The organism is Flavobacterium tagetis, assembly GCF_016735615.1.
GTDB classification, from domain to species: Bacteria; Bacteroidota; Bacteroidia; order Flavobacteriales; family Flavobacteriaceae; genus Flavobacterium; species Flavobacterium tagetis.
Window position 1 is genome coordinate 346029 of record NZ_JAERSF010000004.1, and the last position, 57671, is coordinate 403699.

The window sequence follows — 57671 nt, forward strand, 5'->3', positions numbered from 1 at the left end:
AAAAGTGCGTGTGGTAAATCACTTTCTGTATCTGGTACTTTTCCGATATCGTGTAATAAACCAGCTCTTTTTGCCAATTTCACGTTCAGTCCTAATTCTGCGGCCATGATACCGCAAAGTTTAGAAACTTCTCTTGAGTGCTGTAATAAGTTTTGTCCGTAAGAAGAACGATATTTCATTCTACCCACAACTTTAATTAATTCTGGGTGTAAACCGTGAATTCCTAAATCAATTACAGTACGTTTTCCAACTTCGATAATTTCGTCATCGATTTGTTTTGCAGTTTTAGCCACAACTTCTTCGATTCTTGCAGGGTGAATACGTCCGTCAGTTACTAATTTGTGTAAAGACAAACGAGCAATTTCTCTACGAACAGGATCAAAACAAGAAAGGATAATAGCTTCTGGGGTGTCATCAACAATGATTTCAACTCCAGTTGCAGCTTCAAGAGCTCTAATGTTACGGCCTTCACGACCGATAATTCTACCTTTTACATCGTCAGATTCAATGTTGAAAACAGAAACGCAGTTTTCTACCGCTTCTTCAGTTCCAACCCTTTGAATCGTATTGATGATGATTTTTTTAGCTTCCTGTTGTGCAGTAAGTTTTGCCTCTTCAATAGTTTCTTGAATATGAGACATTGCTTTTGTTTTCGCTTCAGCTTTTAAACCTTCTACCAATTGTTCTTTTGCTTCTTCAGCAGAAAGTCCAGAAATTACCTCTAATTGCTGTAATTGGCTTTTGTGAAGTTTATCAACTTCAGCTTGTTTTTTGTCTAAAACCTCAATTTTGTTGTTGTATTCAGCTGTTTTAGCTTCGTAATCTTCGTTTACTTTTTTAGCTTTAGAAAGTTCGTTAGATACTTGAGATTCTTTATCGCGCACGCGTTTTTCTACTTCAGCAACTTTTTTATCACGTGCTAAAATAACTTGTTCGTGTTCTGATTTTAGTTCGATAAAACGCTCTTTTGCTTGAAGAATTTTGTCTTTTTTGATATTTTCTGCTTCTAAATTAGCGTCTTTTAAGATAGAAGCTGCTTCTTTTTTAGCGTTTTTAATTAGGTTTGAAATATTACTTTTCTCGATAATTTTAGCTATTGCAAATCCTGCCGCAATACCTACAATACCAATAATGATCGTTATGATGTCCATGTTTGTTAGGGTTTATATATAAAAAAAGCCTACATTAATTGCTTGTATAAACTCGTAAAGACAAGTTTTGAGCTAACTCACTGTTCAAGTTTCCCAGCCAAAAGGAGGGCATACTATAGTAGCGACGATTTGCTCATTCTAAATTGTTAGTGTTGAGTTTACCAAATGTGAACTAATGTAGGCAGTATCTTAGTTTCTGTAAAGAACGTTTATTTTTCGAGATATTGATCTAAAAGCGTATTTAATCTTTTAATTCTTTCGATAGTTTCTTCTCCATCGATTGCATTATCAATCTGTTTTTGTTCTACCTGCGATGCAAATTGTAATGCACACATAGCTAGAACATCTTGTTTGTCACGAACCGCGTAATTTTCTTCGAACTGCTTGATCATAGCATCAATTTTTTTAGAAGCACTTCTGAGTCCTTCTTCCTGAGCCGGTTCAACCGTAAGTGGGTAAACGCGGTCGGCAATTGATATTTTAATTCTAAGCTTTCCGTCCATGTTGTTAATCTGATAGTTGTGCTATACAGTAATCAATTTCGCGAATTAATGAATTTATTTTAAGCTTTGTCTCTCTCTTGTTATTGTCGCTGCCAAGCAACGAATTGGCTATCTTAAGTGTTTCATTTTGCTTCTTCAAAGCTTCCATTTCCTCAGATTGTTTCTGGATAATTTGCGCAGCTTTGGCTAGTTCTAATCGTAATACTTGATTGTTTTGTTCAAAGGCTTTTGATTTCTCAAAAAGCTTTTCAACTTTATATTCAAGAGTATCAATTATTTCTGCAATTACACTCATTATACATCCTATTCATTACTTAATCCTACAAAGTTAATATTCCTTTTTATTAATGCAATTTTTTATCGATTTTTTTGCATTAATTTAGATAAATATATTGTAATTCAATTAATTGTAGTTTTGAAGCTTTTTTCTTGCTTTTATTGGCTTATTTTTGCTTATCTTAGCAAAAATGTTGTTTATGAGATTATATGTACTTGCCCTTTTAATTTGTAATTCTGTGTTTGCTCAAACGCAATATCCTAAAGATTATTTCCGTCCTCCATTAGATATTCCAATGCAACTTTCTGGTAATTTTGGGGAGTTACGGCCTAATCATTTTCATGCTGGTTTTGATTTAAAAACGAATCAAAGAGAAGGTTTGACGGTACATGCAATTGCAGATGGATATGTTTCGCGAATTAAAATTTCGACTTTTGGAAACGGAAAATGTATTTATATAACACATCCAAATGGATATACTTCTGTTTATGGGCATTTGCAAACGCCAACTGGGGCAATTTTAGATTATGTAAAAAAAACACATTACAAAGAAAAGGCCTATGAAATTGAAATGTTTCCAAAACCGGACGAACTTCCTGTGAAAAAAGGTGATATAATTGGACTTTCAGGAAATACGGGTTCGTCAGAAGGGCCGCATCTTCATTTTGAAATTCGTGATACTAAAACCGAATTTGTTATCAATCCGATTTTCTTTGGCTTTGACCAAAATTTAAAAGATACCAAAAAGCCAACTATATCTAGTTTATACGTTTATCCTTTGGATAATGCCACGGTGAACCAGTCTAAACAACCTTTATTTGTTAATATGGCGCTTCAAAAAGACGGAACTTATTTGGCTTCAAAAGTTAAAGCAAACGGTAAAATTGGTTTCGGAATCAATGCTATTGATACTGATGATGTTTCACATAATAGAAATGGAGTTTTTAATGTTTCGACTTTCTTAAATGGAAATCAGAATTATAATTATCAATTTAATACCTATTCTTTTGATGAAATGCGCTACATCAATGCTTTGATTGATTATCCTCGTTATAAAAAATCGGGACAGCGTGTGCAGAAACTTTTTATGAAAACGCCTTTTGCTTTAAGTATTATTAAAACCGATTCACTTCGAGGTATTGTAAAAGCAGAGCCTAATTTAACTTCAAATTACAAAATTGAAGTTTCGGATTATTTTGGAAATTTAAATTCGGTTACAGTTCCGATTGAGTTTGATGCTGCAACACCTCTTGTGGAGTCAGAGTCAGTTAACGGGAAGTATTTTATAAAATATAATAGAGATGCCAATTTTGAGAAAGATAATATGTCGGTTTTCTTTCCTGCAGGCACTTTTTACGATGACTTCAATATGAATTTTGATGTGAGAAATAACAAAATTTTTATTCATGATGATACAGTTCCTGCGCATTCTAATTTTACAATTACTATAAAAGATGATACTTATCCAGAATCTTTACGAGATAAACTTTATATCGGAAAGTGGACAAGTTATAATGGAACAATCAGAAAAGGTGATGTTTTTACTGCGAAAGCAAAAACATTGGGCACTTACGGTTTGGTTCTCGATACGATTCTGCCAGTTGTTAAAATTGCAAAACCAATTGAAGGAAAATGGATTAGCGATCAAAAGAAAATTGATTTAACGATAAGTGATTCTTTATCCGGAATAAAATCTTATAACGGATATTTAAACGGAAGCTGGGTTTTATTTGAATACGAAAATAAAGCGAGAAGAATCACTCATACTTTTGATGATCAATATTTGGCAGAAGGTGAAAACGTATTAAAAGTTGAAGTTGTTGATAATGTAGGAAATACTACTATCTTTGAAACTCGTTTTTTTAGAAGTCAACAAAAATAAAACCCAAAATCTTTGAGTTACAACAGGTTTACATTCGCTTTTCTTTTTTTATTTTTCAGCTGTATTGCTTTAGCTCAAAATGCTCGCGTGAAAGGGCTGATTCTAGATGCAGAAAAACATCCTGTTGGGGGCGTAAATATTTCTTCGCAGGAAACTTCTGTGCAATCTGATGCAAATGGATTTTATGAAATTGAAATTCCGTCAAACAAAAAGGTCTCTCTGATTTTTACTCACGTTTCTTTAAAAATGATGAGTTTAACGGTTAGTTTAAAAACAAATGAAGTTTTTGTTTTTAATCCTATTATGAGTAATTCTGAAGAACAAATGGGCGAAGTTTTTGTTTCTTCTGGAAATAGAAAGCGAGTTCAGGGAATTACATCGGTAGATACCGAAACCATAAAGAAGATTCCAGGTGCCAATGCCGGAATTGAAAATATTCTAAAAACACTTCCCGGTGTAAATTCCAACAATGAATTAAGCACACAATACATGGTTCGTGGTGGTAATTACGACGAAAATCTAGTCTATGTAAATGAAGTAGAAGTATATCGTCCGTTTTTAATTCGTTCAGGACAACAGGAAGGTTTAAGTTTTACCAATACCGATTTGGTTCAAAATGTTGAATTTTCTGCTGGCGGATTTCAAGCGAAGTTTGGAGATAAATTATCTTCTGTTTTAGATATTGCCTATCGAAAGCCAACTCAGTTTGGTGCTGCCTTTGAAGCAAGTTTTTTAGGAGGAAGTGCTGCGGTCGACTTAGTTTCTAAAAATAAAAAATGGTCTGCTGTAACTGGAGTCCGTTACAGAAATAATAGCCTTTTAGTAAATAGTCAAGATACAGAGACGAATTACAAACCGACTTTTGCAGATATTCAGACGAATATAAATTATGATATTTCTGAAAAATGGCAAATGAGCTTTTTAGGAAATATTTCTCAGAACAAATATTTGTATGAGCCTTTGGTTCGTCAGACAAATTTTGGAACAGCAGATCAGCCAATGGCGCTTGCGGTTTGTTATGAAGGGCAAGAAAAAGATCAGTATAACACATATTTCGGAGCTTTAAAAACGACTTATAAAGCTTCGCCTTCGCTTACTCTAAAATTAATTGGTTCGTTATTTCATACCACAGAACAAGAACATTTTGATATTTTGGCACAATATCGTTTAGGAAATGTAAATGCTGAAGATCCAGAAAACACATCCGCAGTTGATTTTACTCGTGGAATAGGTTCTCAACTAAACCACGCCCGAAACGATCTGGATGCTTTAATTGCAAATATTGAATTGAAAGGAATTAAAGACTGGAAAGAAAGCCAGCTAGAATTTGGGTTAAAATATACTAGAGAATCTATTCGAGATCGAGTAGTAGAGTGGGAAGTTATTGATTCGGCAGGATTTTCTATTAATCCGCCTTTGGTAGTTCTTCCAAAAAACAATCAGCCATACACGCCTTATACAGGACCGCTTCTACCATATCAAAATATCCGAGCGACCAATTTTAATACCATTAATAGATTCTCGGGTTATGCACAATGGAACAAGCAGTCAGAAATTGGTTCGAGTCAGATCTGGTATCATTTGGGAGCGCGTTTTCAAGGCTGGAATGTTGCAGGGGCTTTAGAAGAAGGAAAAACACAGTTTGTAGTAAGTCCGCGTGCGCAATTTGCCATAAAACCAGATTGGGATCGAGATATGGTTTTCAGGATTTCGGGCGGATTGTATCATCAGCCGCCGTTTTACAGAGAATTACGAGATTTAAATGGTGTTGTGAATCCGAATGTGAAAGCTCAGGAAGCCATTCATGTGGTTTTAGGAAATGATTATAATTTTAAAATGTGGAATCGTCCTTTTAAATGGGTGACAGAACTTTATTATAAATCGCTTACTGATGTAAATGTATATTCGATTGATAATGTTCGAATTCGTTACGTTGCCAATAATAATGCAAAAGCTTATGCGCAAGGTCTTGATTTTAGATTAAATGGAGAATTTGTGCCAGGAACAGAGTCTTGGGTAAGCTTTGGGTATATGAAAACCGAAGAAAATTACGAAAACAAAGGCTACATTGCACGTCCGACAGATCAGCGTTTGAAATTTGCGATGCTGTTTCAAGACTATATGCCGAATATTCCAAGTGTAAAAGTGTATTTGAATTTAGTTTATAATACCGGATTGCCAGGAGGCGCGCCTGCATATACTGACCCGTATTTGTATCAAAACCGATTAAACGATTACAGAAGAGCAGATATTGGTTTTGCAAAAGTTTTTGTAGACGCAAGTACACAAAACACAAAAAAAGGCTGGCTTAAAAACTTTAAAGAGTTAGCTGTCGGGTTGGAAATTTTCAATCTTTTCAATAATCAAAATGCGATTACAAATACTTGGGTTCGTGATGTGTATTCAAAAAATCAATATGCGATTCCAAATTATATGACTTCGAGGGTTTTTAACGTTAAGATAAATGCGAGGTTGTAATCTGCTTCGTAATTGTTCAGTAAAATTCAATAAAAACAAAAATTACAATCAAAAATAGTATATTTGATAATCGTATATAATCATTGTAGATGAAAAAGTATTTTAAATATATCGCCTTAATACTTGTCGGAACAGTAATCAGTTGCCGAGAAGAAGTTCAAAAACCCAAAGTAAGTTATGGTGCTTCAAATAAAGTAAGTGTTACTAAAGCCGATACAACTCAAATTGAAATCGCCGATTTGCCAATTCAAATGGAAGGAACTAGTTATTTAATTCATCCGGTTGGAGATTTAAGAGTTTTTGAAAGAGGATCTAAAGCTAGATTTGGTTCTTCTAGTGTAAACGATGTAAGTTTTACGATTTCTAATTTAGGCGAATATGAAATTACAGGATATCTTCAGAATTTGAAATTCCAAAAAGTAGATTCAGATTCTATTAGACCTTTGTCTGATAAACCAGTTTTGATTTTAACAGCAACTTATTTGAAAACGGTTGCAGACAGAACGCATAATAATGTAATGGTTTATACGCTAACAGATTCAGATACCAATAAAGATGGTAAAATAGACACTAGTGATATCAAAACATTATACTTAAGTGACATCAGCGGAGAAAATTTCACGAAAGTTTCAGCAGACCTTCAAGAGCTGGTAGATTGGAGCTTAATCGAATCTAAAAACCGTTTGTATTTTAGAACTATTGAAGATACAAATCAAAACGGACAGTTTGATAAAAATGATGTTCTTCATTATAATTATATAGATTTATCTTCTAAAAAATGGGAAGTGAAGAATTATAAACCGATCTAAGCTGCTAAGGTTCTGAGATGCTAAGATTCTAAGTTTTTTCGCCACAGATTAGAAGGATTAAAAAGATTTTTATAAAAAAGAGAGGCTGTTTCAACTTATTGAAACAGCCTCTCTTTTTTAAATTGTTTTCATTAATGAAGACAGCGTTTGCCATTTTTATACATTGAATCGTCATTCCATAGGAACGTTTGATGCGTTGCATTGTTGAAAAAATATATCGAAATCAGACGTTTCTACGGAACGTAAAATAACTGTAACGGTATAATTTTGCACCAATGAAATGTTCCAACAGAACATAATCAGAAACTAAAAAAAATCATTCTAATCCTTTTAATCTGTGGTGAAAAAACTTAGAATCTTAGCGTCTCAGTATCTTAGCAACTTCATATCAATATATCACTTTCCAAGTCTGATTTTTCAATTTCGAAACCAAAACCTAGACGTTCTACCAATTCTATTACCAGCTTTTTATACCAGTTTTCAGATTTTGGATGAATGTATATTTTTTCAATTAATTGATTGATGTCGACGTTGATCTTTAATCCGTCGTTTAATTTGATGTCACTTTTTGAAGTGTCACTCAGAATACGGACTTCTCTTTCGTATTGAAAACTCTTTCTTTTGAATAAAAACGGAAAGAATAAATCATCAAACGGAATATATTCTTTTTTGTAGTCAATGTAATTTACTTCGCCAATGTACTGGTCAAAATTGTTTTCAGGTCTCACAGCTTTCTGAAGTCTTCTAATAGTAGACTGAATAGCTAAACCTTCTTTATTTTTGGTAAAAATCTGCCACATGGCAAAAGATTCATATTCGTTAATATGCCAACTGCTAATGGCTACTTTTTCGCGATGCGTTTTGTAGTAATTTAAAAATTCGGGATTATCTGCGGCAAGTTTTTTAATTTCTTCATAAGTCGGTTCGCTAAAAGTACCTTCATATTGGTCTTCAAACTTGTCTGAACGCGACATAAAAAGTTTCTTCGAAAGCAATAAATCAAGAAATTTGGATAGGTCTAGATATTTCCAAACAATAGTATCGGGATCGTCAGGAAGTTTTATGTTGGGGTTGTTAAGATACATTTTCTGAAAGAATTTAGTTTCAATCGTTAACTATCCTAAAGTTATAAAAATAAACACAGATTAAAGAAAATTAAACTGAGTTTTAATATTTCCTTAATCTGTGTTAGATTATTTGGTTGTGTGAAAATCTTACGATTCGAAAGACTGCATGGTAACCAATTTATTGTAAGTTCCGTTGTGAGCAATCAGTTCTTCGTGAGTTCCCTGTTCAACGATTTTTCCTTTTTGCATTACCACAATCACATCTGCTTTTTGAATCGTAGAAAGACGGTGTGCAATTACAATCGAAGTTCTGTTTTGCATCATGTTTTCAAGCGCAACCTGAACAAATTTTTCGCTTTCTGTATCCAATGCCGATGTTGCTTCATCTAAAATCATAATCGGTGGGTTCTTCAATACTGCTCTTGCAATAGATAAACGCTGTTTTTGTCCTCCAGAAAGCTTATTTCCGCTATCTCCGATATTGGTGTAGATTCCTTGCGGAAGATCTTTTACAAACTCATAAGCATTAGCAATTTTAAGAGCTTCAATAATTTCGTCGTCAGTTGCATCTAGTTTGCCTAAAGAAATATTGGCTTTTATGGTGTCATTAAATAAAATACTGTCTTGCGTAACTAGTCCCATTAAACTTCTAAGTGATTGCAGATTCATGTCTTTAATGTTGATTCCGTCAATAGAAATAGAGCCGTCGTTTACATCGTAAAAACGAGTCAATAAATTGGCAATAGTACTTTTTCCACTTCCAGATTGACCAACTAATGCAACAGTTTGTCCTTTTTTAATTTGAAGAGAAAAGTCTTTTAAAACGGTTTCTTCTTCATATTTGAAATTGACATTTTGAACATTGATATTATCATCAAAAGTTGTCTTTTCTACTGCGTTTTCTTTAGAAACAATAGTATTTTCTTGTTCTAAGATTTCAAGAACACGTTCTGCAGCGGCATTTCCTCTTTTTACTCCGTAAGAAGCTTTAGAGATTGCTTTTGCAGGAGTTAGAATATTATACGCCAATCCCATATAAGCAATAAATGCAGCGCCTTCTAAAGTTTTATCAATCAAAACCATCTGACCACCGTACCAAAGTAAAATGGCAATAACTGTGATTCCCATAAATTCACTTGCTGGTGAAGCTAAGTTCTGACGGTTTCCAATACTATTTGATAATGTAAAGAAGCGTTCTGTAGAGCTTTGAAAAACTTTATTAAAGTAGTTTTCAGAATTGTATCCTTTTACAACTTTCAGTCCGCCAATTGTTTCTTCGATAGTAGAAAGAAATTTTCCTTGTTCTTCTTGAGCTTTGGTAGATTGCTTTTTAAGCTGTTTTCCAATCAACGAAATGATATATCCAGAAACAGGAATAAAAATAAAAACAAACAAAGTCAGTTTAGCGCTTATGACAAGCATAGCGATGATCGTAAAGATAATCGTTAAAGGTTCTTTTACGATGAGCTCTAAGATTGCTAAAAAGGAGTTTTGGACTTCATTTACGTCAGCAGAGATTCTGGAAATTACATCTCCTTTTCTTTTTTCAGAATAAAAAGCCAAAGGAAGTTCTAGTGTTTTTTTGTACAAAGCATTTCGCATGTCTTTTAAAACACCGTTTCTCAAGAAATTGATGAAAAACATTGCTAAATAATCAGCTAAGTTTTTTAATAAAAAGATGGAGATGATTATGGCAACCATTATAGATAGCACATATCCAGCTTCGTGAGTTCCTTTTGAAGTTGTAATGTAGTAGCTTAGGTAATTTTCTCCATATTCTTTAATATCCAAAATTCCTGTGTATAATGGTTTATCATAGTTTTCTTTGGTTTTGTCAAATAAAACTTGAAGCATTGGTATTAAGGCAATGAATGAAAGTGTACTGAAAAGCGCATATAAAATATTGAAAAAGATATTTAAGAATGCGTATCTTTTATACGGGTATATAAAAGGAACTATTTTTTTGAAATTACTCATTTATTTTTGGATGTTATTTTTTTGCTTGGTTATGGTTGTTTGAGTTTTGGCTAGTGAATTTTTACTCCACAAAATTAATTCAATTGGATTGTTTTCAATTTCTTTTTAGTTTTTTTTATAAAAAAAAAACTCTGATTTTGCATCTTCTAAGAAATGCAAATCAGAGTTTTAATATTTGACTCCTTGTTTTTAAAGACTATTTGCAAATGGCAATACTTTCAAAAAAGGTTTATTTAATTCAACTGCATGTCTGCAATAATGTTTTGAATTTTCTGATCTAAGAAACTTTCCGCTTCATCAAAATCAGAAACCGATTCGATTTCTGCATTTACGCTGATATAGAATTTGATTTTTGGTTCAGTTCCGCTTGGTCTTGCACAAATTTTAGAACCGTCTTCTGTGTAATAAATCAATACATTCGATTTCGGGATATCCATTGTTGATTCTGAACCGTCTAATAAGTTTAAAGCAATAGACGATTGATAATCCTCAACCATAATTACACGTTGTCCGTTAATTTCTTTCAAAGGATTTTCGCGTAAATCGACCATCATTTGGTTGATTTCCTGTAAACCTTCCATTCCTTTTTTAGTTAAAGAAACTAAGAATTCTTTGTAGAAACCATTTTCAACATAAAGTTGTAAAAGTTCTTTATAAACAGAACTTCCTGCTGCTTTTGCTTGAGCAGCAACTTCGCAAATTAATAAGGTAGCGGCAACAGCATCTTTATCTCTAACAGCGTCGCCAACCATAAATCCGAAACTTTCTTCACCTCCTCCAATAAATTCTAGTTCAGGAAAATCTTTGATCATTTTTGCAATCCATTTGAATCCTGTCAATCCAACTTTGCACTCAACACCGTAGCTCGTTGCCAATTCCATCATCATTGGAGTTGAAACAATTGTAGAACCAACGAATTGTTTTCCGTTAAGTTTACCTGCTTTTTTCCATTGTTTCAATAAGAAAGAAGTCATTAAAACCATAGTTTGGTTTCCGTTCAATAGAATCATTTTACCGTCATTGTTACGAACAGCAACTCCTAAACGGTCGCAATCAGGATCTGTTCCTACTACAATGTCAGAATTTGTTTTATCTGCTAGAGCTAAAGCCATTGTTAAAGCTTCTGGTTCTTCTGGGTTTGGAGATTTTACTGTTGGGAAATTTCCATCTGGTACAGCTTGCTCAGGAACAATATGTACATTTTTGTATCCAGCCTGAGATAAAACGTCTGGAATAGATTTTATAGAAGTTCCGTGCAATGAAGTAAAAACAATATGAAGATTGTCTTTGGCTTCAGCCGGAGTATTAAAACTTGCGTTTTCGATAGACGATTTTATAAATGCTTTGTCAAGTTCTGTATCAATGTACTGAATCAAACTTTCGTTTGCGTTAAATTTTATTTTGTCATAACCTAAACTTTCAATCACATTTACAATTTCTTTGTCTTGCGGAGGAACAATTTGTCCCCCATCTTGCCAATATACTTTATAACCGTTGTATTCTGGCGGATTGTGAGATGCTGTTAAGACAATTCCGCACTGACATTTTAAATATTTAAGTGCAAAAGACAATTCTGGAGTTGGTCTCAAATCAGAGAATAAATAAACTTGGATTCCGTTTGCAGAAAAAACATCAGCCACAACTTTTGCTAACGTATTACTGTTATGACGACAGTCATAAGCAATAGCTACTTTTAAAGGCTCGTTTGGAAAAACTTGATGCATATAATCAGATAGTCCCTGAGTGTTTTTTCCAAGTGTGTATTTATTGATTCTGTTATCGCCAACACCCATAACGCCACGCATTCCTCCAGTTCCAAACTCTAAGTTTTTGTAAAAGCTCTCTTCTAGTTCTTTTGGAGAAGTTGTCATTAATTCCTTAACGGCAGCTTGCGTTTCTTGATCAAATGTTGGTGTTAACCATTCATTGACTGCGTTTAGTATATTTGGTGCTATATTCATTTTAATTTCGTTTTATGTTTTATTTAAAAATAAATTTTTATTAAGGTTCAATGGTACTTTATGCAATAATTTCATGCCTTAATTAAAAATATTTTAAAGACTGTAATATTGTTCTAAAAATTAACCTCTCGTGCTACTTTATATCTCGCTTCATTGCTTTTTGTTCTTAGAATAATTTCTCCTAAGAAACCTGCTAAAAATAGTTGAGTGCCAAGAATCATGGTAGTTAAAGCAATATAAAACCATGGGTTGTTTGTAACCAAGCTATATTTCATTCCAGTATACATATGGTATAGTTTAGAAACGCCAATGTATCCAGCCGCTAAAAATCCAATAATAAACATTAAAGAGCCCATTGCGCCAAACAAGTGCATTGGTCTTTTTCCGAATCTTGATAAAAACCAAATCGTGATCAAATCTAGGAAACCGTTTATAAAACGTTCCATTCCGAATTTTGTTTCACCATATTTTCTAGCTTGATGAATTACTACTTTTTCGCCAATTTTTCCAAATCCAGCATTTTTAGCCAAAACCGGAATATAGCGGTGCATTTCGCCAGAAACTTCGATGTTTTTTACTACGACGTTTTTGTATGCTTTCAATCCGCAGTTAAAATCGTTTAGCTCAACGCCAGAAGTTTTTCTAGCCGCCCAGTTAAATAATTTTGAAGGAAGATTTTTGGCCACAACAGAATCGTAACGTTTCTTTTTCCATCCAGAAACCAAATCGAATTTCTGAGCTGTAATCATTTCATACAATTCAGGAATTTCGTCCGGACTGTCTTGCAAGTCGGCATCCATGGTAATAATAACATCACCTTTTGCTTTTGCAAAACCAGCATGTAAAGCTTGAGATTTTCCAAAGTTTTTCATGAAACGAATCCCTTTTACATTTGGATTTTCGTTAGAGAAACCTTCAATAATCTGCCAAGAATTATCTGTACTACCATCATCTACAAAAATGATTTCATAAGAGTAATTGTTAGACTGCATCACTTTAATGATCCATGTGTAGAGTTCTTTAAGTGATTCCTCCTCGTTTAGAAGCGGTATAAGTATAGATAAATTCATTTATATTTTTATTCTTGTGTAGATTTGCTTTTAAAAAATGCTGCTAAAATTAATCCTAAGATTGAATAGCCAATAATACTGAAAATAAGAGCTTTTAATTGTTCAACAGTTGAGAAAGGATTGTTTTCTTTCATTTTAGCTAATGCTTCATTTATTTTAGCGGCTGGAGTTCCAAATTTCTGCAATGTTTCAGCCATGTATTTAACCAATAATTCGCTTATAGTTGTTTTTGCTTCAGGATCAATTACATTAAATAATAGGATGCTGAACAAAGTAGAAATTGCCAGAGCAATTATTGTAGTTATAAAGAAGGTTGTAAAAGCGTCTTTAAAAGAGAAAAAACCATTAATATCTTTTTTTGTTTTGGTAAGTAATAGGATTCCAATTACTACATAAATAACAAAAGTTAAACCGCCAATCCAGCCTGAAACAAATAATTTTAAATCTACGGCATAGATAGTTGCTGTAATTAATGCCAGAATAATTCCTAAGATGATTCCGTAAGTAACGCCGTTCTTTTTTATAACTTCATTAATCATATTTTGATAGGTTTAAAATTAATCCACAAATATAGTAATTCCCACTATAATCGAATATAAAAAAAGCTTTTCGAAATAAACTAAAAAAAAATAAGCTAACTGTTTGTTTATTAAAAAAGAATTGTAAATTTGCACACTCAAAAATAATTAAATTTTTAAACAAAAAAGAGTATTGTTTGTTTATACCTTTTTCTAACCATGAAAAAGCTTCAAAATGAAGATGCTCTATTAACAATAAATAAAAAGACAAGATGAAAAAAGGAGTTCACCCAGAAAATTACAGATTAGTTGCATTTAAAGACATGTCTAATGATGACGTTTTTATCACTAAATCTACTGCAGATACAAAAGAAACAATTGAAGTTGACGGAGTTGAGTATCCAGTTGTAAAAATGGAGATTTCTAGAACATCTCACCCTTTTTATACTGGTAAATCTAAACTTATCGATACTGCAGGACGTATTGATAAATTCAAAACTAAATACGCTAAACACGCTAAAAAATAATAGCTGTTTTACATTATACAAAAGCCTTCCAATTCTGGGAGGCTTTTTTTATGCGTTAAATATTACTTTTCGTTAAAATGGTTTTTTACTAAACCGGTAAAATATTTGTAACTTTGAAGCCAGGTAACCAAATCAAATTTTAACAAACACTCAATTATTTATGAACTACATTCTTTTCGACGGTCCCGTTCGGAATGCTTTATTACCCTTTACTTTTACAAGACCAGTGGCTGATATTTTGGTCGGAATTATGACAATTCGCCAGAAGTGGGAAAAATATCTTGGTTCGACAATTACTACGATAACCGAAGAATATTTGTCTGAAAAATTCCCGATGGTTGAAATGGAAGAAAACATCATGATCAACGCAGCGTATTTGCCAAATGATACTCTTGCCGAGATGGTTTCTAATTTAACAGAAAACCAAGCAATCTTTAAAGGTGAAGATGTAATTGCATTTTTTGCAAACGAAAACCAAGAAGAAGTCGATTTTGATTCTTATGAGATTATTCAATACAACGAAGATTGTATAACAATTGAACATACTTGGGATATTTTCTCTAAAAATGATGCTGCGATTCGTCAGGATTTTAAATATCTGACTGAAGATCGTACATCTCAGCCGATTCCTAAAAGCGTAAATGTAATTGCTCCAGAGAATATTTTTATTGAGGAAGGAGCAAAATTGGAGTTTGTAACTTTAAATGCATCGACCGGTCCTATATATATAGGTAAGAATACCGAAATTATGGAAGGAACTGTAATTCGCGGACCATTTGCTTTGTGCGAAAATGCCATGGTAAAAATGTCGGCTAAGGTTTATGGGGCAACAACTGTTGGGCCGGGATCGAGAATAGGCGGAGAAGTTAAAAACTCAGTTCTTTTTGCGAATTCAAATAAAGGGCATGAAGGATTTTTAGGTGATTCTGTTTTAGGTGAATGGTGTAATATTGGAGCAGATTCTAATAACTCAAACCTAAAAAACAATTACGAAGAAGTAAAATTATGGAGTTATGAAACAGAAGGTTTTGCTAAAACCGGACTTCAGTTTTGTGGTTTAATGATGGGAGATCATAGTAAATGCGGAATCAATACGATGTTTAATACAGGAACTGTTGTTGGTGTAAGTGCTAATATTTTTGGTTCGGGATTTCCTCGTAATTTTGTTCCTAGTTTTTCTTGGGGTGGAGCAGCGGGTTTTACAACTTATGTAACCAAAAAGGCTTTTGAAACGGCAAGGTTGGTGATGAGTAGAAGAAATATAGAATTCGATGCAACGGAAGTTGCAATTATGGAGCATATTTTCGAAGAAACTAAAAAATGGAGAAAAGATTAATTAGTGAATTAGTCAATTCGATAATGAGATAATTTTTATAACCCGACAGTTTTTTAAAACCTGTCGGGTTATATTTTTTTTAGCCACAGATTAATAAGATTTTCATAGATATTATTTTAATCTTTTTAATCCTTTAATCTGTGGCTAAAACTTACTTATCAATCTTAATAAAATCGCCTTTTAAGTTGAATTTTAATTCTAAACCATTTGTTAGTTTTGTTTCATAGCCAGAAGAACCAATTTCTATTTTGGTTATGTCTTCTTTAGGGAAATTTTCTTTTATGTAAGAAGCAATTTTTTTAGGGATGATAGATTTTGGAACTTTTCCGGTTTTAGCATCCACTTCTTTCCAATTTCCTTTTTTGTCAAATTCAATTTCGATTTGATTGCTAAATTGAACCTTGTATTCTGTAGAAAGAATTTCTTTGTCTTCTAGTATATAGCTCGGTTTCTTAGATCCAAAATGGGTTTTTAAGAATGTTTGTGCATTGCCTGGTAAAGCTTCTTTTTTAATTACGGTTTTTTGTGCATTTGCAGTAAGTGCAAATAGTAATCCCGTAATTAAACAGATAGTCAGTTTTAATTTCGTTTTCATATTTCGCTGATTTTTAAAATTATAGTACAAGTTAAGACTAAAATTTCAAAATATTAAAAAAACGATTGGGGTTTAGTTCTTACGATTAGAGCATTATTGGATTAGTAAATTATGTAGACGATACATTTTCATAATTATCTAATTTTCAAATTGCCTAATTATCTAATTAATCTATCTTTGCAGCACGAAAAAAAAATGGGTAGTCGGATAAACGATTAACCGATTAAACAAATTAACAAACACAAATGATTACAGTTAACGATATTTCGGTTCAGTTTGGCGGAACTACACTTTTTAGCGATGTTTCTTTTGCTATAAATGAAAATGATAAAATTGCCCTAATGGGTAAAAATGGTGCGGGAAAATCGACACTTTTAAAGATAATTGCTGGTGTAAACAAACCTTCAACTGGAAGTATCTCTGCTCCAAAAGAAGCTGTAATCGCTTACTTGCCACAGCATTTGCTTACTGAAGACGGTGCAACGGTTATGGAAGAAGCATCAAAAGCTTTTAGTGAAATTTTTACAATGAAAGCTGAAATCGATGAGATCAATGAGCAGTTAACAGTTCGTACTGATTACGAAAGTGACGAATATATGAAATTGATCGAAAGAGTTTCTGACTTAAGTGAAAAATTTTATGCAATTGAAGAAGTAAATTACGAAGCTGAAGTTGAGAAAATTTTGGTTGGTTTAGGTTTTGAACGTGAAGATTTCGGTCGTCAAACTTCTGAATTTTCAGGAGGATGGAGAATGCGTATTGAGTTGGCTAAAATTCTATTAAGAAAGCCTGACTTGATTTTGTTAGATGAGCCAACGAATCATATGGATATTGAGAGTATTCAGTGGTTAGAAGAATTTTTGCTAAATCAAGCTAAAGCCGTAGTGGTAATCTCGCACGATAGAGCTTTTGTTGATAACATCACCAATCGTACTATTGAGGTTACAATGGGAAGAATTTATGATTATAAGGCAAAATATACTCATTATTTAGAATTAAGAAAAGATCGTAGAATTCACCAGCAAAAAGCATATGATGAGCAACAAAAAATGATTGCAGAAAATCGTGCTTTTATTGACCGTTTCAAAGGAACATTCTCTAAAACAGATGCAGTTCAGTCTCGTGTAAAAATGCTTGAAAAATTGGAAATTGTTCAGGTTGATGAAGTTGATACATCAGCTTTAAGATTAAAATTCCCGCCAGCAGCACGTTCTGGGCAATATCCTGTTATTGTAAAAGAAATGTCTAAAGCTTACGGAGACCATGTAGTGTTTAAAGATGCAAATATTGTAATCGAGCGTGGGCAAAAAGTTGCTTTTGTCGGAAAAAATGGTGAAGGAAAATCGACGATGATTAAAGCGATTATGAAAGAAATCGGCGTTGATTCTGGAAGCGTAGAAATTGGTCATAATGCGCAAATCGGATATTTTGCTCAAAATCAAGCTGCTTTGTTAGATGAAAATGCTACCATTTTTGAAACAATCGATAGTATTGCTGTTGGTGATATCAGAACACAAATCAAAAATATTTTAGGAGCTTTTATGTTTCAAGGTGATGATATTACTAAAAAAGTAAAAGTGCTTTCTGGAGGAGAAAAAACCCGTTTGGCAATGATTAAATTATTGTTGGAGCCGGTTAACTTATTAATTCTAGATGAGCCTTCGAATCACTTGGATATGAAAACCAAAGACATCATTAAAGATGCCTTACGTGATTTCGACGGAACTTTGATTCTGGTTTCTCACGACCGTGATTTCCTTGACGGATTAGCAACTAAAGTTTTTGAATTCGGGAATAAAAGAGTTAAAGAGCATTTTGAAGATGTTGCTGGTTTCTTAGCACACAAGAAAATGGATTCTATGAGAGAGATCGAGAAATAGTATTTTTTCAATATAATTTTTAAAGGGCATAAGTTTCATTACTTATGCCTTTTTTTTGTTGTAATATTTTATAACAGTATTTTAATGCAATTTTTTTTACATAAAATATCTTTTTTTGTTACTTTAGTATTCCCATTTCGTGTTGACTATAAGTAATTAAGTTTTTTGATCAAGAATAGAACGCTGATTTTTAAATCATTATATAAGCATTACTGTTTCATTTAATTTAAGCCTATGAGTAAAAGTCTACTATCGCCATTTTTTTTCCTTTTTTTTATAACGCCAATTTTTTTCTACGCCCAAGGAGATGTAAATCAAGGAGATGTAAATCAAGGAGATGTAAATCAAGGAGCTGATAAAAAAGAAAATGAAGAAGTAAAATATCCGCAGTTTCAATTGAAAGGACTTCTCCAAGCCAGATATTTGGAAAGTTTTGGCGATAATGTAGATGTTTTAGGAACTCAGCATTCAACGGGAGATGCAACACAAAGTTCTTTTGATATAAAAAGAATGCGTGTTGGTTTAAATACCAAACTAAGCGAGACAACAGAAATCGTAATTCTGGTGAATCTTGCAGATTTTAAATCGGATACAAAAGGTAAAGTTCTTGAAAATGCCTACGGAAAATATACTTTCAATAAATATATTGCTCTAACAGGAGGGCAGTTTCGACCTGCCTTTGGTATTGAGGAGCTTGTTCCAGTAGATATTATTAAGTCTTTTGATTTTTCGAACCAATATTATGAGTTTGGAAAAAATGGATGGACAAGTTTTCAGATTGGTGCATCGGCAACGGGAGCTTTTGATATTGGGAAAATTCCAGTGAATTATGCTGTTTCGGTTTTAAATGGAAATGGGAAAAATGTAGAAATGGATAAAGACAACGGAAAACAATATTCTTCAAGATGGGTTTTTGGTTTGTCAAAAGAACATAAAATAAACCTTGGTTTAAACGGTGGATTCGGAAAAGTTTTTAAAGAAGATGTCTTTGCAGTTGGAGCCGATATTACTAGCGAGTTTCAAATGACCGACAAGCTTAGTTTTGATTTGCAGATAGAATACAAGCAGGGAACAAACCATAATTTATATTATTCTTTGCCGGTTGAAAGCCGAACAGATAATGTTGCCGATTATCAAATGCGAGGCATTTATTTCTTGCCGAACCTTAGATATACCGTAAATTATCAAAAACTCACAGCGCTTGAATTGTCGTGTCGTTACGAAATTTTCGATCCTAGTTATAAAATCAATTCAAACGTGCGTACCACTTACACGCCAATGATTAGTTTAGAATTCGGAAAATCGTATACAGGCCGTATCGAAATGGGATTTGAAATTGACAGATTTGATAAAAGTATCCCAGATACATCAACCTACAACGATAATTTATTTTTAATTCAGTTACAGCTCAGAATTTAATTCACTTAATTTTTGTTTTTATGAAAGAAGTAAAAATTCCTCAGACCCTAATTACGTTGGCAGTTTTAGTTGCCATTTGGTTTATTCCTGCTCCAGAAGGTGTTGTGACAGAAGCTTGGCATTTATTTGCCATTTTCGTAGCTACGATTTTAGGAATCATCTTAAAAGCGGCTCCAATGGGAACAATGTGTATGATTGCAATTGCTTTAACAGCAATGTCTCAGGTTTTGGCACCTGGAGATCCTGGAAAATCAATCACATTAGCATTAAAAGGATTTGGTGATAAGGTAATTTGGCTGATCGGAATTTCATTCTTTATAGCAAGAGGATTTATAAAAACAGGTCTAGGAAATAGGATTGCTTTTTTATTCATAAAAATATTTGGAAAAAGTTCTTTAGGGCTAGCTTATGGTTTAGGATTGGCAGATTTGGTTTTAGCGCCAGCAGTTCCAAGTAATACTGCTAGAGGAGGAGGAATCGTTTATCCGATTATGAAATCAATGTCGATGAGTTTTGGTTCAATGCCAGACAAGCCTGAAACGCATAGGAAATTAGGGGCATATTTAACTTTGAATAGTTATAATATGAATTTGATTGCCTCTTCTATGTTTTTAACAGGAACGGCAAGTAATCCGATGTGTCAGAAGTTTGCTTTGAATTTAGGCATAAAAATTAGCTGGATGTCATGGGCGGCGGCGGCGATTGTTCCGGGTTTGTGTGCTTTTATTGTAATTCCGTTTGTGCTGTATAAAATTTATCCGCCAGAATTAAAGAAAACGGGAGACGCTCCGCAGATTGCAACGCAGAAATTGAAAGAAATGGGAGCGATAACAAGAGATGAATGGATGATGCTGTTGACATTTTTCATTCTGCTTTTCCTTTGGATGACGGGAGATTTATTTTCTATTGATGCAACAACAACGGCTTTTATCGGATTGGTAATTTTACTTTTAACTTCAGTTTTGACTTGGGAAGATGTTAAATCAGAAAAAGGAGCTTGGGATACTATTGTTTGGTTTTCTGTTTTGGTTATGATGGCGAGTTCGCTAAACGAATTAGGTTTTATAGCATGGTTCAGTGATTTGGTAAAAGCGCAAATTGGCGGATTAAGCTGGCAAATGGCTTTTCCAATTATTATATTAGTGTATTTCTTTAGCCATTATCTTTTCGCAAGTGCCACTGCGCACGTTGCAGCAATGTACGCAGCTTTACTTGGTGTTGGTGTTTCGCTTGGAATTCCGGGGTTGTTGCTAGCGTTTATGCTTGGTTTTGTCGGATCTCTTTACGGAACTTTAACTCATTATGGTCACGGTCCAGCACCCGTATTTTTCGGGAGCGGTTACGTTGACCTAAAGAGCTGGTGGGTCAAAGGGCTTATAACCGGTTTGGTTATGCTCTTAATCTATATGGTAATTGGAGGATTGTGGCTCCGAATTATAGGATATTTTTAAATTCTAATTCCTGGAGGAAGCAGTTCTTTGTATTTAGGGTTCTTTTTGAAAAACGAAACAATCTTTGGGTGAATAGGAACTACTCTGTAATTTTTTTCAGAACTTAAATCTAATATATTTTTAAGTAAAGTGTTGATTGTTTCTTCGTTCTCGAATGAATCAGGCTTGTTGATTTTGGTTAAAAAGATTTTCTTTTCTTGAAATTGATACTCAACTGCTAACATTCCTTCAGGGATGACAGTTTCGAATTGGCGTGCAAATGTGTTGTCTTTGATTTCCATAGTTACAGATGTTTCCATAGTAATTTCTTGTTAGGTTATTGGTAAATAGTGAATTTGGGATTCGAAACAGGTATTGAAAGAAAATTCTTTATAAGATTTAAATCCAAAAAATATTTCGAAATGCAAAGGTAATCATTTGATTTTCAATATTAAATTATTTTTTGCTGCTATAAACTTTAAGTTATTGTTTTGAAGTTTGATTTTTTGAGTCAGATGCAATAAATAGGTCTGAAATTTGATTATCATGATATTAAAAAAAGTAACTTTATTTTTTTAGAATAAATATCCTAATGGTAATTTCATTTTAATGTTATGAGTAAAATTCCAGTTTATTTTATGCCAGGTTTGGCTGCGAGTTCATCTATTTTTGAAAGAATAAAATTGGATGAAAATATTTTTGAAACTAATCTTCTTGAGTGGGAAATTCCAAGCCCAAAAGAATCTTTATCAGATTATGCGCTTCGAATTAGCAAAAATATAAAACACGAAAATCCTGTTTTAATTGGAGTTTCTTTTGGAGGAATCTTAGTGCAGGAAATTTCGAAGCATATAAAAGCGCGAAAAGTCATCATTATATCAAGCGTAAGAAGTAATCATGAATTTCCTAAAAGAATGAAAATAGGAAAGTCTACAAAAGCTTATAAGCTAATCCCAATGCAGTTGATTCTTAATATTGAAAAGCTTGCCAAGTTTTCTTTTGGTGAAAAAGTCAATAAGAGAATAAAATTATACGAGAAATTTTTATCTGTACGTGATTTAGGATATCTGCAATGGGCAGTAGAAAGCGTAATTCTATGGGATCGCGATAAAATTGATGAAAATGTGGTTCATATTCACGGAGATCAAGACGAAGTTTTTCCTGTGAAGTATATCGATAAATGCATTTTGGTAAAAGGAGGAACTCATATTATGATTCTGAATAAGTATAAATGGCTGAATGAGAATTTGCCTTCGATAATTTTGGAATAAATTCCAATTTTTAAATTCCAAATTCCAAATCTTTGTCAAACTTTCAAACTTTGACAAAGGTGCAAGTAAAGTAAACATCACGCTTGTCCTCCTGAGCGAAGTCGAAGGATCGCAAAGTAACTTCGTAAAGTGATTCAAGAAAAATATGAGAATTAGTATAATAGTTTTGGTGTTGCTTTTAGTTGGGTGTAAATCTCCAAAGAAAGATTATGATCTTACTTTTTTTAAATGGAATATCCATGATTCATATTATTTGAAATTTAATTCTTCGGATACACTTTACTGTGTAGATTCGTATGGATTTAAAGAAGAGACTTCTTTTGCAATTTTGAATAAAGAAGAAAAAGAAAGAATTGAAGAGGCATTAGGAACTTTGGTTTTTCCAAAAGATGATACTTATGAAAGTCCAGTTGATGATGGAGAAACAAATGCTTTTGTATTGAAGAATGGTGAGGAATCTAAAAAGCTCAAAATTCATGGTTTTTCTGGGCCTAAACAATTTTGGCTTTTTGGAGAGACATTGGAAAGAATTAAACTTAGCCACGAATTTACTAAAATGAATAAAAACATTGATTTAAAGGAAATCAATGAAATGGTTATAATGAAAATACCTCCTCCGATTATTGATACTTTACAATAAAAAAAAATCCCAAACTCCTTTTTTTGGAATTTGGGATTTTAATATTTTAGAATTTAAAGAAAATTTAGATTTTCTTCATTTGTTCTTTCATCATAGAGATTTGCTCTTTCAGCATACCTTGTTTGTCTAATTTTTTAACTTCGTTTAATAAATTAGTCGCTTCAAGTTTTCTTCTGCGAGACATTGCAACTCCTGCAAGGTTTAATTTAGCTACAGCTAAATCCATATCCATTGATAGTCCAAGTTCGATTGCTTTTTTGAAATGCTTCTCTGCTTGGTTGATATTGGTTTGAGATAACATGATACCTTGTAAATAATTTAAGTATCCTTGTTGTTTTCTTACTAATGCACCTTCTGGATTTTTGATATATGATAACCATTTATTAGCTCCTGCGAAGTCTTGTTTTCTTAATTTAAGGAAAGCTAAAAGGATAAATTCGTTTTTGAAATAAAGAAAAATCGGAATTGCAGTCAATAATATAAGAAAGATTCCATTTCCGATATTACTTTCTGTAAATTGCCAAATGCCCGCCACTACTAGAAGTCCGGCCAAAATAAGTTTAATATTCTTGTGAAACATAATTATTGTAAATTTGTGATTGCAAAGATAGTAAAAGGAATTAAAAATATTTTTATAAAAGTGCTTGCCAGAAAAAAAAGTCTTTGTATATTTGCACTCGGTTTTTGAACAACGATATCCAAAACCAAAACAAAGAGTTAATAGATACCATTTTTAAAGATACAAAGCAATGAGCAAAAGAACATTTCAACCATCGAAAAGAAAAAGAAGAAATAAGCACGGATTTATGGACAGAATGGCTTCTGCGAATGGAAGAAAAGTTCTAGCGCGTAGAAGAGCAAAAGGAAGACATAAATTAACTGTTTCTAGCGAGCCTAGACACAAAAAATAATGTTTGTATAAACATACATAAGGCGATTACTTTTTTAGTATCGCCTTTTTTTATACCTTTTCGGTAAAATTTTATCCAACTTTCTAGTTTATAATGCACTAGAGAGGTTTTAAAACGTAAATAACTACACAATACATACAAAATGCCTAAAGACACATCAATAAAATCAGTTTTAATAATAGGTTCAGGACCTATTGTTATTGGCCAAGCTTGCGAATTCGATTATGCGGGATCTCAATCTGCACGTTCGATTCGTGAAGAAGGAATTGAGGTTATCTTGATTAACTCGAATCCAGCGACGATTATGACCGACCCATCTATGGCCGATCATATTTATTTGAAACCTTTAACGACAAAATCGATTATTGAAATTCTTAAGGAACATCCGCAAATTGATGCAGTTTTACCAACAATGGGAGGGCAAACAGCATTGAACTTGTGTTTGGAAGCTGAGGAAAAAGGAATCTGGCAGGATTTCGGAGTAAGATTAATCGGAGTTGATGTAAATGCAATTAATATTACTGAAGACAGAGAGCAGTTTAAACAGCTTTTAGAAAAAATTAATGTGCCAACTGCACCTGCAAAAACAGCTACTTCTTACTTAGAAGGAAAAGAAATTGCTCAGGAGTTTGGTTTCCCACTTGTAATTCGTCCTTCGTTTACACTTGGAGGAACTGGAGCAGCTGTGGTTTACAAAAAAGAAGATTTCGATGAGCTTTTAACTCGCGGACTTGAAGCTTCTCCAATTCACGAAGTTTTAATCGACAAAGCTTTGATGGGATGGAAGGAATATGAGTTAGAGCTTTTAAGAGATAAAAATGACAACGTTGTAATTATCTGTTCGATTGAAAATATGGACCCAATGGGAATCCACACTGGAGATTCTATCACAGTAGCGCCAGCAATGACATTATCTGATACCACTTTCCAAAAATTACGTGACTACGCTATCTTAATGATGAGAAGTATCGGAAATTTTGCTGGAGGATGTAACGTACAATTCGCAGTTTCACCAGACGAAAAAGAAGATATTGTAGCAATCGAGATTAACCCTCGTGTATCTCGTTCTTCTGCTTTGGCATCAAAAGCAACTGGATATCCAATTGCAAAAATCGCTTCTAAACTAGCTTTAGGATACAACTTAGATGAATTGCAAAACCAAATTACAAAATCTACTTCGGCTCTTTTCGAGCCAACTTTAGATTATGTAATCGTAAAAATACCACGTTGGAACTTCGACAAATTTGAAGGTTCAGACAGAACTTTAGGTCTTCAGATGAAATCTGTAGGTGAGGTTATGGGAATCGGACGTTCTTTCCAAGAAGCACTTCATAAAGCAACTCAATCTTTAGAGATTAAGAGAAACGGTTTAGGTGCTGACGGAAAAGGATATAAAAATTACGAACAAATTATCGAGAAACTGACTTATGCAAGTTGGGATCGTGTATTCGTAATCTACGATGCAATTGCAATGGGAATTCCGTTGAGTACCATTCACGAAATTACAAGAATCGATATGTGGTTCTTGAAACAATACGAAGAGCTTTATACTTTAGAAAAAGAAATTTCAAACTACAAAGTTTCAAATCTTCCTAAAGAATTATTGCTTGAAGCTAAACAAAAAGGTTTTGCAGACAGACAAATTGCTCACATGATGAGTTGTTTAGAAAGTGAAGTACACACTTTACGCACAGACATGAACATCAACCGTGTTTTCAAACTAGTTGATACTTGTGCGGCTGAGTTTAAAGCAAAAACACCTTATTACTACTCAACTTTTGAGGCTGAAATTGAAAAAGCAAACGGAGAACGTTTTGTAGAGAACGAAAGTATTGTAACGGATAGAAAGAAAGTAATCGTTTTAGGTTCTGGACCAAACAGAATTGGACAAGGAATCGAATTTGATTACTCTTGTGTACACGGAGTTTTAGCTGCTAAAGAATGTGGTTACGAAACGATCATGATTAACTGTAATCCTGAAACGGTTTCTACAGACTTTGATACGGCTGATAAATTATACTTCGAACCAGTTTTCTGGGAGCACATTTATGATATTATCCAACACGAAAAACCAGAAGGTGTAATCGTTCAGCTTGGAGGTCAAACAGCACTTAAATTAGCTGATAAACTTTCTAAATACGGAGTGAAAATCATCGGAACTAGTTTTGATGCACTTGACTTAGCTGAAGACAGAGGAAGATTCTCAGATTTATTAACTGAATTAAACATTCCTTTCCCAAGATTCGGAATCGCTGAAACGGCTGATGAAGCTTCGAAATTGGCTGATACTTTAGATTTTCCACTTTTAATTCGTCCTTCTTATGTGTTAGGAGGTCAGGGAATGAAAATTGTAATCAACAAAAAAGAATTAGAAGAGCACGTTATTGATTTGTTGAAAGCAATTCCAGGAAACAAATTATTGCTAGATCACTACTTAGCTGGAGCAATCGAAGCTGAAGCTGATGCAATCTGTGATGCTGATGGAAATGTTTACATCATAGGAATTATGGAGCACATCGAGCCTTGTGGAGTTCACTCTGGAGATAGTAACGCAACATTGCCTCCTTTTAACTTAGGAGAATTTGTAATGCAGCAAATTAAAGATCACACGCATAAAATTGCTAGAGCTTTAAAAACTGTAGGTTTAATCAATATTCAGTTTGCGATTAAAGACGATACGGTTTACATCATCGAAGCAAACCCGAGAGCTTCAAGAACGGTTCCGTTTATTGCTAAAGCTTACGGAGAACCTTACGTAAACTACGCTACAAAAGTAATGTTAGGCCACAATAAAGTAACTGATTTTGATTTCAACCCAAAATTAAATGGTTTTGCAATCAAACAGCCAGTTTTCTCTTTCAGTAAATTCCCGAACGTAAATAAAGCGTTAGGACCAGAAATGAAGTCTACAGGAGAAAGCATCTTGTTTATCGATGACTTAAAAGATGACCAATTCTACGAATTGTACTCTAGAAGAAAAATGTATTTGAGTAAATAATCTCAGATTCTATTATAAAAGAAAAGCTCCAATGAAAATTGGAGCTTTTTTATTTAAAAATTATTTCTATCTAAAACTTTATTCGCCTTGACTAAAGTTCATATTGTCTCTTGTATTTTTTTGTACTGAAATAGCACCAAATAATGCTAGTAGAAAGGCAAAGGCATAAAAACCTTTTTCGCTTGGAAGAATCGTTGCATTCCATAATCCAACAACTAGAAGAACGATTGATAATAATGTTCCAAACCAGCAAATTCCGTAGTAAATATCAGTAACAGGAAGTTTTTCTAATCGGTCTCTTACGCTTTTTTGTAATGAAACAACAGCAAAAAGTCCGAACATTAGAACGGTGAAATAATATCCTTTTTCGTTTAAAAGCATTTCGGCTCTGGCAAGTCCAACAATAAAACCGATTGTTCCTGCTCCAAGTGCAACCCAAGATGCTGCGATAAAGGCATTTGATGTTTTTTGTATCATAATTTATTATTTTGGTAAGCCACAAATATAATTAAATTAGATTCGCACCAAAATAAAACCCTATTATTTTGTTCAGTAAAATCTTTCAGATAATAAAAGAAAAAGCTCCAATTATGGAGCTTTTCTCGTTATAAAAGTAAGATGTTTATTTTTTAAGCAATTGTTCTAAAGGTTTTAACTGCTCCATGTCGATTTTAGAATTTTGTAAAACAGACATTAATGTCATAATATTATTCGGATTCATATCTTCGCCTAACACACGAACTACTGCAAAACCATTTTCTTTTCTGTTGGCAAAAATGACAAACTCTTTAATATTATCGTCACTTCCAACGTAGCTTACAGAAGCGCCTTCTTTTCCAGATCCAAACTTCATTAATTCCTGATATTTCGGATCTTTTAATATGGCTTTTACTTTTGTTCTTTCTGTCTCAAACTCTGCTTGATTGTTTTGATCTGCTTTAAAAGCGAGAATGTTCATTTTGTCAAACGAATTCAAAGCTTCGTTTTGCTCTGCAGATAGTTTTGTTTTATCAACATTTAAAATATTTGGCGAAATATCTAAAGAAATAAAATCTTTTTTCTCCGAATTTTCAACAAAATATTTTTGTAGTGAAGGTTCAGAATTACAGCTCCCCAAAGTTAGAAGAGTCGTAAGTGCTAAGATGAAGATACTTGTTCTCATTTTTATTTTTTGCCTTTAGAAGCTTTCTTTAAGTCTGAACCGCCAGGAAGCTGCATTTTGTCTGTTAGCACTGAGATTTCGTTTATGTCAAAATTACCAGTTAAAGATAGTAAAACAGTTTCGTCGTTTTTTGCACCATCAACATACATTAAAAGTTCTCTTATTTGTGTGTCAGTAGCGCCAGATTTTACCATTATTCGCACATTTTTTCCGCCATCATTTACGCGCATTAATTCTTCAAGACCGGCAGTTTTTACATATTTATCGGCTGTGGCTTTCATGTCGGCTTCAATTTTTGGATTTTTAGTGGTAAACACTTTTAAGTAATCCAGTTTTTTGATTAGAGCAATATATTGTTGAGTCTCTTTATCAGAAGTGTCAGTTTTTACTTTACTCATTAAATCGAACATTTTTTTGTTTACAATTACTGAGGTTACATCGTCTTGACCGTCAAATTTGTCAAATGCGCCTTGTGCATAAAATACATTTGTAACGAAGGCGAATACTAGTGTTATGATGAAATTTTTCATTTTTGATTGAATTTAATTACTGTTTAAAAATTTTGTTTTTTGATTGTTCGTATTCTTTAATGTATTGTACACTTTCAATACCTACATTAACATTGTTTGATAGTAACGCCAAAGCTTTTTGAGTTGCTTTTAGCGCTTCTTCAGGATCATCGTAAGTTCCTAATTCTGTTTGTGAAGCTACTGCAGTAGTATCATTTTTTTCGCTAACAAAAAAGTAAGTTCCGATTCCTAGCAAAACAACAGCAGAAGCTGCAATCGATAACCACGCCACATTTCGTTTCTTAGTTTGTAGTGGAATCTCATACGTCGATTTCTGTTCTTTTGCTTGAGAGAAATAGCCAAACATAGGTTTGTACTGCTCCAAATGCTGCGCAACATTTGATGAAGAAAAGTATTCTTTTAATTGATTTTCTTCGGCAATAGAAGTTTCTCCCTGAAAGTATTTTTCTAATATCTCTTCTATTTTATTTAGTTCCATAAAGGTGTGTATTTGTCATTGATTCTCTAATTTTTTTTCTCGCTCTCGAAAGCGCCACTCGTATTGCGGTTTCGTTCATATTTACGATTTTGGCTATTTCTTCAAATTCATATTGTTCAACATCCCGAAGCTGAATTAATAGTTGCATTTGTTCGGGCATTTCGTTTATAATTTTTTCAACCCATTCTAAACTGTCTCGATCTTCCAGTTTTTTATCCAATTGCGGCTGCCGATCGGTAAAATTATTATGTACAATCTGCAAATTGCTAGCTCTTTTAGACTTCAACTGATCTAGACAATAATTTTTGGTCATTGTCATAGCTAATGCTTCTACGCTATTATAGTTTTGCAGGTTCTCTTTTTTGTTCCATAATTTTACCATTACTTCCTGAGTTGCATCTTCTGCTTCTTCAGTGCTGGTAAGCAATCTTTTTGCCAGACGAAAAACTTTGTCTTTAAAAGGATTTATTAATTCTATAAATACAACTTGGTTCATTAATCTGATGGTTAATCGTTAGCTTATATATTCAAGACGAGGCACAATTATATTTGTTACAACAAAAAAAGAAAATATTTTTTATTTAAAAAAAATACTGCTTTAATGGCGAAGCTAAAATTAAAGATATTACTTTTACATATATACCACTAAGATTTCTAAAAACATGAAAACAACTTTAAAAAGTATTCTTTTTCTCTTTTTATTCGCTTTTTCTTTACAATCTTGTGAAGATCAGGATGACGTAGCAGCTCCAGCAGATTTGCAGATTAATAAATTTATCTGGAGAGGCTTAAATGAAGTTTACTTATGGCAGCAAGATGTTCCAAATCTAGCTGATGGCCGTAATTTGCAACCAGATTTCGATCAGTTTTTGAGAGGGTATTCTCATCCTGAAGATTTGTTTGAAGATCTATTGAATAAGCCAGTGAGCAAATATCCTAATGGTGATGCAATTGATCGTTTTAGCTGGATTGTTGACGATTATACTGTTTTAGAACAGGAATTAAGTGGTGTTACAAAAAATAACGGTGTCGATTTTAGATTGAGCCGTGTGTCTTCAGGATCAAATGATGTGGTGGGTTTTGTGCGATACATTATACCAAATTCTGATGCTTCTACTAAAGCTATTAAACGTGGTGATTTGTTTACAAGTGTAAATGGAGTAAAGCTAACGGTTTCAAATTATCAGGAATTATTATTGAATAAGGATAGTTATACGTTAAACTTAGCAGATTATAACGGAAGCAGTTATGTTTTGAATGGCAAGTCGGTTGACTTAACTAAAACTGTTTTAGAAGAAAATCCTATATTAATTAGTAAAGTGATTACTTCTGGAAGTCATAAAATTGGTTATTTGATGTATAACGGTTTTTATCCAGGATATGACGATAAATTAAATCAAGCTTTTGGAGATTTTAAATCGAAAGGCATAACAGATTTGGTTTTAGATCTTCGATATAATGGAGGAGGGTCTGTTACTTCGGCAATTAGACTTTCTAGTATGATTACAGGACAGTTTGATACTCAGATTTTTGCAAAAACTCAATTTAATGCTAAGTGGATGAAAGATATGACTGCAGAAGATTTGGAAAGTTTGAATTACAGATTTGTAAATAATATTGATGGTAAAGCATTAAACAGTTTAAACTTAAATACAGTTTATATTATTACAACTGCTAGTACAGCTTCTGCGAGTGAATTGGTTGTTAACGGATTAACACCTTACATCAGTGTTGTGCAAATTGGAGAAACTACAACAGGTAAAAATGTTGGTTCGTATACGATTTACGATTCTGAGACTCTCTTTACTAAAAAAGGAATCAATCCAAATCATAAATATGCGATGCAGCCTTTAGTTTTTAAAATTTCAAACTCTGCAGGTTTTGGAGATTATACTCAAGGTTTGCAGCCTACTTATGTACAGAGAGAATATTTGGATACGTATGGAGTTTTAGGTGAAACGTCTGAGCCTTTGCTTAATCTAGCTATTTCAAAAATTACAGGTGTTTCTGCCAGAAGAGTTCTTAACGATTCTGAACCAGAACATCCTTATTTGACAGATTCAAAAATTATAAATGGATTAAGACACGGAATGTATTTTCAAAATGCTCCGAAGAATTTTTAGAATAAAATATAATTAAATAGAAAAGGCTTTCAGTAATGAAAGCCTTTTCCATAAAAAAAACAAAAACTAATTCTAATTGTAAAATTAATCGTTAAAGTAGAATCCGTTTGGACCTACACCAACAGTTAATTCTTTTAATAAACTTCCGCTTAAGTTGTAAATATATGCTTTGCTGTCTGTTTTAAAGTTTCCGCCGTCTGAAAGGTAAACGCGGTTGTCATTTACTGCAAATCCATAAAGATACCCAATATCTGAAGAAGCTTCAAAAATTGGACTAGCAGCAGCAGTTGTAGCAGATAGGCCGATTGAGTATACAGCGTTTCCTACAGTGTAAAATACTTTGTTGTCTTCTATATCCAAATATCCTGCTACTCCTTGAGATTCTGGAATTTCAATTTTAGAAACTGATTTGTCAGAGATTTTTACTTTTATAATTTGGCTGCTTTCTGTGTAAGAAGGGCGTAAGATATATAGAGTTCCGTTTTCTTCCTCAATAGAATCTGAGCCAGAACCAATTGTAATTGGAGCTTCTAAAGTTTTTGTGTTGATATTGTAAATTGAAAGCTTGTCGCTACCCATAGGATCTGTAACGTATAATTTTCCGCTTTCTTCAACAATTCTATTTCCAGTTGTGTTTAAGTTAATTTTAGATTCAACAAGGTTTGTTGCTAAATTGATTACAGCAATATAATCATCGGTAACAGAATCATATGAATTTGCATTTGTTACATATGCTTTACCATCTTTTACAACACCATATCTTGGGTTAGCTAATCCGCTGTCAACTTTAGCGATTAATTTAAAAGTATAACGGTTTACGATGTTTATTACGTTAGATCCGCCAGCAATTATATATGCTCTGTCTCCGCTAAAAAAGATGTTTTGAGCAAATCTTCCAAGTACATCAGATCCATTTTCTGCTTTATAAGCGTCTTTTGTGAAAATGCTGAAATCATCGCTAGAAAACGACACCGTTCCAGCATCTGTACTTCCTTCATTTAAAATAAAAAAACCATTGTCGTAAGCCCCTTTCGGACCATCGTTGTCATCACTTGAACAAGAAGTAAATAAGGAGATGCTTAACGCTATTAAAAGTAATTTACTAAACTTCATATATTAAAATTTTAAGGTTAAATACATATTGAAATTGCGACCTGGCATTGGTCTGTTTTCTAGACTTTCGTAGTCTTTATTAAAAAGGTTTAAAACCTGAAAACCTACTTTGAAAGAATCTAAAAATTTAAGATCATAATCGATTCCGATATTTGAAACGGTATAATCATTAATGATTTCGTCTGGATTATTATCGGCTCTAGTATAAACAAAACCGTTATAAAGAATTTGATAATAAGCGCTTATTTTATTTCGAGAATATGAAACTGCTCCTGTAGCTTTATTAAGCGGAACAAAAAAGATCTGGTTTTTCGTTTTTTCATCCTGCGAAACGGTATAAGCGTAAGTGGCATTTAAAGCAAAATTGTTTTTACCATAACTTTTTTTCCAACCTAAAACTGTTTCAGTTCCGTAACTAATTACTTTATCTTGGTTCTGCGGAGTCCAAATTCCATTTGCTCCAGGAACCCATTGCAGCATATCGGTAATTTTCATGTAATAAAAATTCTGCGTCCAAGTCCAATTTTTGAATGTAAAGACATTGCCAATTTCTCCTTGATATGAGCTTTCAGGTTTTAAGTTCGGATTTCCTCCTTCGTCCCAATATAAATCGTTGTAAGTTGGAATTCTAAAGTTTCTAGAGACATTCAGTTTTAGATTGTACCAATCGTTGAATTTATAAGAAGATCCTAAATTGAATAAAACGGGTGATTTGTAATTGTTGGTAAATTCTTTCCTAACACCTAATTCGTTTTTCCAATTAGTGCCAAAATCTTGTCTAATCAACAAAGCAGCAGAACTTATTTCGCGAATATGACTCCCAAAGCTGGTTCCGTAGCCATTTGTTCTACTGTAATCTACAATTCCGTTTACATGAGTTGCTTTAAATAAATGATAATCTGCATCTAACTTCGTAATTAAATTTTCAGTCTTTCCGTAACTATAATTTTTTAAAGAGTTATCAGCAAAATATTGATAATTTTCAAAAATGTAAGCGGTTTTGAAATTAGTTTTAAGTTTTCCGAAACTTCCATCGTATTCCAATAAGTTTCGGTTAAATCCATTTATGTATTTGCTTTTGGTTTCAGATTCTACTACTAACGAAGTATTACGGTCGGTGTTTGAACTCTGGCTGTAAAGCTTTAAAATATGATTTTCGTTGAATTTATATCCAGCATTAGCACTCAACGTAATAATGTCATATTGCCCATTCTGATTCCATCTTTGTTCGCCTCTCCAAGTATATCGATTTAAATATTTATAATCGTTTGTCGAGCTATTTTTTGAAAGTCCGATTTGAGCGCTCCACTTTTTATTTGATATGGAAGTTTTATAATTAATCCCAATCGTATTAAAACTGCCGTAATCTAGTCTTAAATTATTCTCAAATCGATTAAAAAATAACAAATCGTTATTTAAATGCACAGTTCCTCCAACAGCTCCGCTTCCGTAAATGACACTTCCACCACCTGCTTTAACGCTTATAGAATTATAATCGGAACCCGAAATGGTATTAAAATCGGTGCTTCCGTTCATTTGAGAATTAATATTAATTCCGTTCCAAATTACTGCTGTCTGAGAAGAAGTTGTTCCTCTGAAAGAAACTGTAGAAAGCATTCCACGTCCGTATTCTTTAAAATATAAAGTAGAATTAAAATTTAATAAATCGGTTAGGAGGGCTTCATTTTTTCCAATAACAGAATCATTTAGTTTTAAAACAGATTGTGAAACTGAATAGGTTTTTAAATTTTTGTCTGAAACCAATACTTCTTTCAAACTGGTAATAGAATCGCTTTGCGCCGAAAGAATCTGGCACATCACAAAAGAACAAAAAGCAAAAAGTCGTTTTAAAGTCATAATTCCTTCACTCTTTTTCCCGAGAGTTCGATAAATTGTTATAAAGGCAGGTCTCCTGGCTTGCGTCTTGCTGTTTACCTTCCCATTCGCCGCGGCGGAACAGTGGTGATGTAGTTACAGCGAGCATTCATTTTATTGAACTTAGCTTACAGTTGCGGGTACAGCTCAAGAATTTACTTGATTCCCTTTTAATGTGTTTTTAAATTTAAAACACAACCTTAATTTGCTGCAAAGATAAAGTTAAAAATATTGATTATTCAAATTTGTTTTACGTTTGATGAAAAATTATAAATAATTTGCATTAAAAATCGATTTTTATAACTTCTCCGAAATCAACTTTATTATTGAAAGCTTCTTTTAAGGGTAATAAACTTTGATGGCATAAAATGCTTCTGATGATTCCGGCATGAGCAACAATTACAATTGGCTGGTTAATTTTTGAAATTTTATCGGATAAAAAATTACCAACTCTTTCGTGTAATTCAACAAAAGACTCTCCATTTGAAACTTTGATATTAACGAAATCTTCCATCCAAGGGTTGAGTTCTTCTTGCGGAATTTCGTTCCAGCTTTTTAGTTCCCAATCTCCAAAATTCATTTCTTTTAAACGTTCGTCTTCCTGATAAGAAATGGTTTTAATATTTTCTTGAATGTGTTTTGCCAGAATAACACAACGTTTTAAAGGACTAGAAAAAATAACAGCTTCTGAAGGAAGCTCAGAAATTATTCTGTCAAAAATTTCATCAAATGGTGTTGCAATATTAACATCTGACTGTCCATAACAGATTCCTTTTTCACAGACCGTTTCGGTATGACGAACTAGATAAATTTCCATAAGAATAAAATGCTTAAGTAAAATACCACTTCGCAAACCTGTTGTGTAGCTCCAAGACAATCTCCGGTATAACCGTCAATCCATTTTTGAAAATAGCGTGCTAAAAAATATCGTGTTATAAAAACAGGAATTATAATCAGAAGAAATTTCAAATTGAAATAAGAAAATACAATCAACGGAATTAAACCAAAAAAGAATGATCCAAAAACTTCTTTCCAAGTATGTTGTTTTGCAATTGGCTTGCTTTTGCTTGAAGCATCATCACGAGAATATTCATGCGTGAAAATAATGCTGATTGCTGCCAAACGACTCAAAGAATGAGCAGATATAAATAGGAGAAAAACTAGAAAAATGTTGTTAGTAATAAGTGAAATGGATTCTGAAAGCGATTTGAATTTTAATAAAAAAAGCAAAACCAATCCGATTGCACCATAAGCTCCAATCGCACTATCTTTCATAATCAATAAGATTTTTTCTTTAGTCCAGCCTCCGCCAAAACCATCACAGACATCGGCAAATCCGTCTTCATGAAATGCACCGGTAGTTAAAATAGAAGCAATAATCGCTAGTATAACAGCAATTTCTGTTGAAAGAAAAAATGAAAAAAGATAAAAGGCCAGAAAGGAAATACTCCCAACAATCCATCCAATAAAAGGAAAATATCTTGTGGCTTTATTTAAATAATCTGGATGATGTGTAATGTTTTTTGGACATGGAATTCTGGTGTAAAACATTAAGCACGTGAAGAAAATGTGTAGTTCTTTTTTCATTTATAAAATTGGTAATTGTAATTTTATGACTGTAAACCGAGGCCGAGACTGAAAACTATTTCCTACTTACTCCCGCACTTTCAAAACTAGCCATTTCATTTAAAAAAGCCTCGGCCGATTTTAAAATAGGAAACGCAACAGCACAACCAGTTCCTTCGCCTAAACGCAAATCTAAATTTAAAATAGGTTTTGCTTCCAGATAATTCAATAATTCTGAATGTGCTTTTTCGGCAGAACAATGGCAGAAAACAGTATTTTGCTTGATATTCGAATTTATTTTAAAGGCAATTAAATATGCCACAGTACAAATGAAGCCATCAACTAAGATTAGCATTTTATTTTCAAAAGCTGCTAGCATTCCGCCGGCCATTTGAAGAATCTCAAAACCCCCAAAATAGGAGAGTTGCGACAGTATTTCAGCTTGACCAGAATAGTTTTCAATTGCTCTCTGGAGTAAATTTTGTTTTAAAAGCAGTTTTTCGTTTTCAACACCAGTTCCTTTTCCGACACAATCTTCAATAGGAAAACCTGTTAAAAGACTCATTAAAACAGAAGCAGTAGATGTATTTCCAATTCCCATTTCGCCAAAACCAATACAGTTTGAGCCAGACCTTGCGATATTTTCGACAATCGATTTTCCTTTCTCAAAACATAATTGGACTTCAGATTCGCTCATTGCAGGAACATGAAGAAAAGACTGTGTTCCTTTGGCAATTTTTGCATCGATTAATTTTGCATTGGTAGGGAAATCATAATTAACGCCTGAATCTACAATTGATAATTCAATATTATTCTGATTGCAGAAAACGTTTATAGCAGCACCGCCATCTAGAAAATTAGTGACCATTTGTCGCGTAACATCTTGAGGATAATCGCTTACACCATGATTTGCAATTCCGTGATCGGCTGCAAAAACTACAATATTAGGTTTTTCGATTTTCGGATTCAAAGTTTCAAAAACCGTTGCCATTTGAAAAGCTAATGCTTCTAAAGTTCCCAAAGAACCAACAGGTTTTGTTTTCGAGTCTATTTTATCTTGCAAAAGAGTATAGAAATCGGCTTTATTTTGCGTTTTGTTTTCTGATTGTAAATCGAAAGGAGAAACATTTATTTGATGAATTTCTTTGATTTCAGTGCAAATGGGAGCTTCCGATTTTTGTTTCCAATGCAATTGCTGCAGCATTGGCTGATTATTATAATTGGTTGCTGGTTTCCCGATGCAGAAATAGCCAAGCGGTTCTATATTTTCGGGTAAATCGAGAATTTTTTTAAACTGATAATAATTTAGAATCGAAACCCAGCCCATTCCGTATCCTTGTTCTGTAAGCGAGAGCCAGATATTCTGTGCCGCACAAACCGAACTGAATTTTACAGCTTCGTTACTGCCAATTGTCCCAATCGTAAACTGATTTAGAACAGAACGATCATAAGCAATAACAAGTCCGATTGGAGCTTCTTCAATTGCTTCGAGTTTTAGCGATTTGTAAAGTTCTTTCTGCTCAAGATTATCGGTAAGTTCTTCAGCTTTTTTATTGTAATCTAAAAAGAGATTTTTAATTGAACTTTTAACTTCATGAGATTTAATGAGATAGTATCTTGTAGCATCGGTTAGTCCCACAGAAGGTGCCCAATGCCCAGCTTGTAAGGCTTTCTTGATCACTTCATCAGGAACTTCTTCGGCAGTAAAATGTCGTGTGTCGCGGCGGGATTTTAATATATCGTCTAAATTACTCATGCTATAAAATTACAATTTTTAAATCCCAAATTCCAAGAGCAAACTCTAAAAAAGAAAATTCCAAATTCCAAAACTATGCTGAGTTTTGGAATTTGGAATTTCTAATTTGGATTTTTTTTACTTGATTTTAACTGGAATTCCAGAAACCATTAATACAACTTCATCGGCATTTGCTGCAAGAAACTGATTCATCCAGCCTTGAAGTTCAACAAATTTTCTTCCGATATGCGTTTCTGCATGAACACCCATGCCGATTTCATTTGTTACAATAATGATATTCGTATTTTCGTGTTTAGCGATAGCAAGAAATTCTTTTTTTGCTTCTTCTAAACTTAACTCTACATCATTTTTAGTATCAATAAAAAAATTAGTTAGCCAAAGCGTAACACAGTCAATTAAGGCAGTTTTTCCTGAGAAATCAATTTCGCTTAAATATTTCTCTTTCTCGATATTCGTCCAATGTTCATCCCTTTCTTTTTGATGGCGGTCAATTCGATTTTGAAAATCAGCATCCCATTTTCGGGCAGTTGCTACATATATAGGAGAGTCGGAAAGTTCTAAAGCAAGTTTCTGTGCATAACCACTTTTTCCAGAACGTTCGCCGCCAGTTATTAAGTAAATCATTTTATTAATTATGAGTTTTGAGTTATGAGTTTTGTTTGGCAATTTATAAATTAAATTACGAGCTACTCATTCATAACTCATAATTTATAACTCATAACTTCTAATAAGGGCAATGTCGGCAGTTATTACCGCAACAGGTTCCTCGTTTTAGGTGGAACCAAGCCTTAAAAACAAAATTGCCATTTTCGATATAATAGTCTATTCCCTCAATTAAATTATCAGTTTTGGGTAAAAGCATTGCTTTATTATTAAGCGCTTTTTTGGGAGTTATAGTTTCGATATAAGCGTCAATTTTATCTTCACAGGCTTCTTTAAAACATATAGGACAAAGGCAGTCACCTCCGTCAGAAAGATTGAAAATAGGAGGGTAATCATTACACCAGCACTTATTTTCAGGTGAAATATCTCCGCATGAAAAAGCGGCTTCACAACTGGAGCAAATTTTTGTTTTTGGTGCACTCATCAAATAAAAGGCTATTTGTTTAAATTTGTACGAATAAAGGTAAACAAAAAAAATAGAAATTGATTTACCTTTGTGGCCATACAAAACATAAAATATGAAATATTTTTTCCATAAATTACCAGTCGTTTTTTTGCTTCTTTTAATAATTAGCTGTAAAAAAAATGAAACGCAAACTACTGTAAAATCTGATATTTCGATAGAAAGTATTGAATATGCTTCTGGTCTTTCGATTGTAAAAAAAGAAGGCTATTCGATTGTAAATGTGGTTAATCCGTGGCCAAATGCTAAGGAGAAATTTACTTACATTTTAGAGGAAAAAGACGTACAAATTCCAGACAGTTTAAAAAAATATCCTGCTATAAAAGTTCCGTTAGAAAGTGTTGTGGTAACCTCAACCACAAATATTCCTTTCTTAGAAATGCTGGAAGTTGAGAATAAATTAGTCGGATTTCCGCACACAGATTACATTTCTTCAGAAAAAACTAGAGCATTAATTGACCAAGGTTCTGTGAAAAACGTTGGACAAAATGAAAAACTGAATATCGAACAGTTAATAGAATTGTCACCAGATTTGATTGTGACATTTGGTGTAGATAATAATAATCCGATGTTGGATAATTTAAAGAAAAGCGGTTTAAAAGTACTTATTCAAGGTGACTGGATGGAGCAGTCTCCACTAGGAAAAGCAGAATGGATTAAATTGTATGGTGCTTTGTTTGGAAAAGAAGATAAAGCAAAAGAACTTTTTGATAAAATTGTTGAAAGCTACAATCAGGCAAAAAAACTGGTTGCCGATAAACCTGCAACTTCAAAAGTGTTATACGGTTCTATGTACGAAGATGTTTGGTATGTGGCCAAAGGAAACAGTTGGGTAGCGCAGTTTATGCAAGATGCAAAATCGAATTATCTATGGGCCGATTTAAAAGGAACCGGAAGTGAAGGATTGTCTTTTGAAAAAGTTTTAGATAAAGCGAAAACGGCTAATGTTTGGATTGCTTCGGGATCTTTTAAAACTTTGGATGAATTACAAAAAGCAAATCCGCATTACTCAGAATTTGATGCTTTTAAAAATAAAACCGTTTATAATTTTGAAGGGAAAATGGGAGCAACAGGCGGAACAGTTTATTATGAACTTGCACCAAGCCGTCCCGATTTAGTTTTAAAAGATTATATCAAGATTTTTCATCCAGATTTACTGGCAGGCTACGAATTTACTTTTGCATCAAAACTGAATTAAATTGGCGAATAAAAAGCGAAATACCATTTTATTTGTCGTTTTGACTTTAGGACTTTTTCTAATGTTTTTTGCAAGCATTAGTTTAGGATCGGTTACAATTCCGCTAAAAGATGTTGTAGCAAGTTTAACCGGAGGTCAGGCAACAAAATCGACTTGGGAATATATTATCATTAATTATCGTCTTCCAAAAGCGATTACTGCGGTTTTGGTTGGAACGGGACTCTCAATGAGCGGACTTTTAATGCAGACTTTGTTTCGAAATCCGCTTGCTGGACCCTATGTTTTAGGATTAAGTTCTGGTGCAAGTCTTGGTGTTGCTTTTGTGATTTTAGGAGCAGGATTTCTGCCTTCTTTTTTAAGTGTAATCGCATTGTCTTCTTACGGAATTGTTTTAGCATCTACTTTAGGAAGCACGTTGGTTCTTTTTTTAGTTTTAGTAGTTTCGCAGAGATTGCGAGATACCATGGCAATCTTGATTGTGGGATTAATGTTCGGAAGCTTTACCACTGCAATAGTAAGTGTTCTAACTTATTTCAGCACGGCCGAACAGCTTCAGAAATTTACTTTCTGGTCAATGGGAAATCTCGGAAATCTTTCTTGGACAACTATTGTAATTTTAACTTTCTGTGTTGGAATCGGATTGCTTTTGAGTGCCAAAAGTATCAAACCATTAAACGCCTTGCTTCTTGGAGAAAATTACGCCAAAAGTATGGGATTGAATTTTAAACAAGCTAGATTAGTTATCATTTTTGCGACCAGTATATTATCAGGAGCCATTACAGCTTTTGCAGGACCAATTGCTTTTGTGGGCTTAGCGGTGCCACACATTGCAAAACTGACTTTTCAAACTAGCAATCATACTATTTTATTTTGGAGCACTTTATTTTTTGGTTCCATTATAATGCTGTTTTGTGATATTGTTTCGCAAATGCCAGGTTTTGATGTCACGCTTCCAATAAACGCAGTTACGTCTATAATTGGTGCGCCGGTTGTAATTTGGCTATTAGTTAGAAAAAGAAATTTTAAATAAATTTTAGCCACAGATTAAAAAGATTAACACAGATTTTTTTTAATTATTAGACAAAGAAAAAACTTAGAACCTTAGTATCTCAGAACCTTAGCACCTTTAAAAATGAAAAACATTCTATCAACTTCAAGTTTAAATATTGGATATAAATCCAAGAAAGGCGTTACGACTATTGCTGAGAATCTTAATCTTAATTTGGAAGCGGGTAAATTAATTACTTTAATAGGAGCAAACGGAATAGGTAAATCAACTTTACTGCGAACAATTACTGGAATTCAGAAACCTTTATCTGGAAATGTTTATTTAAACGAAAGAAATATTTCAGATTATCAGCCTTTAGAATTGGCACAAAATCTAAGTTTGGTCCTCACTGAAAAATTGCCTCCAAGTAATCTTTCTGTTTTTGAATTAGTCGCTTTGGGTCGTCAGCCTTATACCAATTGGGTAGATAAATTATCTGACGAAGATGTTGTAAAAGTTCAGGAAGCATTGAGTTTGACACAAATAGAACATTTGGCTTCAAAAAAGCATTTCCAAATTAGTGATGGACAATTGCAGAAAGTCTTAATTGCGCGAGCTTTGGCACAAGATACACCGCTAATTATTCTAGACGAACCTACAACGCATCTTGATTTACTGCATAAAGTTTCATTATTTAAATTATTAAAGAAGCTAACACAAGAAACTCAAAAATGTATCTTGTTTTCTACACACGATATCGATCTGGCTATTCAGTTAAGCGATGAAATGATTATGATGACGCCAGAAAATATAGTGCAAGATCAGCCTTGTAATTTAATTTCAAATGGAAGCTTCAGCAATTTATTCAAAGACGAGCATATCATTTTTGATGCTGAAAAAGGGAAGTTTATTGTAACTTAAGTTATGCTATTTTCTCTCTTAAATCTATTTCGGTGAACATTCAATACAATATCTAATTCGCAGACATCTGTACTTAATTCATTAAGGTTAAATTTCATTATTTGACCAGGATCAATAATATAATAAACGAAATAATCTGTTGTGTCATTTTTATAGCCATTATGTTCTGAAATAGCTCTTTCGTTTTCAATATTATTCCACGGAACTAAAAGATTATCTCTATACTGAATTCCTTTAGAATTAATTCTAAATTGAATTTCATCGATTCTTTTTATTGATTTAACAAGTAGAGGAATTTGAAAAATGAAAAAGCAAAATAGTGCAAAAAATATAAAAAGTTGGTTTTGCATATAAAAGTAAATAAAGCCTACAAAAGCTCCAATTACAAAAATGGCTTTCTCAAGAATTTTTCCTCGTGTGCGATAAATCAGGAATTCTTTAGAATAGCTGAGGTTATTTTCATCAATGAGAGGTCTCATCTTATTTCTTTAATCCAATCTGTCTCTTTGCTTCTCCAACAACAAAAGCAACCGAATTAGCAATATTAAAGCTGCGAATAAGTGGTGACATCGGAATCGTTAAATGATTTTTGAATCTTGCCATAAATTCTTTGCTTAAACCAACGCTTTCCTTCCCGAAAACCAGCCAGTCACCATCTTGAAATTCGTTTTCTAAATAAGATTTATCAGAATGCGAACTCATTAAAAATACTCGAGAATGATCTGGAATTTGTGCAATCCATTCTTCTACATTTTGATGTTCGGTAACATCAAGATGAACCCAGTAATCCAATCCAGAACGTTTTAAGTTTTTGTCATTAATAACAAATCCAAAAGGATGAATTAAATGAAGACGGCTTTCTGTGCCTACACACAATCTTCCGATATTTCCGGTATTATTTGGTATTTCTGGTTCTACGAGAACAACGTTTAACATCTTTTTTTAGTTATGAATTATGAGTTATAAGTTATTAGTTTCTGGAAATTATCTAATTGGCACATTTTCTAATTATCTAATTGAAAATCGGAAACTTCCAAAACTTCACCCGCTTTTAGGTTTTGCAAATATACATTTCCTATTCGAACGCGAACGAGACGCAGCGTTGGAAAACCAACTGCAGCGGTCATTTTTCTAACCTGACGAAATTTTCCTTCTCTTACTGTGATGGATGCCCAAGAAGTTGGACCATGACGTTCGTCTCTTATTTTTTTGGCTCTTGCTCCAAAATCTGGAATTTCGGTAACGATAGATGCTTTACAGCGTTTCGTTTTGTATTTTCCACCGTCAAGTCCAATTTCGACACCATTCTGTAATTGTTCAATTGCTTCTGGTGTAATTATTCCGTCAACCTGAACATAGTATTCTTTTTCAACCTTTTTACTTCGAACGAGTTCGCTCATGTTTCCATCAGTTGTCAAAAGAAGCAAACCTTCAGAATCTTCATCCAATCTTCCTATTGCCATTGTTCCATTTGGGAAATCGTACAATTCGCCCAAAAGCTTTTTCTTTCTTTTTAATTCATAAATGAATTGGCTTAAATAACCGTAAGGTTTAAAAAGAATGAAGTGTCGGTGCATTTTTAATTTTTTGCAAAGATAGTTTCTTTCTTAGAACTAAATCTTAGAACTGTTTTCAGATTTCATTTTTTTCAGCCATTGGTAGACAAACCAAATTACGGTAACAACAAAAATGCCAATTAAAACTGAATAATAGTTTTCGAAAAATTTATGAAAATAAGTTCCAATTAAAATATAAGCAGAAGCCATGCAAAGTTTGATTAAGATAAATTCGGAATTGGACCAGCTGGTTTTAATTTTAAAGAAATTCATAATAATTAAGGTGATTAAGTTGCTTTGAATAAAGGTAATAAATAAAAAAACAGATGGCAATTATAAAAGAAAAGCAATATGAAGTCATAATCTTTTGAGGGTTAGAATTTGTAATATTATAAAGTATTAAATGTAAAAAGAATAATGCCATGGAAACGAATAATTTAGGAACGAAAAAAATAAACGGAACGCAGAAAAACATAGATGAATCTAAAGGAAAAAACGTTTCGCACGATAAAGAGCTAAAAGATGCCAAGCTGAATAAAGAGTTGGTAACAGATACAGACGGCGATAAAAAGATTGTGGAACGAGCCCGAAATGAAAACGAAGATATTAATAAAGCGCTTCATCAAGTAAATCCAGATAATCCAAATGCAAACCGTGGAGTCGAAACAGAGGAAGAGGCAAATAAGACAGTTGAGAATAAAGATCGTAATTCTGATATAACGCCAAATCGATATCCAAACTCACATCCAGATAATCATAAAGATCGCGGAAACATGAAATTGGATGAGGAGGAATAAGACAATACGAAATTTAAAACAAAATTGAGTCAATTTAATGTCAAATAACATAACATTAGCGGTTGGCGTTAATGTTATTTTAAACTCCTTTCAAAGCTTTTGTATCGGTTGATATCTTCGTAAATTAGAGGTATCAATTTAAAAACATATATAAAATGGCACTTTTAGAAAATAAAGTAGCTTTTGTATCTGGTGGAGGATCAGGAATTGGTCGCGCAGTAGCAGAAGCCTACGCTCGAGAAGGAGCAAAAGTTGTAGTATCTGATATAAATGTAGAACACGGTGAAGAAACTGTAAAAGTGATAAAGGAAAAGGGCGGTGAAGCTTTTTTCGTAAAAGGAGACTCGTCTAGTGCAGCCGACAATAAACATATGGTTGAGGTGACAGTTTCAAAATACGGCCGATTGGATATTGCCTGCAACAATGCAGGAATGGGAGGGCCGGCAAAACCAACTGGAGAATATGAGCCAGAAGCTTGGGATAAAGTTATTGCATTAAACTTAAGTGGTGTTTTTTATGCGTGTCGTTACCAATTGGAACAAATGGAAAAAAATGGTGGAGGAAGTATTGTGAATATTGCTTCAATCCACGGACAGGTTGCCGCGCCAAATAGTGTTGCGTATACAGCAAGTAAACATGGTGTTGTTGGTTTGACTAAAAATATTGCAGTAGAATATGCGCAAAAAAATATTCGCTGTAATGCTGTTGGACCAGGTTATATTGAAACAGCACTTTTAAAAGATAATTTAAATAAAGAAATGATGCAGGCCGTTGCAGCAAAATCTGCAATGAACCGTTTAGGAACAGCAGAAGAAGTTGCCGAGCTGGTAGTTTTCCTAAATTCTGATAAATCATCATTTACAACAGGAAGTTATATTATTGCCGATGGAGGTTATACCGCGGTTTAATATTTGTTAGAGAATACTATTTTGAATTAGTAAAAAGCAGTAAGCGAAAGTTTACTGCTTTTTTAGTTTTAAGCTTGCTTTGTTTTGTAGGAAACCTAGCGTTTTTAGGGTTTGCGTGAGTTTTAGATTATTTTGAATAATGTTTTGATTTGAGCCTTTTTTGTTGGTTTTATTTTATTATATTTAGTGTTGTGTTAAGTTTTTGTAAATAATGTTCATAAAAATATAAACGTTAAGTTTATGTTTTTGTAATATTCGCTTAACTTTAAAGACTATAAATTTGAACTCTAAAAACTCTATTCTTTAACGTATGAAAAAACTTTACTTTTCGCGCTTTTTGGCTCTTTTATGTTTTTTTGCTTGCTTTTCTGGAGATCTTTTTGCTCAAACTAATCCAGAAGCGCAAGAACCATTACCTTACAAACAAGATTTTGAATCATGGCTAGCTACTGATGCACAGTTTCCAGCAGGATTTAAAGGTTGGACTCTTGGTGGTAATGATGGTGGAGTAACTCAATACTTGACTTCTCCAATTTTTACAGATTATAATACTATACTTATTGGCAAAGGTGCAAATACTAATTCAGGAGGTTTTTATAATTATGTTGGTAAACTAGGTTTTTTAAACACAGGAAGTGTCAATCTTACAATTGGTTTTGCTTTTTCAAGTGTTGGAACAACAAATGTACAGGTTACATATAATGTAATGACAATAAGAAATCCTTCTGATGCTACAAATACGAGAGTTAATGAAGTGATTTTGCAATATAGAGTTGGTACTACGGGAGATTTTATTTCACTTTTAGGAACGGCATATAGAAATAATTCTAGCAATCAAACTAGTACTACTGCTGCGCCACAAAATCCTCAACTAAGAAAAATCACTTTACCTGCAGAATGTGATAATCAGCCTGTAGTTCAAATACGTTGGGCTTCAAGACAAATTTCAGGGAGTGGAGGGCGTCCATCTTTCGCAATTGATGATTTAGATATTAGAAAAGATACTTTTGCTCCAACTAATCTTTCAGGTTATCCAAAAGCAGCAAATGTTTTAGCAGAAAGTTTTGATTTTATTAATAAAATTGATGAAATTGGAAAAACATATTATGTATTGTTGCCAGGTGGAAGTGCAGAACCAACAATTGCACAGATAAAAGCAGGTCAAGATTCAAATGGAGTTACAGCGTTGCAATCAGGAATTTTTGATGTAACAAGTTCTGCTCAAGAATATATTAAAAGTTTTACAGGATTACCTTTAAGCACGGCATATTCTATTTTTTCTATCTCAGAAGATATTGCAGGAAATATTCAAGCATCAGTTAATAGAGTAGATGTAACAACGCTAAGTGTTATGCCTCCTGCTATATCTCCTTCTGTTGCGGTATTAAATTTAGGTGGTACCGAACCAAATTTTGATCCTTTAATTAAAAGCTATCAGATAGGAGCTTCAGATCTTACTGCAAATGTAGTAGTTACTGCGTCAGGAAATTTTACTATTTCAAAAGATAACATAGCGTTCTCAACATCTTTGACATTTGTTCCTACTGATTTTGATTCTAATGCAACGCCAACAGTTTATGTAAAATTCACTCCTACTTCAGTTGCCAGTTTTACAGGTTCAATAATTCATGAAACAACAGGAGGTGTAACAAAGACGGTTAACTTAACAGCGCTTGGAGTAAATCCTTTAGTACAAAATTTTGACGATGCAAATGTTTTTGTAAACAGTAATTGGGTGCAATATAATGAGGCGGGACCTTTAAACAAATGGTCTTATACTAACCAATCACGTAATGTTAACTCAGGAACTGGAGCTGTTTTAATGAATGGATTTTCGGATAGTGGTGCAAGTAAAGATTGGTTGATTTCTCCAAGATTACGCTTAGATAGTTTTAATCACATTCCGTTATTATCTTTTTATTCTCGTCAATATTATGATGGGCCATCTTTAAAATTAGTAGTTTCTACAAACTACGATGGAGTAAGTGATCCCAATACAGCTACATGGACGCCATTAGATGGTAAATTTCCAGGTAATACAGGAACTTACGAAAAATCAGAATATATAAATTTAACAGCTTATAAAACTGATCATACTTATTTGGCTTGGGTTTACGAAACGACTTCTGGTGGACTTGATAATGCTGCAGAATGGTCTTTTGATGATTTTGCTATTATTGATGAATCAAAATATGTGGACTCAAACCCATTTTTAGATTTTGCAGATGTAAGTCCGAATTCGGTTTCTGCTAGTCAGTCTTTTGTTTTTAATGCTGCAGGCTATGACGATATTACTATTGCCGCTCCAGCTTCTTACGAGTTATCATTAGATAATGTTTCATTTGCATCAAGTGTTATTGTTACTTCTGCCGAATCAGAAGCAGGAAAAACAGTTTATGCAAGATTTGTTCCAACAGCAAAAGTACCAACAATCTCTGGCGTTTTAACTGTTACAGGAACCTCTCTTACTAAACAAATTGGGTTATTTACGGGAACTTCTATATTAAAAGCAGATACTTATGATGTAGTATCTTATAATTTAGAGTTTTTTGGTTCTGATGTTAAAGATAAAACTGGTAAAGAATTTGGACCAACAAATGATGTATTACAAATAGAAAACGTCGCCAAAGTAATGAACACATTAAATGCAGACGTTTATGTTGTTCAGGAAGTTTCTGATGATCCTTCAATTGATGCTTTAATTCAAAAAATCAATATCAACGGAAAAACATTTGACAAAGTAATTTCAACTTCTTGGTCTTACTCATTTAAGCCTTTAGACCCATATTTTCCACCTCAAAAATTGGTTGTAATTTATAATACTCAAACGACTACTGTAAAAAGTACAAAAGTATTATTTAAAGATTTATATGATCAAATTCTTGCTCATACAGTAGTTTTACCAGGTTATCCAGGTACTGAAACCCCGGAACTTAATGATGATAGTTTTTTCTCATCGGGACGTCTTCCTTATTTGGTTCAGGTTGAGGCTAATATTGGCGGAATTAAAAAAGAAATCAACTTAATTGATCTCCACGCCCGTGCAAACACCGGAACTGATATTTCAAAATACAATCTACGCAAATACGATATAGATTATCTTAAAGATGCATTAGATGCAGAATATCCAAATTCAAACTTAATTCTTTTAGGAGATTTTAATGATGATGTAAAAGCTTGGGTTGGTAATGCAAATACACCGTCATCTTATCAGAAATTTGTAGAAGATACAGCTGGTTATAATGCTTTGACATTAGGTATTAGTCAAGCTGGAGCGTATAGTTTTTTAAGTTCAAAAGGATTTTTAGATCATATTTTAATTTCTGATGAATTGAATGAAGATTATATCGCAAACTCGATTGCTGTTTATGATCCAAGAAATTTTATTTCAAATTATACGACAACAACGTCAGACCACGGACCAGTAATTGCTCGTTTCTATTTGAAAGAAGACGTGCTTTCTACGCCAGATTTTGGAAAAAACAAATATTTTGTAAAAGCTTATCCAAATCCTGCAACAGATGTTTTGAATTTTGATGTGAAAACAACGCAAGGAAGAGATCTAAAAATAAGATTATATGATTTTAATGGTCGTGCGATAGGAAATCCAATTAGCGTTAAAAATGAATCTGAAGTTAGTACAGCAGTTGTTGCTGTTGGAAATCTAGTTTCTGGAGTTTATTTCTACACAGTTACAGAAAATAATAAAGTGATTTTTAAAGACAAAGTTATCAAGAAATAAATCGATTATAAAAACAGAAAAGGCAGTCATTTTACGACTGCCTTTTTTTATATAAATACTTTTTTTAATTCCTCTAAATTAATTTTACCTTGATTTGAAAAGTTAAAGAAATAATCCAATTGCCATTTCTGAGTTTTCTGCGCCTGTTTACTTGTAGTTTCATCCCAAGGCGGATAAACTCTTGTTGCTCTGATTCCCTCTTTCTTTTCGGTAGAAAAAACACCTTTTTCTAATAATGTCTTTTTTGGAAAAATAAATTGTCCCCAATTCTGATCTTTTCGAACACTCACAATTACAAAATCAATAGTATCTGAATAATCAAAAGGTTCAATTGTTCCTGATTGATTTCGTTTCCATAAAGTAACAAACTGCCCTGTTTTGGTTGGGGTAATTTTTGCTTCTCTATAGCAAATGTTTTTATTGTTTATCTGAAAACGAAATGCGCTGTATTCTTCGCTTTCGCTTTCCTTTTGTAAAGAAGCCATTTGCAAATCAGCTTTATCAAAAATAATCTCTTTACTCAATAGTAAATCAGGAGGACCAATGGTAGAATTCATAAAAACCTATTCTAAAAATAGTTTAAAAAATACTACAAATTTACTTTAAAAGTTAACATTCAGTCCAAAATTTAATCCCCATTGAAACTGGTTGAAAGACTGACTGTTTAGCGGATTGATATAATAATTTACCGCAGGTTCAACAAAAACATTCGTCTTTTTGTACACACGATATTGAACCGTACTGCTCAATGTTGAACCATAAACATAATCATTGGCATTCATGTTTTCTCCAATAGAATGTCCGTCTAAAGCCACATTATTAGAAATTAATTTACCAACAAAGCCGCCAGTGTTGATGTTAATCCTAGCTTTATTTTGATTAAAAACAGAATAAGAAACTTCAAGTGGCATCTCCACATATCTTAAATTTTGATCTAATTTACCTGTTTGAACGTTTTCATTTTTCATAGCTTCTTTTGTGCTATTTGAAACAAAAAAATATTCTTGCCTTGTTGGATCTGATGACGCAACCGGACTACTGTCGGCATAGGAAGCGGCAGGAGCAAAAAAAGCATTGTTTTTGGCGCTTACGTAAGATACATTGGCAACACTTTGACCCAATTCGCTAATTTTTAGACCAGAACCAACTGCCCATTTGTTGTTAATGCTGTATTTTGTTTTGACACCATAAGAATTAGACTGCTTAGAATCGTTTACGTTTCCTAAGGTTTTCTCATTCTTAGTATTTTCAGAACTTGCAACACCAGCAAAAACGGCAACGGCCCATCTTTCTTTTTTATTGATAAGATTGTCTTTTTTCTCCTTTTCTTCTTTTTGCTTTTCAGGAGATAAAATTCCTTTTTCTAAATTCTGAAGTTCAGCCAGCTGTACAGAATCTGTTTTGCTCAAACTATTGGTAATTTTCAGATCGTCTTTTATGATAACTGCTTTGTCAGTGCGTTTATTCTCATTTTTACCAGAAACCGCATTATTTGAATTATAAGCATTGCTGTTTGTAAAAGAGTTATTATTTACAGAATAGCGCTGATTATTGAAAGCAATATTTTTGTTATTTTTTGGAGCAATCTGTTCTTCAAAAATAGAATTTGAAAGCTGCTTTTTGGCTGTCGAATTAAACTTGCTTTGTTTGCCAAATGCAACTCTTTCTTCAGAAATTCCTTTGTTAGAAGTTTTTGAATTATTTCCTAAAATAGATTTACTAGAAGATTTTAAAACAGATTTTTCTTCAGATGAACCTGAGTTTTGATATGCGACAGACTGGTTCAGAGCATTTGTATTAGATTTTTTCGAAGATTTGAGATTCGATTTCTCTTCTGATGAACTAGAATTCTGAAACGCAACAGATTGGTTTGGAGTGTTAGCCGAATTTGGCGCACTATACTTAGAATCTTTTTTATCGGTTTTGCTTTTAGAATTTGTCTCAGCCACAGAAGTCTCTTGAGCTTGAATCTGTGAATCGTTATTGAACTGATTCTTTGTAGCATTTCCATTTAAAGAATCTATTGTTTTACCAGTATTTTTATTTTGATCTAAATTTCTGCTGTTAGAGTTATGATTTTTTTCTTTGTCAATAACAACACTATTTCTGCTGTTTTCAATATTGCCGTTGTTGAGGTTTGTATTTTCAGATGAATCAGTAAAATGTAAAATTGAAGGCAGAAGCAACCCTAATAATAAGCATGCAGCAGCCGACCACCAAAGAACAACTCTCTTCTTCTTTTTAGGTTTATCTAATTTTTCTTCAATCTGACTCCATAATTCTGGAGGCGGAACACTCGAAAAGTCTTCCATTGATGAAAAAATATCTTCTATTTTGTGCTTCTTCATGCTGTTTTAAAATTTTTTATGCTCAAAATTCGCTTTTGTAATATATGTTTGGCGCGATTTAAATTTGATTTTGAAGTCCCTTCGGAGATTTTTAAGAGTTCGGCGATTTCTTTGTGTTTCATTTTTTCAAATACATACAAGTTAAAAACCGTTCGATATTGATCTGGTAAATCCCGAATGTATTCCAGCAGTTTTTCTTGTTCTATCGGAATAGCTTCCAGTTCTTCTTCTTCCACAAAGTCGGTATCGGGATCAAAAACATCTAAAAAGAAACTTTCTTTTTTCTTTTTGTTCAAAGTCTCGATAAGCTTATTGATAAAGATTCTTTTTAGCCAGCCTTCAAAGCTTCCTTCAAATTTATATTGGCTTATTTTCTGAAACGCAATTACAAAAGCTTCCTGAAAAACATCTTTCGCATCATCTTCGTTCTTCATATATTTCAAACATATACCATACAAAACAGGAGAGAACAACTGATAGATTTTCAGCTGTCCCTCTCTGTCATTTTTCATGCACAGTTTGATATATTTTTCTAACTCGTCTTTCAAGAAATGGTTCAAATTTGATTTTGCAAAAATAGTTTTAAATAGCTTACAAAACTATCTTTTAAAAATAGTTCGAGTACCGTCTTGACTGTTGCTTACAATTGTTAGGTTTTGATTGTCAAGGTTTTCAATTATGTAAGTTTTGCCTTCAAACGTAATTAGATCATGTTCTGACTGATCAAAAAATCCTTTTCCTTTTTCTATCTGATAAGCACTGTTTCTTATCTCTACATTGTTTTTATACGTAATAACCCTTCCATCTTGGGTAAAGATAATTTTCTTGGTAAATCCGATTGTTTTTGGAGTTGTAACATACGGATTATTCGAACCTCCAATAGATTTTTCCCAAATCCAAGTATTTATTAATGATCCGGCAGCTTCTTCTCTAGAAGCATTTACAGAGATCATTGATGTAAAAAGAAAACAAATAATAAAAGATAAAAAGAGTTTCTTCATGATTGAATTATTTTAAGCTTGTAATTTTTTCTTGAATTGTTTTTTTGAAAAGTTTTATCTCTGAACTTTGATCTTCAGTATCATTATTGTCGATATAAACTTTAGTGGTACTTGCGCCTTGACGAAGTTCAAAATAAATTCCGCCTTGGTCTGCAGCATCTGGAGTACCATATGTTTTGGTTTGTCCTTTTAAAGCCAAAATTTCAGCAGGAACACTTTTTAACAACAAAGTATATTCTCCTCTTTTGATTGTTGGAATGTATCTATATTGTCCAAAATCGTATTGGTTTGCAGCGACATTTAAGAATTTTAAAGTGTTGTAATCATTAATTTGATAGAATTTTTGACAATCTGAGCTTAAACATTGATTATTGAAGCTGCCAATAACTATATTGTCTGTATTCTCATTCGTTTTGTTGAAAATCATTCCTTTTGTGGTTTTCGGAATCAGAACAAAATCATAAGGATAAGTTGGAGTCTGAGTTACATTTTCACCTGCAGCAGGAGCTTTTTCGTAATAGTTTACAACAATTTCACAATTGTTTTCTACAATAGAGCTTATTACAATTTTATAGCCAGTTGTAGGTTTGGCTCCAGCAAAAATTCCAACCAAATATTCTTTTGTGAAATCAATATTAGGATCACTTGCAACAGAACAGCTGTTAGCATGTTTTGTGAAATATTCATTCATTTTTTCTTCCGATCCAATAACAATTGCAGCCGAATTATTTTGTTGCGTTTTTTCGCTATAATTGCATGAGAACGGAAAGCCAGTAAAATTTACTAATGTATTACCGCCACAATCTGTATAAGTATTATTTCCATCATTTAGAGAACAGGCGCTGAATCCAAAGGCTACAAATAAGCCAAGCATTATTTTTTTCATAATTATTTAATAGGTTTATATCTTAGTAGATTGTGGTTTCAGAAAAAGGTTGCGTTGAGGTTAACTTTTTTTTTGAAAAATAAAATGTTGGTTTAGTTTGAATTGAAAATGAATTAGTGAAATTTCTACTTTAAAAACTAAGTACTACGTATTATTGCGTACTTTTACGTAAAATAAACTTAGTTATGGTCGATTATATACCGTTTTTGTTAGGATTTGTTGTTGCGCTTTTTGTGGGCATATACGTAGGAAGAATGCTTTCTGCATCAAAATTTCAATCGGAAAAAGCCATTTCAGAGGAGAGATTAAATGCCTTAAATGGTCAATTGCAAATGCAGAAAGAACAATATGAAAATGAAAAAAATAATTTTCAGAAACAACTGCAGTTAAATATTGCCGAAAAGGAAAACATCAGGACAGAAAAAGACAGTCTTGCGATTCAGCTTTCTAAAAAAGAAGTTGATTTTGAAAATTTATGGGAACGCCATAAAGAGCAAAAAAGCGAAATCAACGAACTTCAAGAAAAATTTACCAAAGAATTTGAAAACCTTGCCAATAAAATTTTAGAGGAAAAATCGGCAAAGTTTACCGAGCAAAATACTGTGAACATGAAAAATATCCTGACACCTTTACAGGATAAAATTCTAGTTTTTGAACAGAAAGTTGAGCAAACCCATAAAGAGAGTATCGACTATCATGCAGCGCTTCGTCAGCAGATTATTGGTTTGAGCGAAATGAATGCGCAAATGAGCAAAGAAACCTTAAATCTAACCAAAGCATTAAAAGGCGACAGTAAAATGCAAGGAAATTGGGGCGAGTTGGTTCTAGAACGTGTTTTAGAAAAATCGGGATTAGAAAAAGGAAGAGAATATGAGGTGCAACAAAGTTTTACCAATAGTGAAGGAAACCGAGTTTTGCCCGATGTTGTAATTAATCTTCCTGACGGTAAAAAAATGATTGTTGACTCTAAAGTTTCCCTTTCAGCTTATGAAAAATGGGTAAACGAAGAATCAGAACTTTTAAAAATAGAATTTCTTAAAGAACATGTCATTTCTATAAAAAGACATGTCGAGCAGTTGGGAAGCAAAAACTATCACGATTTGTACCAAATGGAAAGTCCTGATTTTGTTTTGCTTTTTATTCCGATGGAACCCGCTTTTGCCATTGCTTTAAATGAAGATCCTTCTTTGTATACTAAAGCATTTGATCGAAATATTGTAATTGTGACACCAAGTACGCTTTTGGCTACGTTAAGAACGATTGACAGTATGTGGACCAATCAAAAACAGCAGGAAAATGCCTTAGAGATTGCAAGACAAGCCGGAGCTTTGTACGATAAATTTGAAGGTTTTGTTTCTGATTTGGTTCGAATTGGCAATAAAATAAAAGATACCAAAACAGAATACGAAAGCGCCATGAATAAATTGGTTGACGGAAAAGGAAACCTGATTTCGAGTGTAGAAAGATTAAAAAAAATGGGAGCAAAAGCCAAAAAGTCTCTTCCGGAAAATATTATTGCGAGAGCGATCAATTCAGATGAGAATGAATTATTGAATTAGAAAGCAAAAAGAGGAAAGAAGCAAGACGTAAGAGAAAAGAATATAGAATACAACTAATCAAAAAATACCAAAAACAAAAACATGAGTACAGATTTTAAACCCGTTTCATCATCAAAAGTTAGTATATCAGAATTAATGTTGCCTTCGCATACCAACTTTAGCGGGAAAATTCACGGAGGATATATTTTGCTATTGTTAGACCAGATCGCATTTGCATCGGCGTCAAAATTTAGTGGAAATTATTGCGTAACAGCTTCTGTAGATACCGTAAACTTTCTTAAACCAATTGAAGTTGGAGAATTGGTTACAATGAAGGCATCTGTAAATTATGTTGGAAGAAGTTCTATGGTTGTTGGCATTCGTGTAGAAGCAGAAAACATTCAGACAGGAGTTATTAAACATTGTAACTCGTCTTATTTTACAATGGTTGCCAAAGACAAAGAAGGAAAAAGCGTTCAGGTTCCAGGACTGATTTTATCTAATTTAGAAGAAGTACGCCGTTTTAGAAAGGCAATAAAACATATCGAAGTTCGAAAAGAAGTAGAAGAACATGAAAAATTGGCTAATATAAATTCTATTGAAGATTTGGCAAGCCTAGAAAAATATAATGTTCTTCTAGAAATTAGCTAAATTTTCTTATATTTATTTGATATACTTAAATATTAGAAAATATGGTCAAGTTTGGATATACAATTTTATACGTTGAAAATGTCGAAGAATCTATTGCGTTTTATGAAAACGCCTTTGGTTTTTCGAGAAAGTTTGTCACACCAGAAGGTGATTATGGCGAATTGATTACGGGAGAAACTACACTTTCGTTTGCTTCAAAAAAATTAGCATCAAAAAGTTTACCCGATGGCTTTATAGAAAGCAGTTTAGAAGACAAACCTTTTGCTATAGAAATTGGTTTTATAACTGAGAATGTGCCTGAAGTTTTGCAGAAAGCAACTTCTTTTGGTGCCGTTATAGTTTCAGAACCAGTAGAAAAACCTTGGGGACAGATCGTGGCTTACGCAAGAGATTTGAATGGGTTTTTAATTGAAATTTGTACAGAAGTAAAAATGTAATTTTGAGAGCATTTCACATTATACAATTCACATTTCACATTCAAAAATATTCACAAATATTTAGCATAAGTTCCAAAACTTTGCAAGCAAAAATTCCGTAACTTTAAGTGTAATTATTGGGTTACGGAATTTTTTCACTGAGTATTGCCGTTCATTTTTTTCAGATTAATCAGAATCTGATTTTTTATTTTCTCTTAATCAGAATAAATTGAATGACATAATTGTTTAAATGTAGACGATTATGAAAACAACTACCTTACTATTCTTATTTTTTACCGCCTTTTCTGTCATTGCCCAAGACAAGTTTTTTACTAATACGGGAACAATAAACTTTGAAGCTTCTGTTCCGATGTTTGAAGAAGTGAAAGCAGTAAATAGACAAGTTGCCATACTTTTAGAACCTAAAACAAGTACTTTTATCTGTACTGTTATTGTCAAAGATTTTCGCTTTAAATTGGACTTGATGGAAGAGCATTTCAATGAAAATTACATGCAGAGCAATCGTTATCCTAAAGCCGTATTTAAAGGAAAAATCGAGAAATTTGATTTGAAAGATATTAATGAGGTTGAAAAACAATATCAGATAAAAGGAAAACTTAATTTGCGTGGAAAATCGAAAGAAATTATTGTAAATGCTTTAATTAAAAGAGTGCCAGAAGGCATTCAGGTTATTTCAGATTTTCCAATTTTGGTATCTGATTTTAATATCCATATTCCAAGTTCTATAGCGTCAAAAATAGCTACAACAGCGAATACAGAATTGACGGGAATTATTCGCAGTGATGAGACAATGCTGACTTTAAAATAAGAGTTACTTTATACAATTGATAAGCGTTTTCTCTAAATCGGTAAATTGAAACTCAAACCCTGTTTTCTGAATTTTCTCCGAGGAAACACGTTGCCCAGTTAAAACCGCTATGCTCATTTGCCCTAGTAAAATCTTTAAAACAAAAGGCGGAACTTTTGGCAACCATATACTATAATCGTACAATTTGGCTAGAGTTTTAGAAAAACGGGCATTTGTAGTATTATCCGTTATACAAGCATTGTAGACACCTTCTAGTTTTGTGTCTTCAATGCTTTTTAAATAAATCTGGCATAAATCTTCAATATGAATCCAAGGGAGATATTGCTTGCCAGAACCTAAAACAGCACCAAAACCAGACTTAAATGTGGGAATCATTTTTTTTAGAAAACCTTCGTTTTTGCCTAAAACGATACCAGTTCTAATTTTAACTGTTCGAATGTCTAAAGAACCTATTTTATCTGCAGCACTTTCCCACTTCTGACACGTAATTCCAAGAAAATCATCGGCTGGAGGTGTGTTTTCAGTACATATTTTATGACTTGTAATAGCGCCATAAATTCCGATGCCTGAAGCAGAAACAAATGTCTCTAGTTTTTTATTATTCATTTCTAAAACGGAATAAATCATTTCTACCGGTCTTACGCGACTTTCGATAATGGCTTTTTTACGTCTTTTGGTCCATCTTTTTTCGACGATACCTTCTCCTGCAAGATGAATGATGTAATCGGCATTTAGAATTGCATTTTTATCAATGTAGTTTTTCTTTATATCCCATTTATAATAAGTAACTCTAGCAGTGTTTTCTCGATTAGAGCGACTCAAAATTGACACAGAATAACCTGCTTCGATCAGAACATCTGTCAAATATTTTCCAACGAAACCAGTTCCGCCTGTTAATAGAACATTTTGAGCCATAATAGTTTATAATATATTTAACACTGTATAGCGTTTAAGCAATAGTAAAGGTACTTAAACAATGTTTACCTTTATGGCAAATTCTAAATTTTAATCAAATGGCGACTAAAAAAAAGGTAATTACCAAAGATGATATCGTTTCAAAATATATGGATGAAGTTCTAGAAAAAGGTCAAAAACCAAAATCTGTTTATCATTTTGCGAAAGAAAATGATTTTACAGAAGCTGAGTTTTATGCTTTCTTCGGAACATTAGAAGGTTTAGAAAAAGAAATATTCCGACTGTTTTTTGAAAACACAGTTAATCTTCTTCACAAAAACGAAGAATATCAGGGATATGATATGAAGAACAAAATGCTGAGTTTTTATTTTACTTTCTTCGAAATCTTGACTGCCAATAGAAGTTATGTTTTACAATCGCTTAAAATTGACAGAAATCCGATTAAAAATTTGGTTCAGTTAACGACACTTCGAAATAGTTTTAAAGAATATGTTTCTGAAATCCTGACAGATGATTATAGATTAGAACAGGAAAGATTTCAAAAATTT

Annotated in this window: 56 protein-coding genes and 1 riboswitch (2 of these 57 cut by a window edge); of the genes, 24 read left to right on the forward strand and 32 right to left on the reverse strand. The window is 33.1% G+C overall.

Going from position 1 to position 57671, the window contains the following annotated elements; translation table 11 throughout:
• The 3 genes from rny to JI750_RS19415 all read right to left on the reverse strand — a co-directional run.
• Positions 1 to 1151, reverse strand: the 5' portion of a protein-coding gene (rny, locus tag JI750_RS19405) for a ribonuclease Y (RefSeq protein ID WP_202006048.1). It extends 409 nt beyond the left edge of the window; only the first 1151 of its 1560 coding nucleotides appear in the window; it begins with the start codon at positions 1149 to 1151; its stop codon lies off the left edge, out of view.
• Between the two features lie 209 nt (positions 1152 to 1360).
• Entirely contained in the window at positions 1361 to 1654 is a 294-nt protein-coding gene (locus tag JI750_RS19410; protein WP_202006050.1) for a cell division protein ZapA, read from the reverse strand.
• Between the two features lie 4 nt (positions 1655 to 1658).
• Positions 1659 to 1949, reverse strand: coding sequence for a hypothetical protein (locus JI750_RS19415; RefSeq protein WP_008464802.1), 291 nt, complete (start codon positions 1947 to 1949; stop codon positions 1659 to 1661).
• A gap of 181 nt (positions 1950 to 2130) precedes the next feature.
• Between JI750_RS19415 and JI750_RS19420 the strand changes: the two genes are divergently transcribed.
• From JI750_RS19420 to JI750_RS19430, 3 genes are all read left to right on the forward strand, one after another.
• Positions 2131 to 3813, forward strand: a complete 1683-nt coding sequence (locus JI750_RS19420) for a M23 family metallopeptidase (protein ID WP_202006052.1) — start codon at positions 2131 to 2133, stop codon at positions 3811 to 3813.
• 12 nt (positions 3814 to 3825) lie between these two features.
• The gene (locus JI750_RS19425; RefSeq protein ID WP_202006054.1) at positions 3826 to 6291 is read left to right on the forward strand and encodes a TonB-dependent receptor; all 2466 of its coding nucleotides are present in this window, start codon (positions 3826 to 3828) and stop codon (positions 6289 to 6291) included.
• Between the two features lie 89 nt (positions 6292 to 6380).
• The gene (locus JI750_RS19430) at positions 6381 to 7100 is read left to right on the forward strand and encodes a CREC-EF hand family protein (protein ID WP_202006056.1); all 720 of its coding nucleotides are present in this window, start codon (positions 6381 to 6383) and stop codon (positions 7098 to 7100) included.
• 383 nt (positions 7101 to 7483) lie between these two features.
• On the opposite strand, the gene JI750_RS19435 is transcribed toward JI750_RS19430, so the two are convergent.
• The 5 genes from JI750_RS19435 to JI750_RS19455 all read right to left on the reverse strand — a co-directional run bounded on the left by JI750_RS19435 (position 7484) and on the right by JI750_RS19455 (position 13714).
• Entirely contained in the window at positions 7484 to 8185 is a 702-nt protein-coding gene (locus tag JI750_RS19435) for a hypothetical protein (RefSeq protein ID WP_202006058.1), read from the reverse strand.
• Between the two features lie 129 nt (positions 8186 to 8314).
• A complete protein-coding gene (locus JI750_RS19440) occupies positions 8315 to 10144 on the reverse strand; it encodes an ABC transporter ATP-binding protein (RefSeq protein WP_202006060.1) in 1830 nt (609 codons plus the stop codon).
• Positions 10145 to 10377: 233 nt separating this feature from the next.
• Positions 10378 to 12105, reverse strand: a complete 1728-nt coding sequence (locus tag JI750_RS19445; RefSeq protein ID WP_202006062.1) for a phospho-sugar mutase — start codon at positions 12103 to 12105, stop codon at positions 10378 to 10380.
• A gap of 113 nt (positions 12106 to 12218) precedes the next feature.
• A complete protein-coding gene (locus JI750_RS19450; protein ID WP_202006064.1) occupies positions 12219 to 13175 on the reverse strand; it encodes a glycosyltransferase family 2 protein in 957 nt (318 codons plus the stop codon).
• 8 nt (positions 13176 to 13183) lie between these two features.
• Positions 13184 to 13714, reverse strand: a complete 531-nt coding sequence (locus JI750_RS19455; RefSeq protein WP_202006066.1) for a DUF4199 domain-containing protein — start codon at positions 13712 to 13714, stop codon at positions 13184 to 13186.
• Between the two features lie 251 nt (positions 13715 to 13965).
• Here JI750_RS19455 and JI750_RS19460 point away from each other — a divergent pair, with 251 nt between their 5' ends.
• Positions 13966 to 14220 (forward strand): type B 50S ribosomal protein L31, encoded by a 255-nt coding sequence (locus tag JI750_RS19460; RefSeq protein WP_007804523.1) that lies wholly within the window; start codon positions 13966 to 13968, stop codon positions 14218 to 14220.
• Positions 14221 to 14380: 160 nt separating this feature from the next.
• Complete coding sequence (locus tag JI750_RS19465) at positions 14381 to 15556, forward strand: GlmU family protein (protein ID WP_202006068.1); 1176 nt, start codon at positions 14381 to 14383, stop codon at positions 15554 to 15556.
• 151 nt (positions 15557 to 15707) lie between these two features.
• Here the strand turns inward: JI750_RS19465 and JI750_RS19470 are convergent, their stop codons facing one another.
• Positions 15708 to 16151 (reverse strand): PepSY-like domain-containing protein, encoded by a 444-nt coding sequence (locus JI750_RS19470; protein ID WP_202006070.1) that lies wholly within the window; start codon positions 16149 to 16151, stop codon positions 15708 to 15710.
• A gap of 245 nt (positions 16152 to 16396) precedes the next feature.
• On the opposite strand from JI750_RS19470, the gene JI750_RS19475 reads away from it, so the two are divergent.
• The 3 genes from JI750_RS19475 (at position 16397) to JI750_RS19485 (ending at position 20901) form a co-directional block, all read left to right on the forward strand.
• Positions 16397 to 18031, forward strand: a complete 1635-nt coding sequence (locus JI750_RS19475; RefSeq protein WP_202006072.1) for an ABC-F family ATP-binding cassette domain-containing protein — start codon at positions 16397 to 16399, stop codon at positions 18029 to 18031.
• A gap of 234 nt (positions 18032 to 18265) precedes the next feature.
• Entirely contained in the window at positions 18266 to 19450 is a 1185-nt protein-coding gene (locus tag JI750_RS19480; protein ID WP_202006074.1) for a porin, read from the forward strand.
• 20 nt (positions 19451 to 19470) lie between these two features.
• Positions 19471 to 20901 carry an anion permease gene (locus JI750_RS19485; protein WP_202006076.1) on the forward strand — a complete coding sequence of 477 codons (1431 nt, stop codon included), beginning with the start codon at positions 19471 to 19473 and terminating at the stop codon, positions 20899 to 20901.
• Here the strand turns inward: JI750_RS19485 and JI750_RS19490 are convergent.
• The gene (locus tag JI750_RS19490; protein WP_236673106.1) at positions 20898 to 21200 is read right to left on the reverse strand and encodes a GNAT family N-acetyltransferase; all 303 of its coding nucleotides are present in this window, start codon (positions 21198 to 21200) and stop codon (positions 20898 to 20900) included. The two genes, JI750_RS19485 and JI750_RS19490, sit on opposite strands and share 4 nt — an antisense overlap.
• 294 nt (positions 21201 to 21494) lie before the next feature.
• Here JI750_RS19490 and JI750_RS19495 point away from each other — a divergent pair, with 294 nt between their 5' ends.
• Positions 21495 to 22151, forward strand: a complete 657-nt coding sequence (locus JI750_RS19495) for an alpha/beta hydrolase family protein (RefSeq protein WP_202006077.1) — start codon at positions 21495 to 21497, stop codon at positions 22149 to 22151.
• Between the two features lie 145 nt (positions 22152 to 22296).
• A complete protein-coding gene (locus JI750_RS19500; protein WP_202006079.1) occupies positions 22297 to 22791 on the forward strand; it encodes a hypothetical protein in 495 nt (164 codons plus the stop codon).
• Between the two features lie 64 nt (positions 22792 to 22855).
• Here the strand turns inward: JI750_RS19500 and JI750_RS19505 are convergent, their stop codons facing one another.
• Positions 22856 to 23371 carry a DUF2892 domain-containing protein gene (locus JI750_RS19505; RefSeq protein ID WP_202006082.1) on the reverse strand — a complete coding sequence of 172 codons (516 nt, stop codon included), beginning with the start codon at positions 23369 to 23371 and terminating at the stop codon, positions 22856 to 22858.
• A 169-nt stretch (positions 23372 to 23540) separates the two neighbouring features.
• Here JI750_RS19505 and rpmH point away from each other — a divergent pair, with 169 nt between their 5' ends.
• Both rpmH and carB read left to right on the forward strand, forming a co-directional pair.
• Positions 23541 to 23702 (forward strand): 50S ribosomal protein L34, encoded by a 162-nt coding sequence (rpmH, locus tag JI750_RS19510; protein ID WP_008464848.1) that lies wholly within the window; start codon positions 23541 to 23543, stop codon positions 23700 to 23702.
• Between the two features lie 142 nt (positions 23703 to 23844).
• Positions 23845 to 26700, forward strand: coding sequence for a carbamoyl-phosphate synthase large subunit (gene carB / locus JI750_RS19515; protein ID WP_202006089.1), 2856 nt, complete (start codon positions 23845 to 23847; stop codon positions 26698 to 26700).
• Positions 26701 to 26778: 78 nt separating this feature from the next.
• Here the strand turns inward: carB and yiaA are convergent, their stop codons facing one another.
• From yiaA to JI750_RS19540, 5 genes are all read right to left on the reverse strand, one after another.
• Positions 26779 to 27177: an inner membrane protein YiaA gene (yiaA, locus tag JI750_RS19520; RefSeq protein WP_202006091.1), complete on the reverse strand. Its 399-nt coding sequence runs from the start codon at positions 27175 to 27177 to the stop codon at positions 26779 to 26781.
• A gap of 145 nt (positions 27178 to 27322) precedes the next feature.
• Positions 27323 to 27862: a GFO_1091 family lipoprotein gene (locus JI750_RS19525; RefSeq protein ID WP_202006093.1), complete on the reverse strand. Its 540-nt coding sequence runs from the start codon at positions 27860 to 27862 to the stop codon at positions 27323 to 27325.
• A gap of 2 nt (positions 27863 to 27864) precedes the next feature.
• Positions 27865 to 28392 (reverse strand): GFO_1090 family protein, encoded by a 528-nt coding sequence (locus tag JI750_RS19530; RefSeq protein ID WP_202006095.1) that lies wholly within the window; start codon positions 28390 to 28392, stop codon positions 27865 to 27867.
• Between the two features lie 16 nt (positions 28393 to 28408).
• Entirely contained in the window at positions 28409 to 28870 is a 462-nt protein-coding gene (locus JI750_RS19535; RefSeq protein ID WP_202006097.1) for a PG0215 family putative anti-sigma factor, read from the reverse strand.
• Complete coding sequence (locus tag JI750_RS19540) at positions 28857 to 29366, reverse strand: GFO_1088 family ECF-type sigma factor (RefSeq protein WP_202006099.1); 510 nt, start codon at positions 29364 to 29366, stop codon at positions 28857 to 28859. Before JI750_RS19540 ends, JI750_RS19535 begins: the two co-directional genes overlap by 14 nt.
• A gap of 166 nt (positions 29367 to 29532) precedes the next feature.
• Here JI750_RS19540 and JI750_RS19545 point away from each other — a divergent pair, with 166 nt between their 5' ends.
• Positions 29533 to 30993: a GFO_1087 family putative carboxy terminal peptidase gene (locus JI750_RS19545; protein WP_202006100.1), complete on the forward strand. Its 1461-nt coding sequence runs from the start codon at positions 29533 to 29535 to the stop codon at positions 30991 to 30993.
• A gap of 84 nt (positions 30994 to 31077) precedes the next feature.
• On the opposite strand, the gene JI750_RS19550 is transcribed toward JI750_RS19545, so the two are convergent.
• From JI750_RS19550 to JI750_RS19580, 7 genes are all read right to left on the reverse strand, one after another.
• Entirely contained in the window at positions 31078 to 32106 is a 1029-nt protein-coding gene (locus tag JI750_RS19550; protein WP_202006102.1) for a YncE family protein, read from the reverse strand.
• A gap of 3 nt (positions 32107 to 32109) precedes the next feature.
• On the reverse strand, positions 32110 to 33963 hold the full coding sequence (locus JI750_RS19555) for a TonB-dependent receptor plug domain-containing protein (protein WP_202006104.1): 1854 nt from the start codon (positions 33961 to 33963) through the stop codon (positions 32110 to 32112).
• Between the two features lie 28 nt (positions 33964 to 33991).
• Positions 33992 to 34199, reverse strand: a riboswitch (cobalamin riboswitch).
• 65 nt (positions 34200 to 34264) lie between these two features.
• Positions 34265 to 34798, reverse strand: coding sequence for an alpha-ribazole phosphatase (gene cobC, locus JI750_RS19560; RefSeq protein WP_202006106.1), 534 nt, complete (start codon positions 34796 to 34798; stop codon positions 34265 to 34267).
• Positions 34783 to 35568, reverse strand: coding sequence for an adenosylcobinamide-GDP ribazoletransferase (locus JI750_RS19565; protein WP_202006108.1), 786 nt, complete (start codon positions 35566 to 35568; stop codon positions 34783 to 34785). Before JI750_RS19565 ends, cobC begins: the two co-directional genes overlap by 16 nt.
• A gap of 55 nt (positions 35569 to 35623) precedes the next feature.
• Positions 35624 to 37303: a nicotinate-nucleotide--dimethylbenzimidazole phosphoribosyltransferase gene (gene cobT, locus JI750_RS19570; RefSeq protein WP_202006110.1), complete on the reverse strand. Its 1680-nt coding sequence runs from the start codon at positions 37301 to 37303 to the stop codon at positions 35624 to 35626.
• Between the two features lie 117 nt (positions 37304 to 37420).
• Complete coding sequence (cobU, locus tag JI750_RS19575; RefSeq protein WP_202006111.1) at positions 37421 to 37927, reverse strand: bifunctional adenosylcobinamide kinase/adenosylcobinamide-phosphate guanylyltransferase; 507 nt, start codon at positions 37925 to 37927, stop codon at positions 37421 to 37423.
• 100 nt (positions 37928 to 38027) lie between these two features.
• Positions 38028 to 38390 carry a C1orf53 family protein gene (locus JI750_RS19580; protein WP_202006112.1) on the reverse strand — a complete coding sequence of 121 codons (363 nt, stop codon included), beginning with the start codon at positions 38388 to 38390 and terminating at the stop codon, positions 38028 to 38030.
• Positions 38391 to 38484: 94 nt separating this feature from the next.
• Here JI750_RS19580 and JI750_RS19585 point away from each other — a divergent pair, with 94 nt between their 5' ends.
• From JI750_RS19585 to JI750_RS19595, 3 genes are all read left to right on the forward strand, one after another.
• Positions 38485 to 39627, forward strand: a complete 1143-nt coding sequence (locus JI750_RS19585) for an ABC transporter substrate-binding protein (RefSeq protein WP_202006113.1) — start codon at positions 38485 to 38487, stop codon at positions 39625 to 39627.
• Position 39628: 1 nt separating this feature from the next.
• Positions 39629 to 40657 carry an iron chelate uptake ABC transporter family permease subunit gene (locus JI750_RS19590; RefSeq protein WP_439649352.1) on the forward strand — a complete coding sequence of 343 codons (1029 nt, stop codon included), beginning with the start codon at positions 39629 to 39631 and terminating at the stop codon, positions 40655 to 40657.
• A 102-nt stretch (positions 40658 to 40759) separates the two neighbouring features.
• A complete protein-coding gene (locus tag JI750_RS19595) occupies positions 40760 to 41536 on the forward strand; it encodes an ABC transporter ATP-binding protein (RefSeq protein ID WP_202006115.1) in 777 nt (258 codons plus the stop codon).
• On the opposite strand, the gene JI750_RS19600 is transcribed toward JI750_RS19595, so the two are convergent.
• The 3 genes from JI750_RS19600 to JI750_RS19610 form a co-directional block, all read right to left on the reverse strand.
• Positions 41533 to 42015, reverse strand: a complete 483-nt coding sequence (locus JI750_RS19600) for a hypothetical protein (protein ID WP_202006116.1) — start codon at positions 42013 to 42015, stop codon at positions 41533 to 41535. The two genes, JI750_RS19595 and JI750_RS19600, sit on opposite strands and share 4 nt — an antisense overlap.
• Before the next feature lies 1 nt (position 42016).
• Positions 42017 to 42472: a tRNA (cytidine(34)-2'-O)-methyltransferase gene (locus tag JI750_RS19605; protein WP_202006118.1), complete on the reverse strand. Its 456-nt coding sequence runs from the start codon at positions 42470 to 42472 to the stop codon at positions 42017 to 42019.
• Between the two features lie 68 nt (positions 42473 to 42540).
• The gene (locus JI750_RS19610) at positions 42541 to 43113 is read right to left on the reverse strand and encodes a pseudouridine synthase (RefSeq protein WP_202006119.1); all 573 of its coding nucleotides are present in this window, start codon (positions 43111 to 43113) and stop codon (positions 42541 to 42543) included.
• A gap of 401 nt (positions 43114 to 43514) precedes the next feature.
• On the opposite strand from JI750_RS19610, the gene JI750_RS19615 reads away from it, so the two are divergent.
• From JI750_RS19615 to JI750_RS19625, 3 genes are all read left to right on the forward strand, one after another.
• A complete protein-coding gene (locus JI750_RS19615; protein ID WP_202006120.1) occupies positions 43515 to 43889 on the forward strand; it encodes a hypothetical protein in 375 nt (124 codons plus the stop codon).
• A 155-nt stretch (positions 43890 to 44044) separates the two neighbouring features.
• Positions 44045 to 44797 carry an SDR family NAD(P)-dependent oxidoreductase gene (locus JI750_RS19620; protein WP_202006121.1) on the forward strand — a complete coding sequence of 251 codons (753 nt, stop codon included), beginning with the start codon at positions 44045 to 44047 and terminating at the stop codon, positions 44795 to 44797.
• A 310-nt stretch (positions 44798 to 45107) separates the two neighbouring features.
• Entirely contained in the window at positions 45108 to 48539 is a 3432-nt protein-coding gene (locus tag JI750_RS19625) for a T9SS-dependent choice-of-anchor J family protein (protein ID WP_202006122.1), read from the forward strand.
• A gap of 47 nt (positions 48540 to 48586) precedes the next feature.
• Here JI750_RS19625 and JI750_RS19630 read toward each other — a convergent pair whose 3' ends face one another.
• The 5 genes from JI750_RS19630 to JI750_RS19650 are packed head-to-tail and all read right to left on the reverse strand — an operon-like array spanning position 48587 to position 52774.
• Positions 48587 to 49096 (reverse strand): MepB family protein, encoded by a 510-nt coding sequence (locus JI750_RS19630; RefSeq protein WP_202006129.1) that lies wholly within the window; start codon positions 49094 to 49096, stop codon positions 48587 to 48589.
• Positions 49097 to 49141: 45 nt separating this feature from the next.
• Positions 49142 to 50887, reverse strand: a complete 1746-nt coding sequence (locus tag JI750_RS19635; RefSeq protein WP_202006130.1) for a hypothetical protein — start codon at positions 50885 to 50887, stop codon at positions 49142 to 49144.
• Positions 50884 to 51435 (reverse strand): RNA polymerase sigma factor, encoded by a 552-nt coding sequence (locus JI750_RS19640; protein ID WP_202006131.1) that lies wholly within the window; start codon positions 51433 to 51435, stop codon positions 50884 to 50886. Before JI750_RS19640 ends, JI750_RS19635 begins: the two co-directional genes overlap by 4 nt.
• A gap of 51 nt (positions 51436 to 51486) precedes the next feature.
• On the reverse strand, positions 51487 to 51888 hold the full coding sequence (locus tag JI750_RS19645) for a hypothetical protein (RefSeq protein ID WP_202006132.1): 402 nt from the start codon (positions 51886 to 51888) through the stop codon (positions 51487 to 51489).
• Between the two features lie 7 nt (positions 51889 to 51895).
• Positions 51896 to 52774: a protease complex subunit PrcB family protein gene (locus JI750_RS19650; protein WP_202006133.1), complete on the reverse strand. Its 879-nt coding sequence runs from the start codon at positions 52772 to 52774 to the stop codon at positions 51896 to 51898.
• Positions 52775 to 52959: 185 nt separating this feature from the next.
• Here JI750_RS19650 and JI750_RS19655 point away from each other — a divergent pair, with 185 nt between their 5' ends.
• The 4 genes from JI750_RS19655 to JI750_RS19670 all read left to right on the forward strand — a co-directional run bounded on the left by JI750_RS19655 (position 52960) and on the right by JI750_RS19670 (position 56208).
• Positions 52960 to 54333, forward strand: a complete 1374-nt coding sequence (locus tag JI750_RS19655) for a DNA recombination protein RmuC (protein WP_202006134.1) — start codon at positions 52960 to 52962, stop codon at positions 54331 to 54333.
• Positions 54334 to 54414: 81 nt separating this feature from the next.
• Entirely contained in the window at positions 54415 to 54963 is a 549-nt protein-coding gene (locus tag JI750_RS19660; protein WP_111380323.1) for an acyl-CoA thioesterase, read from the forward strand.
• Positions 54964 to 55004: 41 nt separating this feature from the next.
• The gene (locus JI750_RS19665) at positions 55005 to 55400 is read left to right on the forward strand and encodes a VOC family protein (protein WP_202006135.1); all 396 of its coding nucleotides are present in this window, start codon (positions 55005 to 55007) and stop codon (positions 55398 to 55400) included.
• Between the two features lie 241 nt (positions 55401 to 55641).
• A complete protein-coding gene (locus JI750_RS19670) occupies positions 55642 to 56208 on the forward strand; it encodes a YceI family protein (protein ID WP_202006136.1) in 567 nt (188 codons plus the stop codon).
• 3 nt (positions 56209 to 56211) lie between these two features.
• Here JI750_RS19670 and JI750_RS19675 read toward each other — a convergent pair whose 3' ends face one another.
• A complete protein-coding gene (locus tag JI750_RS19675; RefSeq protein WP_202006137.1) occupies positions 56212 to 57123 on the reverse strand; it encodes a TIGR01777 family oxidoreductase in 912 nt (303 codons plus the stop codon).
• Positions 57124 to 57221: 98 nt separating this feature from the next.
• On the opposite strand from JI750_RS19675, the gene JI750_RS19680 reads away from it, so the two are divergent.
• Positions 57222 to 57671, forward strand: the 5' portion of a protein-coding gene (locus tag JI750_RS19680; RefSeq protein WP_202006138.1) for a TetR family transcriptional regulator C-terminal domain-containing protein. Its footprint extends 210 nt past the window's final position; the window shows 450 of its 660 coding nt (coding positions 1–450); the start codon lies at positions 57222 to 57224; its stop codon lies off the right edge, out of view.

Excerpts from the sequence above, each read along its gene's own strand:
- JI750_RS19645 (WP_202006132.1), bottom strand. The coding sequence starts at position 51,888 with ATGAAGAAACTCTTTTTATCTTTTATTATTTGTTTTCTTTTTACATCA.
- rpmH (WP_008464848.1), top strand. The coding sequence starts at position 23,541 with ATGAGCAAAAGAACATTTCAACCATCGAAAAGAAAAAGAAGAAATAAG.
- JI750_RS19615 (WP_202006120.1), top strand. The coding sequence starts at position 43,515 with ATGGAAACGAATAATTTAGGAACGAAAAAAATAAACGGAACGCAGAAA.
- cobU (WP_202006111.1), bottom strand. The coding sequence starts at position 37,927 with ATGATTTACTTAATAACTGGCGGCGAACGTTCTGGAAAAAGTGGTTAT.
- JI750_RS19500 (WP_202006079.1), top strand. The coding sequence starts at position 22,297 with ATGAGAATTAGTATAATAGTTTTGGTGTTGCTTTTAGTTGGGTGTAAA.
- JI750_RS19630 (WP_202006129.1), bottom strand. The coding sequence starts at position 49,096 with ATGAATTCTACCATTGGTCCTCCTGATTTACTATTGAGTAAAGAGATT.
- JI750_RS19660 (WP_111380323.1), top strand. The coding sequence starts at position 54,415 with ATGAGTACAGATTTTAAACCCGTTTCATCATCAAAAGTTAGTATATCA.
- JI750_RS19470 (WP_202006070.1), bottom strand. The coding sequence starts at position 16,151 with ATGAAAACGAAATTAAAACTGACTATCTGTTTAATTACGGGATTACTA.
- JI750_RS19455 (WP_202006066.1), bottom strand. The coding sequence starts at position 13,714 with ATGATTAATGAAGTTATAAAAAAGAACGGCGTTACTTACGGAATCATC.
- JI750_RS19565 (WP_202006108.1), bottom strand. The coding sequence starts at position 35,568 with ATGAAAAAAGAACTACACATTTTCTTCACGTGCTTAATGTTTTACACC.
- JI750_RS19605 (WP_202006118.1), bottom strand. The coding sequence starts at position 42,472 with ATGTTAAACGTTGTTCTCGTAGAACCAGAAATACCAAATAATACCGGA.
- JI750_RS19485 (WP_202006076.1), top strand. The coding sequence starts at position 19,471 with ATGAAAGAAGTAAAAATTCCTCAGACCCTAATTACGTTGGCAGTTTTA.
- JI750_RS19580 (WP_202006112.1), bottom strand. The coding sequence starts at position 38,390 with ATGAGTGCACCAAAAACAAAAATTTGCTCCAGTTGTGAAGCCGCTTTT.
- JI750_RS19460 (WP_007804523.1), top strand. The coding sequence starts at position 13,966 with ATGAAAAAAGGAGTTCACCCAGAAAATTACAGATTAGTTGCATTTAAA.
- JI750_RS19445 (WP_202006062.1), bottom strand. The coding sequence starts at position 12,105 with ATGAATATAGCACCAAATATACTAAACGCAGTCAATGAATGGTTAACA.
- JI750_RS19635 (WP_202006130.1), bottom strand. The coding sequence starts at position 50,887 with ATGAAGAAGCACAAAATAGAAGATATTTTTTCATCAATGGAAGACTTT.
- yiaA (WP_202006091.1), bottom strand. The coding sequence starts at position 27,177 with ATGATACAAAAAACATCAAATGCCTTTATCGCAGCATCTTGGGTTGCA.
- JI750_RS19585 (WP_202006113.1), top strand. The coding sequence starts at position 38,485 with ATGAAATATTTTTTCCATAAATTACCAGTCGTTTTTTTGCTTCTTTTA.
- JI750_RS19440 (WP_202006060.1), bottom strand. The coding sequence starts at position 10,144 with ATGAGTAATTTCAAAAAAATAGTTCCTTTTATATACCCGTATAAAAGA.
- JI750_RS19550 (WP_202006102.1), bottom strand. The coding sequence starts at position 32,106 with ATGAAGTTTAGTAAATTACTTTTAATAGCGTTAAGCATCTCCTTATTT.
- JI750_RS19650 (WP_202006133.1), bottom strand. The coding sequence starts at position 52,774 with ATGAAAAAAATAATGCTTGGCTTATTTGTAGCCTTTGGATTCAGCGCC.
- JI750_RS19475 (WP_202006072.1), top strand. The coding sequence starts at position 16,397 with ATGATTACAGTTAACGATATTTCGGTTCAGTTTGGCGGAACTACACTT.
- JI750_RS19430 (WP_202006056.1), top strand. The coding sequence starts at position 6,381 with ATGAAAAAGTATTTTAAATATATCGCCTTAATACTTGTCGGAACAGTA.
- JI750_RS19530 (WP_202006095.1), bottom strand. The coding sequence starts at position 28,392 with ATGAAAAATTTCATCATAACACTAGTATTCGCCTTCGTTACAAATGTA.
- JI750_RS19505 (WP_202006082.1), bottom strand. The coding sequence starts at position 23,371 with ATGTTTCACAAGAATATTAAACTTATTTTGGCCGGACTTCTAGTAGTG.
- JI750_RS19495 (WP_202006077.1), top strand. The coding sequence starts at position 21,495 with ATGAGTAAAATTCCAGTTTATTTTATGCCAGGTTTGGCTGCGAGTTCA.
- JI750_RS19535 (WP_202006097.1), bottom strand. The coding sequence starts at position 28,870 with ATGGAACTAAATAAAATAGAAGAGATATTAGAAAAATACTTTCAGGGA.
- JI750_RS19620 (WP_202006121.1), top strand. The coding sequence starts at position 44,045 with ATGGCACTTTTAGAAAATAAAGTAGCTTTTGTATCTGGTGGAGGATCA.
- JI750_RS19595 (WP_202006115.1), top strand. The coding sequence starts at position 40,760 with ATGAAAAACATTCTATCAACTTCAAGTTTAAATATTGGATATAAATCC.
- JI750_RS19415 (WP_008464802.1), bottom strand. The coding sequence starts at position 1,949 with ATGAGTGTAATTGCAGAAATAATTGATACTCTTGAATATAAAGTTGAA.
- JI750_RS19540 (WP_202006099.1), bottom strand. The coding sequence starts at position 29,366 with ATGAACCAAGTTGTATTTATAGAATTAATAAATCCTTTTAAAGACAAA.
- JI750_RS19555 (WP_202006104.1), bottom strand. The coding sequence starts at position 33,963 with ATGACTTTAAAACGACTTTTTGCTTTTTGTTCTTTTGTGATGTGCCAG.
- JI750_RS19420 (WP_202006052.1), top strand. The coding sequence starts at position 2,131 with ATGAGATTATATGTACTTGCCCTTTTAATTTGTAATTCTGTGTTTGCT.
- JI750_RS19655 (WP_202006134.1), top strand. The coding sequence starts at position 52,960 with ATGGTCGATTATATACCGTTTTTGTTAGGATTTGTTGTTGCGCTTTTT.
- JI750_RS19665 (WP_202006135.1), top strand. The coding sequence starts at position 55,005 with ATGGTCAAGTTTGGATATACAATTTTATACGTTGAAAATGTCGAAGAA.
- JI750_RS19610 (WP_202006119.1), bottom strand. The coding sequence starts at position 43,113 with ATGCACCGACACTTCATTCTTTTTAAACCTTACGGTTATTTAAGCCAA.
- JI750_RS19465 (WP_202006068.1), top strand. The coding sequence starts at position 14,381 with ATGAACTACATTCTTTTCGACGGTCCCGTTCGGAATGCTTTATTACCC.
- JI750_RS19490 (WP_236673106.1), bottom strand. The coding sequence starts at position 21,200 with ATGGAAACATCTGTAACTATGGAAATCAAAGACAACACATTTGCACGC.
- JI750_RS19410 (WP_202006050.1), bottom strand. The coding sequence starts at position 1,654 with ATGGACGGAAAGCTTAGAATTAAAATATCAATTGCCGACCGCGTTTAC.
- JI750_RS19480 (WP_202006074.1), top strand. The coding sequence starts at position 18,266 with ATGAGTAAAAGTCTACTATCGCCATTTTTTTTCCTTTTTTTTATAACG.
- JI750_RS19450 (WP_202006064.1), bottom strand. The coding sequence starts at position 13,175 with ATGAATTTATCTATACTTATACCGCTTCTAAACGAGGAGGAATCACTT.
- JI750_RS19600 (WP_202006116.1), bottom strand. The coding sequence starts at position 42,015 with ATGAGACCTCTCATTGATGAAAATAACCTCAGCTATTCTAAAGAATTC.
- JI750_RS19675 (WP_202006137.1), bottom strand. The coding sequence starts at position 57,123 with ATGGCTCAAAATGTTCTATTAACAGGCGGAACTGGTTTCGTTGGAAAA.
- JI750_RS19435 (WP_202006058.1), bottom strand. The coding sequence starts at position 8,185 with ATGTATCTTAACAACCCCAACATAAAACTTCCTGACGATCCCGATACT.
- JI750_RS19625 (WP_202006122.1), top strand. The coding sequence starts at position 45,108 with ATGAAAAAACTTTACTTTTCGCGCTTTTTGGCTCTTTTATGTTTTTTT.
- JI750_RS19545 (WP_202006100.1), top strand. The coding sequence starts at position 29,533 with ATGAAAACAACTTTAAAAAGTATTCTTTTTCTCTTTTTATTCGCTTTT.
- cobC (WP_202006106.1), bottom strand. The coding sequence starts at position 34,798 with ATGGAAATTTATCTAGTTCGTCATACCGAAACGGTCTGTGAAAAAGGA.
- JI750_RS19525 (WP_202006093.1), bottom strand. The coding sequence starts at position 27,862 with ATGAGAACAAGTATCTTCATCTTAGCACTTACGACTCTTCTAACTTTG.
- carB (WP_202006089.1), top strand. The coding sequence starts at position 23,845 with ATGCCTAAAGACACATCAATAAAATCAGTTTTAATAATAGGTTCAGGA.
- JI750_RS19670 (WP_202006136.1), top strand. The coding sequence starts at position 55,642 with ATGAAAACAACTACCTTACTATTCTTATTTTTTACCGCCTTTTCTGTC.
- cobT (WP_202006110.1), bottom strand. The coding sequence starts at position 37,303 with ATGAGTAATTTAGACGATATATTAAAATCCCGCCGCGACACACGACAT.